This window comes from Collinsella sp. AF25-2LB (genome assembly GCF_003458415.1).
Classification (GTDB): Bacteria; Actinomycetota; Coriobacteriia; order Coriobacteriales; family Coriobacteriaceae; genus Collinsella.
This window is the reverse complement of the sequence record NZ_QRUF01000008.1, coordinates 1-57,671: the sequence shown is the minus strand read 5'-3', so window position 1 is coordinate 57,671 and position 57,671 is coordinate 1. Positions and strand designations below refer to the sequence as shown.

The following is a 57,671-nucleotide window of genomic DNA, read 5'->3' as shown; positions in this document are numbered from 1 at the left end:
CGGCTAGCGCCGAAACAGCTCGCGGGCGCGGTCGCGGAGATTAGTTGCTCGAATGACACCTTCGTAGCGATTGATGCGCAGACGCGGGAAGGCATTGAAAAAGCGCAGGTCGCGGCGGCTGAGCGACACGCTCGGCACCGGACGGCTCATGCGCTTGCCGGCAAGGCGACGACTGAACGACGGACGCGGCATGCTCGGCGCGGCATCGGCCACGCGGCGGGCAGCGAGCGCCAGGCCGCGAGCACCATCCGCGATAAACGTCGGCATCGAAGCCTTCTCGCGCAGGGCATCGAGCGTCGCATCGCCCAGCTCCGCCAGCCACGCGTTAACGGCACGGCTGCGGATGTGCGTCTGTGCCACCGAGTCAATCGTCGAATCGGGAATGCGCTCAAGCATTGAGTCCGAGGCATCGGCAAGCGACTCATTAATGCGGTCGGCAAGGTCGGCCCGGACGCGCTCCAGCTGATCAGACAGACGCCGCCAGCTCGCCAACGAGCACACCGCGTCGACCATCATCGCGACCGCGACGATAAACGCGGACAGCCGCACAATCAGCACCGGCAGATGGGCAAGCAGGCCCAACACCGCCGGCTCCACCACGCGGCAAATACACAACGCACCCAGGCCAAACGCGCATGCCCAGTACAGGCAGATGCGTCCGTGCAGGTTAAACGGCAGGTGCGAATAGTCCCAAAAGCGAGCGCCCGTTGTTTTTTCCAATAGAAGGCCCACACTGTACTCAATCACGCTGCATACGAGCGCTGCAGCGACAAACTGGCTCGAGGCATCCGGAATCCCACGCAACAGCAGCCAGCAGGCAATGCCGCCCGCGCCATAGATGGGGCAGCACGGCCCAAGCAAAAAGCCACTGTTGGCAAATCGTCCGTGATTGAGCATGGCGCATACTGTCGACTCCCATGCCCAACCGCAAAACCCGTAAAAGGCAAACGAGAGCACCAGTGCCGAGAGTGGGCAGGTGGCAAGCGTCGCGCCGTCAAATGCCATGTCGATCGCGGTCCCCACCGTCTACCCTCTCCTCTTTTCGCTCGATTCGCCACTCACGTCATCGTCCGCCTCGTCCTTGCGCCGCAGACGACCGGCGACCGTCTCGCGCAGAGCGCACCATTTATCTGCCAGGCATACAATCCAAGCCTCACGACACGTCGGCGGCACTGGCACCAGCGGAAACATATGCCGCACGATAATATTCCGTTCGCGCGGCGTCAGCTCAAAATCTTCCTCCGCACGTGCCAGGGCAAAAAACGGGTGACGAAAGCCATGCAGCCGATGGCTTGGGTCGGGATCGTGCCAGTCATAGAGAAAGTAATCGTGCAGCAGGGCCCCGCGCAGCAATGAAGCACGGTCGACCGAAATGCCAGCACGGCCCAAGCGCTCGGCAAAGGACAGGCTCGCCCGCGCTACTGAAGTCACATGTGCATAGACCGTCACGTCGCCATGCTGGATAAACTCGTGTGTCAGGTCCAAGCGGCCCGCCTGGGCCAGCTGGCGGGCGGCATAGTCGACCTCGTGCGCGATTTCTTCGGCACGAACGGCATCGGACATGCTGCCTCCTTCCAGCGACTCACGGCGACAAGCCACGGCCTGTGCACAATCGATAAAACATCATGGAACATATCAGTATGGCATCGGACAAAACGTTTTGCCCCACCAGTTGGCGAATTACCGCGCCGCCGTCACATATCAAACGCCAAAATGTGCGAGACTGTTTTGTGCAATTGTGCCGGCCGAGGGAGTGCCGGCGCACGATTCGCATGGAGTAACCCACAACGATGCTGCTTACGCAAACGACAACGCCCGAGGACGTCAAGGCTCTTAATCGCGCCGAGCTCCCGCAGCTCTGCGGCGAGATCCGCCAGGCAATCCTCGAAAGCTCCGCCGCCGTCGGCGGGCACGTTGCCCCCAACTTGGGCGTCGTTGAGCTTACGGTTGCGCTTCATCGCGTATTTGACTCCCCCATCGACAAGATTGTCTTTGACGTTTCGCACCAGACCTACGCCCACAAGGCGCTGACCGGGCGCGCGTACACTTATATCGATCCGGAGCGTTATGGTGAGGCTTCTGGCTTTGCCAATCCCGACGAGTCCGAGCACGACCTGTTCGCCATGGGTCACACCTCGACCTCGGTGAGCTTGGGCTGCGGCCTGGCGCACGCTCGTGACCTGGCGGGCGATGCATACAACGTCATTACCGTTATTGGCGACGGCTCGCTTTCGGGCGGCCTGGCGTTTGAGGGCTTTAACAATGCCGCCGAACTCGATAGCAACCTAATCATCATCGTCAATGACAACGACCAGTCCATCGCCGAGAACCACGGTGGCCTCTATCGCAATCTGGCCGAGCTGCGCGCCAGCAACGGCACCTGTGAGCGCAACGTTTTCCGCGCGATGGGGCTCGACTACCGCTACCTGGACGCCGGTAACGACGTGTTGGCCCTCGTCGACGCGTTGCAGGAACTGCGCAATATCAATCATCCCATCGTGCTGCACGTTTCCACCGCCAAGGGCAAGGGCTTTGAGCCAGCCCAGAGCGATCCCGAGCGCTGGCATCATGTGGGGCCCTTCGATATGGCAACCGGCCGCAAACTTTGCCCGGGCCATCCGAGCGAGCCTGCGCCGCGCACCTATGCCGACATTACGGGCGAGGCGCTCAGCGCCGCCATCGAGCGCGATCCGCAGGTCGTTGGCATCACGGCCGCCACGCCCTACATCATGGGCTTTACACCCGAGCTTCGCGCTGCCGCTGGCAAACAGTTCGTCGATGTGGGCATTGCCGAAGAGCATGCCGTAACCTTTGCCACCGCGCTTGCGCGCTCGGGCGCTAAGCCGGTCTTTGGCGTGTACGGTACGTTCCTGCAGCGCGCCTACGACGAACTGTGGCACGACCTGTGCCTCAACGACGCCCCCGCAACCATCCTAGTGTTTGGCGCGTCGATCTTTGGCACCACGTCCGAGACGCACCTTTCGTTCTTTGATATTTCCATGCTGGGCGGTCTTCCCAACATGCACTACTTGGCGCCGGCCTGCATGGAGGAATATCTGTCCATGCTGAACTGGTCGCTCGATCACCGCGAGCATCCCGTGGCGATCCGCGTACCGGGCATCGGCCTGGTAAGCCGTCCCGACCTTGCGCCCGCCGAAGACACCGACTACAGCGCCGTTCGCTACAACGTGGTGCGCCGGGGTCGCGACGTTGCCGTGCTCGCACTTGGCGATTTCTTTGAGCTGGGCGAGCGCGTGACAAACCGCTTGGCTGCCGAGTACGGTATCGAGGCCACGCTCGTCAACCCGCGCTATGCAACCGAGCTTGACCGCGAGTTCCTCGACAGTCTCGCCGCCGAGCATCGCGTTGTCGTCACCCTCGAGGACGGCATCTTGGACGGCGGCTGGGGCGAGCGCGTCGCGTGCTATCTGGCCTGCACGCCTGTGCGCACGCGCACCTTCGGCATCGCCAAAGGCTTCCCCGACCGCTACGACCCCAACGAGCTGCTCGCTCAGAACGGCATGACGGTCGAGAACATGGCCGCCGAAGCCGTAAGGCTACTCAACGAGTAAAAAACCTCCGCAAGGGAAGCACCCCTGCGGAGGTTTTTGTTTTCACAGCTCAATTATCTCAATCTGTAACATCTAGGGCCCGAATTCCCGTCTAACTGTTACAGATCTAGATAAGACGTCTTAGTCCCAGACCTTTGTCTCAATCTGTAACAGATAGAGACCTTTTGGCCCTCCAGATGTTACAGATTGAGACAAAACAGCGAGGCGGGCCGCCACATCTGCAAGAACCACCACAAAGGTGCCTGTCCCCTTTGTAGTGGTTTTAAGTCATGGTCGGTGCGAAAAACGAATAACCGTTCATACGCGATCTCCTTACTTATATATGCGTCGCGTTGCCGCCATTATAGCGACCGCTGTGATCGATCATGCCGTCTGCAAAACGCTATTTCAGCTGCAATATTCGACGTTTGCCCAGATAAAACCTGCCAAAATAAACCTGTCCCTTTTTAGTAGGTACAATAACCCATAAGGTAAGTATGTTTCTGAGTTATTTCGTGTTGACCCATTTGAGCGCGATAGGGTATAACTCTACTCAACCGCTAGGGATTTTATTGAGAAAGGTGTTCTACCATGAGCAAGAACCTCTCCCAGCAGGTCGTTCTCGACCGCCGCGGCTTCGTTGCCGCCACCTTCGCAACCGTCGCCGGCCTTGGTCTTGCCGGCTGCTCCGACACCAGCGCCGAGGCCGACAAGGGTTCCGCCGCCGGTTCCTCCAAGAGCTCCGAGGATACCGAGGCTTCCACCACGCTCGACGCCAAGGCATTCGACAAGCTCGTCGGCAACGGCCCCAAGGCCGATGACGATGCCGTCGCCGCCAGCACCTGGGCCACGGCCGTCAAGGACGCCGGCGTCTTTAAGATCGGTGGCGTTCAGACTTCCACGCTCTTCTCCCTCCTCAACGAGAAAGACGGTCAGACCCGTGGCTTCGATGCCGGTATCGCGCAGCTCCTGTCCAACTACATCCTGGGCGAGAACAAGGTCGAGATCACCCAGGTGACCTCGGACACGCGCGAGTCCGTCCTGCAGAACGGCCAGGTCGACGCTGTCTTCGCCACCTACACCATCACTGACGAGCGCAAGAAGCTCGTCTCCTTTGCCGGTCCCTACTACTACACCCAGCAGGCTATCCTAGTGCTCGCCGACAACGACGACATCAAGAGCGTCGACGACCTGGCCGATAAGAACGTCGCCGTCCAGTCCGGCTCCAACGGCCCCGCCATTCTGGAGGAGTTCGCCCCCAAGGCCAGCCAGCAGGAGTTCAAGACCGACGAGGAGGCCCGTCAGGCACTCCAGCAGGGTCGCGTTGACGCCTACGTCATCGATAACAACATGCAGCAAAGCGCCCTGGTCCGCGAGCCCGGTAAGTACAAGATCGCCGGCAAGCCCTTCGGCAGCAAGGAGCCCTATGGTATCGGCCTGCCGCTCGATTCCGACGGCGTCGCCTTTGTCAACGACTTCCTTAAGAGGATTGAGGACGATGGCACTTGGACCGAGCTGTGGCAGATCTGCATCGGCGACCGTACGGGCGACACCAATGTTCCCGAGCTGCCCGAGATCGGCGCCTAGGCAGCGAGCCTGGTAACGGCCGCAACGAAACCATATGGAAACGCATGATGCGCTTTATTGCGGTAAACTGTTTCCTCACTGAGTTGTCGGGGCTTCCGTACACACGGGAGCCCCTTTCCTTATCGGCAGGAGGTCCGCATGAGTCTCTCCGAGCTCTGGTCGCTCTATGGCCAGAACTATATCGACGCGCTGCTAGCAACCTGGGTCATGACGCTTGAGTCGTTTGCCATCGCCATGGTGCTGGCCGTCGCCGTCACCGTGATGCGTGTGTCGCCGCTCAAGCCGCTGCGCGTCTTTGGCGACCTGTATGTCCAGGTCTTCCGCAACATCCCCGGCATCGCGCTGCTCATCATCATCGTCTACGCGCTGCCGCCGCTCAAGGTCGTCCTGCCCTACCGCACCTGCGTTATCGTCGCCACGGTCCTTTTGGGCTCGGCCTTTGGTTCCGAAAACTTTATGAGCGGCATCAACACCGTCGGCGTCGGCCAGGTGGAAGCCGCCCGCTCGCTCGGCATGAGCTTCAGCCGTATCCTCGCTAAGATCGTGATTCCGCAGGCGCTGCGTTCGAGCGTGCTGCCCATGACCAACCTCTTTATCGCCGTCATGCTCACCACCGCGCTCGGCAGCCAGGTGCCGCTTAAGCCGCAGGAACTCACCGGCGTGGTGAGCTACATCAATACCCGCTCGCTCGGCGGCGTCGCCGCGTTCTTTATCTCGGCGCTCGGCTACCTGGGCACGGCCTTTGTGGTGAGCCACATTGGCAACTACATCGATAAGAAGGTGAGGATCCTCCGATGAGCAAGCATTCCACCTCCGCGCTCACCATGCGCGATGCGCTCTACGAGGCTCCCGGCCCCAAGATGCGCGCCAAGATTCGCATCGGCACCGCCATCTCGCTTGTTGCTGTCGCCGCGCTCGCCATCCTGGTACTGCAGCGCTTTTATGTGACCGGTCAGCTTTCGGTCCACTATTGGTATTTCTTTACGCACCTCACTACCTGGAAGTTCTTGCTTGCCGGCTTTGAGGGCACCGTTAAAGTCGCACTCACCGCTGGCGCCATCGCGCTGGTGCTGGGCTTAGCCCTTATGCTCGGCCGCACCAGCGGCATCAAGCCGCTACAGCTGGTCTGCCGCGTGCTCACCGATTTCTTCCGCGGTGTGCCGAGTCTGCTGTTCATCTACTTCTTCTTTTTGGTGCTGCCCCAGTACAAGATCGCGCTACCGTCGTTTTGGATGCTCACGCTTCCCGTCGCGCTCGCCGCAGCTGGCGTACTTGCCGAGATCTTCCGCGCCGGCGTCAATGCCGTGCCGCGCGGTCAGGTCGAGGCAGCCCAGGCGCTCGGTCTCTCCAAGGCCAAAATCACCTTTAAAATCGTGTTGCCGCAGGCTATTCGGTTTATCATTCCGTCCTTGATTTCACAGCTCGTGGTCGTAGTCAAAGACACCACCGTCGCCTATGTGGTGAGCTACCCCGACCTCATGCAAAATGCCCGCGTGCTCATTACCAACTACGATGCCCTCGTGTCGGTCTACCTGGTGATCGCAGTCATCTACATCCTCATCAACGTCGCGATCAACAAGGCCGCTGTCTATGTTTCGCACAAGACCGGCGCGACCATCATCCGCTAACGCTTTACCATTTCTAGTCATAAGGAGCCGAGCACCATGGCACAGAGCACCTCTTCCACCGGCAATCAGCCGCTGATCGAGCTCAGGCACGTCGATAAGCACTATGGCGATCTACACGTCCTCAACGACATCAATCTCTCGGTTGACCGCGGCGAGGTCGTCGTTGTGATCGGACCCTCGGGCTCAGGCAAATCGACCATGTGCCGCACCATCAACCGCTTGGAGACCATCGACTCGGGCGAGATCCTCATCGAGGGCGAGCCCCTGCCGCAGGAGGGCAAGGATCTTGCCCGCATGCGTGCCGAGCTGGGCATGGTGTTTCAGCAGTTCAACCTGTTTGCGCATATGACCGTACTGCAGAACGTCATGCTGGGGCCGGTCGATGTACTGGGCGTGTCCAAGGAGGAGGCTCGTGGGCGCGCCATGGACCTGCTGAGCCGCGTGGGCGTTGCCGAGCAGGCCGATAAGGTGCCCGCACAGCTCTCGGGCGGCCAGCAGCAGCGCGTGGCCATCGCCCGTTCACTCGCCATGCAGCCCAAGGCCATGCTCTTTGACGAGCCCACAAGCGCCCTTGATCCCGAGATGATCAACGAGGTACTCGAGGTCATGGTCCGTCTGGCCCAGCAGGGCATGACGATGATCGTCATCACGCACGAGATGAACTTTGCCCGCCGCGTGGCCGACCGCGTCGTGTTTATGGCCGACGGCCAGATTGTGGAAACCGGCACGCCCGACGAGTTCTTCGACCACCCCCAGACCAAGCGCGCCCAGGACTTCCTCAACTCCATCAAGGGTCACTAACCCAATTGCCACGCGGGCAAATTCATCAGTAACGTTTGCTCCGCGCCACCCCTGTGCCATGTCCACCCGGATTCGAAAGCTACGCCCATGATCGGAACCCGCACCTCATCGTCCTACACTCCGCACGTCGACGTCGATCCCGCCGACCGTCCGCTCATCCTGGTCGCACCACGCTGGGAAGAAGCGAAACCCTATTTGAGCGAGACGCTCTCCCCCAACGAGGAGATTGCGAGCGTCTTTGTCGATGCCATCCTTGCCGCCGGCGGCCTGCCGCTGCAGATGTCCATCACCGAGGACATTGAGGTCATCCGTCATTACGTCGATATCGCCGACGGCATCGCCATTCCCGGCGGCCCCGATGTCAATCCCAAACGTTGGGGCGATGATCGACCCTACGACCCCACCCTCTGCTGCGAGATCCGCGATAGCTTTGAGTTTAAGCTGGTCGGCGAGGTGCTCCGCGCCAAAAAGCCGCTCTTTACCACCTGCCGCGGCACGCAGTTGCTCAATGTCGCCACCGGCGGCACCCTGTGCATGGACGTGCCAAGCCTGGGCGCGCGCGAGGGCCGCACGCAGTGGCGCCATACCCACGTGCTCAACGACCCCGTGCATCCCGTCGAGGTCGTGCCGGGCTCGTTGCTGGAGCGCGCGCTTGGCGGGCACAGGCTTATCCAGACCAACTCCGCACACCACTGCTGCATCGATCGTCTGGGTAAAAGCACGCGCTTGGTCGCCAAGGCAACCGATGGCGTGCCCGAGTGCATCGAAGTCGAAGGCCAACCCTTCTGCCTGGGCGTGCAATGGCATCCCGAGTACACCTGGCAGACGCTCGAAACCGACTTTAACCTCTGGAAGTCGTTTGTCGAGGCGGCAGCCAAGGTCAAGCAGGCCCGCTAGCACGCGAACCACTCAGGTTAAAGCCTCCTAAGCCGGGGGGGCGGACACCAGCTACGGTGCCCGCCCCCCTGTATTTGATATGCTCGGTATGATTATCCCTCACAAACAATCAGAGAAATCTCGACCGCAATCGGTCGACAGTAAAGCAAATGATAAAAACGCTTGCTACGTTTATGAGGCAGTCAATTAAAATCGAGATGCATTGACCATTCCCCAACGGGGTCACGCCGCAAATCCACATGAGCATCGAGGCTGGAAGCGGAAGCATGGAATTGGCCCCGATCTGTATGTAGATCGCTACGACGTTGACAAGCAACAGCATGCCAATCGGACCGAAGCCGGACCCAAAATAGGAAACAACGATTACGCAAGAAACCACGTATGCAAGGCAGGCAGCGGCAGCAAGAACAAGTCGATAGCAAAATACATGCAGGTTGAAATACTGCTGAGCATCCGAAACGATTGCGCAGTTAAGACAGTACAAAACGACACTCGACAGGACAAACGCGCCCAAAAGGGCAAAAGAAGATAGCACCACTCGCGCAACGATAGCGCACACACGCTTCCCTCCCCGAGCCTCCGACAACCCCCACGGTTCCTCGACAAAGCCCGAACTGACAAAGCGCGGCACAATGCAAGCCGCGATGAACGGAAAGAACAATGCATGGGCCAACGGGGCTACGTTGAACAGCAGACCGCGAAAAACCTCTGCATTGCCAAATAGAAGGACATCCTCCGCCGATAGCCGAAGCGTCGGGTCTGGGAAAAAACCCAAGAAACTGTTCTCACGGAGGCTACAGAACCACATCGGGAAAGAATTAAGCTGCAATATCACCATGTACGCATAAATTACCAGGATTAAGGCGTACGCCCATTTGCTCACATGCTTCAATTCTGACTGGAGAAGTCTTTTAATCTGACGAGCCATTGAGCACACCCCCAGCGCGAAAGCTCAAGAGAGCGTAAATCAATACCGATAGACAGCTGGCTGCCACGCCATATCCCAGAAGCGTCAGCTGCCCCATATCGCTATACCCAAGGGCACATCCGACTCCAAGGTACGGCCCCGGAAGGAAGAAGATCCATCGCAAGGATGGTATAGGTGCCTGAAGGAAGGCTCCGTAGAGCGTCAAGCTCATGACAAATCCAACTATCACCACGGCCCCGCTCAATACAGCGCTGCCCGTTATCCGATAGATGGTCACCGTCTCCAGCGCAACCGATATCACCAATACGGCGTTGACTATCATTGCAGGCAAAAATACAGTTAGTATGTTGTGCGAGTAGTTATGCCCTCCACGTATTATGGCTATTGCAAAAAGAAGGAGGCAAAGCGCGCTATACGCTGCGCCAATTATTAAAGCAGACGAAAATGCATGGGCTAGAGCCCCATAAAAGCGGTTGAGACCTCTTGCCGAAGAAATTCGGTGCCCCTCTTTATAGCCATGCTCCTGTAAAAGCACCAAACAAACGATGAGTGGAACGAACAGGGATGTACCGGCAAAAGCGCTGCGCGCAAGGGACTCATCAGGCGCAGAAGGATCGATTGCATTCCAGAGGAAACCAATATCCTCCCCACAAACGCCATAGCCAAAGACGAGCAACGTTGTTCCGTTTTTTAGAAAGATGCCGAAGAGAAGGCCGAACGCCAACATAAGCGCAAGACCAAACTTCGCCGGAAATATCCTGTGCCAACGCATCATATCTGCCTTTATGGGATGGATCGCCCGCTTCATAGCGAGACCGCCTTCATCAAGCGCCTGTAATACTCTTTTAGGGATGGCGCCTCATCCCTTATGACGTCCATCGATTCCTTTTTTAGCAGTTCACCGTCATGAAGAAACAGGCAGCTTGTTGCAACCGATGCCAGCTCATCCAAGTCGTGGCTAGAGATAAGCATGGTTTTGCCCTGCTCCCGATTCAATCGACCGATAAGGGCCCATATACTCTCGATGCCCAACGGATCCAATCCATTTGCCGGCTCATCGAAAATTAGTACGTCGGTGTCGCCCAATAAAGCCGTAGCTATATCCAGTCGCCGTTTCATTCCCAGAGAAAAACTGCTCACGCTCTTTTTCTCATCGACGTCCAGCCCGACCAGGCCCAAGACGCGAGGAATCTCACGTTTCTCATCGAGCCCCCATTCCGCACATCGGATCCGAAGATTCTCAGCCGCACTGAGAGATTGGTATGCTCCGCAAGAATCTGGCACATAGCCGACACGCGTCCGCATCAGGCTCAGCTCTTTTTTCGACTTGCCTCCAAAGAGCTCCACGCTCCCCGACGATGGCTCACAGAGGCCCAGCACTATTTTAATAAGCGTGCTTTTGCCCGCCCCGTTTGCACCAACAAGGGCGCAAAGCTCAGACTGATCCACCTCGAAGGAAACGTCATGCAAAACGCGCCGTTTCCCGTAGCGCTTTGACACCCTTGATAGCCTTATCGTTGATGCGTTCATTGGCCTCCCGTTCCGCTTGATAGCAAAACCGCTCATATCGTTCCTTCTTTACTTTATCGTTTTCCATAGTTGTTATTGTTTTTCGATAACTCATATTTGTCAAGATAATCTAAAAGAAAGAACCCGTGTTAGACACGGGTCCCTTCACGCTGATATTTCGTTTTAGTTGTTCGCCTTAAGCTACTCGTCGCTCAAATCGACAGCAAAGACTGATGTCGGAAGCGACGCCTCGTTGCCTCCGCCGTCCCGCATCTGCCTCACAACGTTTTTTGCACGCTCGACAATAAGCTCCTCAAGCTCTTTCTCGCTCACGCGCTGAATAATATCTCCCGGTTGACAATCAAGCTCATCACAGATATCGAGGAGCGTCTTTAGGCGAATAGCTTTTATCTTTCCGTTTCTAAGCTTTGAAATATTAGCCGGAGTATGCCCCGTCGCTCGAATCAGATCAGCACTGGTCTTTCCGGTCTTAAGCAGCTGCGTCTCAAGCTCGATGATGAGATAGCTCATGTTTCCTCCTACACAAGCTCGTCAGACTGCTCTTGGAGCAGCGAGGCATAACTCCAGATCGCCGAGATAAACAAACAGACAACTGCGCCGATAAACGACCCCGCATCAAAGGTAGCGCCTTGGCAAATCTCAATAACGAAGGAATGAGGCACAATGTAAAGCTCCAGTCCGCCAATGGTGAGATTGACCGATCCATAGGCACCAACAAGCGAAACCGCGGCGTTAACAGCAAAGGCAAGCGCGAGAACACGGATAAGCCGCACATGCGCCTTGGTAAAGGGCGAGACGCCCCGAGAGATGTTATGGCTGATTCCGCACAAAACGACAAGCGAAACACCCACGACGAGTGCCAGGCACAGCCCGCTTGGGATAACGATGCTCCCGCCATCGAAAAGCGTCACGACACCGAAAGAATCGACAGAAACAACGTTTGCAACCGCATACCAGATCACGTAAACAACCAACGCGGCAAAAGCGACGAGCATCCCTGCAAAAACGGCTGCCATGCAAAAACCAAGCTTCCTGATATTTTCGCCCGCCTTGGCCATACGCTGAACGCTGTTGGACATACACTCACCCTCATCGACTCTATCGTTATTCGAACAGTTTATCGAACAACGATATGGATTGCATGCGGAAAGCCCCGCCAGTGCGCATGGGCCATTCACTAATCAGAAGGGGTGAGCGTGGATTTTTGGACATGTATCGAACGAGAGTGGACAATCTCCCACTTTGAGGCCGCCACCGGGCCTAAAACGGGAGATTATCAACTCTCATAGTCATCAAAGCTCGCGAGCTCTTACTCGGCCGCCTCGCGCAAGGCCGACATCGTTGCCGCATATTGCTGCTGCAGCGCATGCATTCCCTCGCGAGCGCCGTCAACGGCATCGGCGCCGCGCAGCGCTTCGGTCACCACAACCGCCGGCTCGTACAGATTATCGAATCCCAGGTTCTGGCTCACGCCCTTGAGCGTGTGCGCTGCCATAAACGCACCTTCGGCGTCTCCTGCCGCCATGGCGGCCTCCAGCTTGCCCATGCTCTCGTCATCCAAAAACTTGAGGGCAAAGCGGGCAAGCATCTCATCGCCCATCAGCCGAGCGCAAGCGTCATCATAATTGGCACCGATCTTCTCATACGCCTCACGCATGGAAATCATGGATTAAAACTCCTTTGGTCAAACTAAATCGTGGGAAACGCAACGACGTCGGCGGGGCGTGCCAACGTCTCGGCAATTTGGTCTTGCACCTCGAGCAGGCAATCGAGCAGCAGCGGGTTAAAGGTGCCGCACTTACCGTCCAGGATCATCTGGATCGCCTCCTTGTGCGGGATAGCGTCCTTGTACACACGCACACTCGTCAGAGCATCGTACACGTCAGCCACCGAAACCACCTGCGCGGCGATGGGGATATCGTCGCCCTTGAGGCCATCGGGATAACCCTTGCCGTCCCAGCGCTCGTGATGCCAACGCGCAATCTGGTACGCATATTCCATAAGCGCATTGCCGGCGTGATGGCTACCCAGCTTAAGCAGCATATCGGCGCCGATCGTGGTATGCGTCTTCATGATCTCGAACTCCTCGGGCGTAAGGCGCCCGGGCTTGTTGAGGATCGCATCGTCAATCGACATCTTGCCGATATCGTGCAGCGCCGAAGCCAGGGCGATCGTAGAGCGTTCCTCATTGTCGAGGGAGACCGTGCCGCTACGCTGGACCAGACAGCCAAGCAGCAGCTCGGTCAGCTTCTCGATGTTCGTAACGTGTCTGCCGCTCTCGCCGTTGCGAAGCTCCATGACGCCGGCCATGATGTCGATGAGCATGCGACTGTTCTTGACGCGCTCGTTGTACTGCTGGGACAGCAGGTTCGTCAGGCGGCGCTGTTTGGCGTATAGGCGGATGGTGTTGCTTACACGGCGGCGCACGACACGGGAGTCAAACGGGCGGTTGATATAGTCCGAGGCGCCCAGCTCGTACGCGCGCAGAACCATATCATCGGAATCTTCGCTCGAGATCATGATGACAGGCAGATTGTCGATACCCGATCGGCGCGACAGATCGGCCAGTACCTCAAAGCCACTTATGCCCGGCATGATAATGTCCAGCAGCACGAGCGACAACTCATCGCCATAGCGGTCGACCATGTCGAGCGCCGCACGACCGTTATCGGCCTCGAGGATACAATACTCGTCCTTGAGCATCTCGTTGAGAATGACTCGGTTCATCTCGGAGTCATCGACAATAAGCACCAAAGGCTTTTCGCTTTGGAAGGCCTCGATGGAATCGGCATCGGTCACGACCGTACCGGCTTTTGCCTTAGCGCGGCTCAGTAACTGGGCAGCGCGGCCAACGCCCTCATCGACCGTCTCGCCATGAATGCGAACGCCACCAACACATGCCGTCAAGCTCACGTACTCATGGCCCGGAATAATCGTGGAACGAACGGCATCGGACACCTGATGCAGGCGACGGGTGAAGTCGTCGGAGGGAATATTGGGCATGACAACCACAAACTTGTCGCAGCCATAGCGCACAAGCTCGTCAGTCGAACGGATTCCGCTGCGCATGGCTGTCGCCACAGCACCGAGCGCAAGGTCGCCGGCATGACGGCCACACGTATCGTTGAAGACCCTAAAATCATCAAGGTCGATCACCGCAACGCCGGCATTCACGCGGGTGCTACGGAGCTTTTCCTCGTAATATCGGCGATTGCGCACATTCGTCAGCACGTCGGTGTAGACAAGGTCCTCTTCTGCGGCCTCTTGCTCATCGATCGGACGCACCATCAGCAAGACGTGAGGCTCGCCCTCGACCTTCAAAGGGCGTAGACGGGCGCGGTACTCAGTGCCATCATTGAGCAGTTGCTCCGACACCTCATCGGAGTCTGCCAAAGCCTCAAGACTTGACTGACGCAGACAAGGACACCGATCACCGGCGAGCAGGCAGTTAGGCTCACTCTTAATCTGATCGGCCGACAGCAAACGCACCACGGGGTAGGTCTTCGCGACACGGGCGACCTCGGCGGCAGCCTCCTCGTCGGTTAGATTGACCTCGTGATTATTGAGCATATGGGGCCCTTTCGATAGTTTCGCATGGTAGCGGTGGGTTCCAAATGTTACAAGGGTAACACCTTGCCGATGCAGGTAAGCACGTGAATGCTGTTACATTTTTATGAGTTGGCAGGCGGCGCGATTGAAGCCGCAGACGTGAGGTTTTGAGCACATTTGTTAACACGGCCGAAACGTTTGCGAGTGAAGACTGTTTTGATTTTTACGGCTGCTAGAGCTCCAGGATGCTACGGACAGTCTGGGCAGCCGCTGCCGGGCGATCGCGCAGGCCGTTGTGCGCGCCCGGGATTGTCACGAGGGGGCAATCGAGATATTCGGCAGCCGCTCGCGTACCAGCCTCGCGGGATGTGCCAATCGAGAGCTCGCCCAGGAGCACGGCGGCCACCGTTTTTGACGCGCGAACGCTATCCCAATCGGGAACGCAGGTCATAGCAATCCCGTATTCGTTTGCCATGAAACTGCGGCCGTTGCGCAGGGCATGTTTGGCTTCCGCTTCGGTCGTTCCAGGAGCCTCGGGGTCCAAGTCGCCGAGGGCTCCCAAGAAAAGCCGGAGCGCCCTTGAAACCTTTCCCGCCGCAATCATATCGAGCAAAACCGGAGCTGCGCCCATACCGACGCCTTTGTCCGACACAGCCGGCTCATGCAGAATCGCACGGGCAACGAGATGGGGTTCGGTGCGAAGAAGCTCCAGCGCCACCAACGTACCGGCGCTATGCGCAAGCACATTTGCCGGAGCGCCAACGTGTTCGATCACGGCTTGCAGGTCGGCGGCCTGAGCGGCAAGATCATAGCTGCCGTCTGCCGCATCGCTGCTGCCACCGCAGCCGCGGCGGTCGTAGGCAATTACGCGGTAGTTGCGGCTGAGCTCACAAGCGATACCGTCAAAAAATGTGCCGTCGACACAAGCGCCGTGCACGCACACCAAGGCAGGAGCATCAGGCGACACATCCGGGCCGACATATTCGCGACAGGCGATCGTGGTGCCCGCATTCTCGACCGTAAAATCCATGTTGTGCCCCCGTCATCAATGCTCATCCAGTTGCACGTCAGTGCGGTTGGATAGACCCGCATTGCCTTACACCTTGTTAACAGATTAACTTTACCCGACCCGAGGCTTTTCATGGCACGGCATCATGAGCGACGTGAAAAAACGAAACTTGTAAAGCAAGAGCCCACACCTTGCTTTGGAGCCGATGCTATGCTTAGGCACAATTGTCTTGAGGAGCATATGCCTATGTCTACGTTTTTGAATGCCAGCCCCATCTTTGGGCCCGTTCGCAGCCGTCGCCTTGGTCTCTCGCTCGGCGTCAACATGATGCCGGCCAGCGGCAAAATCTGCACGTTCGACTGCATCTACTGCGAGAACGGCCTCAACGCCGAGCGCCCCTGCCATGAGCCGTATAACACGGCTGCCGTGGTACTCGAAGCGCTCGAGGCAAAGCTGCGCGAGATGGCAGCCGAGGGCGAGCTCCCCGATGTAATCACCTTCGCAGGCAACGGCGAGCCCACCGCCGCACCGGAGTTTCCACGGGCCATCGCCGGCGCCGTCGCACTGCGCGACGAGCTTGCCCCAAACTCCAAGATCGCCGTGCTCTCCAACGGCACACGCGCCGACCGCCCCGAGGTGCACGACGCGCTCATGATGGTCGACGACAACATTCTTAAGCTCGATACCGTCGACCCGGCGTTTATCCAGCTGCTCGACCAGCCTGTTGGCCCCTACAACGTCGAACACCAGATCGAGACGTTCGCAAGCTTTGACGGTCACGTTATTATCCAGACGATCTTTTTGACCGGCGAGTATCAGGGCAAGCTCATCGACAATACCGGCGAGGAGTATGTTGCCCCCTGGCTCGCGGCGCTTGAGCGCATTCGTCCGCAGGAGGCGACCATCTACACGGTCGCGCGCGAGACACCAGTCGCCGGCCTTGCCAAAGCAGCGCCCGAGGTGCTCGACGCCATTGCCGCGCGCGTGCGCGCCCTCGGTATTCCCTGCCAGGTGAGCTACTAGCAAAACCACGCAGCAGCTAGTGCCCGCCATCCCGCCCCATCAGTTGCGGTGATATAGTTCCTATTTGTGCTGTTAAACCGCTTAAATCGGAACTATATCACCGCAACTTTTATGGCCGCGTGGGTGGGCTATACTAGCTGCGAATGAAAGGAAGTTAGCCATGTATGACAAAGGACCCGTGCCCGGCCGCAACGACGCTTGCTGGTGCGGCAGCGGCAAGAAATACAAGAAATGCCATAGCGCCTTTGATGAGCGCCTCGAGCGCTTGTGGGAAGAAGGCTGGGAGGTTCTGCCTCGCACGCTCTACAAGACTCCCGCCGATATCGAGGGCATCAAGCGCTCGGCAGCCATCAACGTGGGCGTGCTCGATTATGTGGGCGAGCATATCGCCGCAGGCATGACCACCAACCAGATCGACCAGATGATCTACGACTACACCGTCGAGCACGGTGGCACGCCGGCCGACCTCAACTACGAGGGCTACCCCAAGAGCGTGTGCACCTCGATCAATGATGTGGTCTGCCACGGCATTCCCTGCGATACGGACGTGCTGCACGAGGGCGACATCATCAACGTAGACTGCTCCACGATCTTGGACGGTTACTTTAGTGATTCGAGCCGCATGTTCTGCATCGGCGAGGTCTCGGCCGAGCGCCAGCGCCTGGTCGACGTCACCCGTGCCAGCGTGGAGGCGGGTCTGGCAGCCGTCAAGCCATGGCTACCGCTCTCCGTTATGGCCGAGGCAGTACAAAAGACCGTCGAGGACGCCGGCTTTAGCGTGGTGCGCGAGTACGGCGGACACGGCATCGGTAAGGAGTTCCACGAGGACCCGTTTGTGGGCTTTACCACCGAGGCGCCCGATGTGGACACCATCATGGTGCCGGGCATGGTCTTTACCATCGAGCCCATGGTCAACGCCGGAGCGCCCGACATCAAGATCAGCAAGGGCGACGGCTGGTGCGTGCGCACCAAGGACGGCAGCGATTCGGCCCAGTGCGAGGTACAGCTCGTGGTGACCGAGGACGGCTACGAGCTGCTGAGCTGGTAGCCGTGGATGCGCCGGGCTTCACGATGGATATGTTAACCATCGCGAAGCCCGGCGTTTTTATAGCGTTTTGCCTGATAAAACCCGCCAAAATAAACCTGTCCCTTTTTGGCGGGTCAAGCGGAAAGGACTACTTGTGAACATCTTGGTTTTGCTGCCCGTCAACGACCACCATCGCGCAATTCTTGAGTCGAGCGCTCCGGGCGAGGACTTTATCTACACGAGCGCCGACGCTATCACGCGCGAACAAGTCGCCAACGCCGACGTGATCTTGGGCAACATCGACTCTGACATGCTCACGGCATGCGAGCATCTCCAGCTGCTGCAATTGCAGACCGCCGGCTATGACGACTACCTTGCCGCCGGCACCGTGCCAGCCGACGCCAAACTGTCTTGCTCGGTGGGCGCCTACGGCCAGGCCGTGAGCGAGCACATGTTTGCCATGGTCCTTTCCATGATGAAGCGCCTGCCCGGCTATCACGACTTGCAGCGCGAACATCGCTGGGAGGATTTGGGGCCAGTTACCTCGCTCAAAAACGCCAACGTGCTGGTGCTGGGCGCGGGCGATATCGGCGGTCACTTTGCCACGCTCTGCCGCGGCATGGGCGCGCACGTCCGCGGCATCAAGCGCCATCCACTCGTCTACCCCATTGTGTTTGAGGACATGGACGGCATGGACGCCCTACCTGAGCGCCTGGCAGAGGCCGACATCGTCGCATCCTTTATGCCGAGCACGCCCGAGACCCGCGGTCTGGCGAACGCCGAGTTCTTTGCCGCGATGAAACCAGGTGCCTTCTTTGCCAACGGCGGCCGCGGCGACCTTGTGGTCACCGATGACTTGGTTGCCGTTCTGGAGTCGGGACATCTCGCCGGCGCCGCGGTCGACGTCACCGACCCCGAACCGCTGCCCGCGACAAGCCCCCTGTGGGATGCGCCCAACATGCTCATCACGCCGCACGTCTCCGGCTGGTTCCACCTGGCAGCCACGCTCAACAACGTCGTCGACATCGCCGCGGAGAATCTGCGTCACCTGCAGGCCGGCGAGACCCTGCGCTGCTGGATCGAACACTAATTGTTCCGGCGTTTTGCCAAACGCCGGAACCCCTCGACGCTGCGAGCCCGCCAGAGCGGCAATCTGACGTTCAATCGTCGGGCATGGCCAAAAGGCCTATGCCCTCCTCTTTCACGTCACCTTGCTCACTCTGGCGGGCTCTCGCTGACGTTTGCTCAACCTGCAGGGTCTTCAAATTGCTAGAGCGTTGCTAAGTAATTCTTTGCGTCTTCTACGCTCATTGCTGCAACGGGTGCGTGTGAACAGAGTTTGACATCGTTGGTGACCAGTAGATCTGCTTGAGCGCGTATCGCTGCCGCAATGATTAAATCGTCTTCGTAATCGCTATGGAGCTCACGCTGTCTGCTCGCCATCCAGATGTCGCTCAGGTCACAGGGCACTGGCGTGGCAAGCTGCGACAGCACGCTAAGACAATCCCATGCAAGCGAAGTCGCTACCGTAGCGGCATACTGGGAAAGCGAACCGTGCTCTCGCCGATACCATGCCTTATGTTCGCTTGAAATCAAATAAAACAGGTCTTTGGACGATGTCGCCGCATACAGCAAATCAACCTGCGCCGTGCATGCATCGCGTAAAAACTCAATCGCCACCGAACGACCACGTCGTGAGGGAATGAAGTAATCGAGCCACACGTTGGTGTCAACCAAGATGCGCTTTGGAGTCTCACTCATAGAGCCAGCTCATCTCCTCGCCATAGCGATCCGCATAGGCATTCCGTTTGAGCTCTTCGTCGTCCGATGGCTGAGCCTTGACCATATCGATTCCCGACTCACAGCAAGCGGCAGCGAACAGCTTCGACCCCTGATCCATAAGCTCGAGCTTACGTTTGGCGGCTTTTTCGCGCTCGCGCTGTTCCGCCCGGGCACGACTGGGCAGCAGGATATCCTCGAGCGCACCGGGGCGATCGGCCAGCGATGCTGCAAGCTGCCAGAGCGCTCGCACCGCTTGGCTCGGCGTCATACCGGCCTTGGAGAGAGCGGCGTCCCCACTCCTTTTAAGATCGGCATCGAGACGTACGTTGATCTGAGCGGCTGTTGTGGTCATGACCCCTCCTTAATACTTCAAAATATCATAAAGCTCTATGGTAGATACGTAAAGCATGTATAGCATTTATAAGCATTAGCCGTACTCTGTACACAAAAAGCCGCCGAGGCGCACTGCACCTCGGCGGCCACGTATCGCAGATCTAGTTCGGTTTCACCCTTTGCATTCGCCCAGATAAAACCTGCCAAAATAAACCTGTCCCTTTTTGGCAGGTTTTAGAGCTCCACTCTTTCGGCGCCGTTGATGGTCAGGTCACGCTCGTAGAAGGCGGTGAGGGCGCGGATGGCGTACATTACGTCGCGCACGCCGCCGGTCTCGTAGCTCGAGTGCATGGCAAGCTGCGGCAGGCCCACGTCCACGGCATGCATGCTCGCCTGCATATTGGACAGATTGCCCAGGGTAGAACCGCCGGCCATATCGCTCTTGTTGGCAAAGGCCTGCGTGGGCACGTCGGCGTCATCGCAAATGGCCTGGAACACCGCGCGGCTAAAGGCGTCGGTGCAGTAGTGCTGGTTGGCGGCCTCCTTGATGACGATGCCGCCGTTAAGCACAACCTGGTTGCGGGCGTCGCACTTCTCGGCGTGGTTGGGGTGCACGGCATGCGCGTTGTCGCAGCTCACGAGCATCGAAGCGGCAAGTGCGCGGTGGTACGACTCGTCATCGAAGCCCAGCGACCCGTTGATGCGGCGCAGCGCGTCGGCCAAGAACGTCGACATGGCGCCCTGCTTGGTCTCGGAGCCAACCTCCTCGTTATCAAAGCAGCAAAAGACCGAAACGTCGTGCGCATTCTCGGCACCCAAAAATGCCTGCAGCGAGGTGTAGGCGCAGGCCAGGTCGTCGAGCTTGGGCGTCGAGATAAACTCGTCGGCCCAGCCCCAAATGCGTGCATCCTGACGATTGACCAGGAACAGGTCGCGACCCAAAATTTGCTCGGGCTCAACGTCCAGTTCGTCGGCGATCAGGGCGTCAAAATCTCCCTGCTTAAGGTCGCCGGCGCTGATGAGCGGGCACAGGTCGACAGCTCGGTTGGGCGCAAAGCCCTCGTTAACGCCACGATTCATATGGATGGCAAGGCTCGGGATAATGGCAACTTCGCGCTCGGTAGCGAGCAAGCGGCTCTCGATACGGTCGCCCTCGCGCACCAGCACGCGGCCCGCAAGTGCCAGCGGGCGATCGAACCAGGTGTAGTCGATCATGCCGCCGTAGGCCTCGGTGTTCAGGCGCAGCGTCTCGCCCGCGCCGTCGAGCTCGGGCACGGCCTTAACCTTAAACGTCGGCGAATCGCTGTGTGACGCCGTGAGTTGAAAATGATAGTCGCCGGCAACGCCGTCCTCGCCCCACGTAGCGGCCAGGTCTTCGCCCACCTTAAAGGCAACGACGCTCGAGGTGTTGCGCTGCGTGTAATAACGCCCGCCCGGCTCGATGTCCCACGCTGCGTTCTCGGGCAGGTAGGTAAAGCCCGCCTCGTCGAGTTCGGCCATAATGGTCGCTGCCGTATGGAACATGCTGGGGCATGCCTCGATAAAGTCGATAAGGTCGTTGGAGGCCTCGATATCGTCGGCCGTCACGTGCACGCGCTCGATCGTTTCCTGATCCGTCATGCTCTCCCCTTTCGCTGGGTTGATGGTCCCCTCCAGCATACCCCGCCACGCCAGCGCCGCACTCTTCATTCCGTGCTTAATTCCGCGCCGCTCACCAAGTTGAGCCATCATGTCCGCGCTCCTTTTGCGACAATTGCGCTAACAGGACGAGAGGAGCCGTCATGAAGCCACGTAACATTGCCATCGCCTGCGGTGTCGCGGGTGTCGCCGTCGGCCTTGCCGCTGCCACCGGTATCGTTTATCACAAGCAAATCAAGTCCGCCGCGTCGCTCAAACGCTTGACCGGCTACGCGGATGGCTATGACCTGTACGCAATCGACATCGCCTACGACTACGATCTTGATCGCATCATCGCCGCCGGCGTACGCGACGACCAGGCCTACATCGATGCCGTGGTGGCGCAGGTGCTGCCCGGTGTGCCGGCACATGTCCAGGCGCCCCAGTTTGCCTGCAGCGCTTTTGTCGCCGTAGATGCCGAAGGCCGCGTGCGTACCGGTCGCAATTACGACTTTAAGGACGACACCTCGGCGCTGCTGGTGCGCAATCACCCACGCGGCGGCTATGCCTCCATCGGGTTTGCCGCCCTTAACAACCTGGGCGATAACACTCCGCTTGACTCCGTCGCCGGACGCGCCGCCGCACTCATGGGCCCGTTTGCCCAGCTCGACGGCGTCAACGAATGTGGCGTGTCCATTGCCGTGCTCACCCTGGATTCCAAACCCTGTGACCAGGACACGCAGCGCCCCGTCATCAATACCTCGCTCGCCATCCGTCTGGTGCTCGACCGTGCCGCCACCACGCAAGAAGCTGTCGACCTGCTTTCCGCCTACGACATGCACGCCATGGCAGGACGCGATTACCACTTCTTTATAAACGACGCCGCCGGTGACGCGCGCGTAGTAGAGTGGGATCCGCGCGATCCGGACCGCGCTTTCAAAGCGACTCCTGTAACCCAGGTTACGAACTTCTACGCCTGCTATGGCGACGAAGTGCTGCCTAACCAAAAGAATGGCGAGCTAGGCCATGGTAAAGAGCGCGCCGCCGCAATCGCCGATGTCCTCGACGCCCATACCGGCGCCCAAGACGAGGCAGTCGCTTGGAAGGCCCTACGCGCTGCAGCGCAAGAGCCCAATCCGGAAGACATCACCAGCAACACGCAGTGGTCGGTCGTCTTTGACAACACCGAGCCTGCTGCCGCCATCACGCTGCGCCGCCACTGGGGCGACATCGACGCATTCGCACTGTAAGGAGCCAGGCCCGTCGACTTTACGCTCGCCTGGCGTTGTTTACATTTCTATACGCTTGAGCTAACACGTTTTACCCCCGTATCAACAGTGTGCGGGGGTAAACTTATGCGCATGTTATAACTTGCCCGGAAGGATTCATCATGCTTAGGATCGGTCTTCTTACCAGTGGCGGCGACTGTCAAGCGCTCAACGCCACCATGCGCGGCATTGTCAAAACGCTTATGACCAATAGCGAAGAGCCTATTGAGATCTATGGTTTTGAGGACGGCTACCAGGGCCTTATCTACAGCAGGTTCCGCGTCATGACGCCCGCCGATTTTAGCGGCATCCTCACCCGCGGCGGCACCATCCTGGGCACGAGCCGCACGCCGTTCAAGCGCCTGGACATTCCCGAGGCCGACGGCGTCGAGAAGGTGCCCGCAATGGTCCACACCTATCATAAGCTGCAGCTCGACTGCCTGTTTATGCTGGGCGGTAACGGCTCCACCAAGACCGCCAACCGCCTGCGCGAAGAGGGCCTCAACGTTATCGCCCTGCCCAAGACCATCGATAACGACACCTGGGGCACCGAGCTGACGTTTGGCTTTACGAGCGCCATCGACGTCGCCACCAAGTGCATCGACGACATCCACACCACTGCCTCGAGTCACGGCCGCGTGTTTGTCATCGAGATCATGGGCCACAAGGTCGGTTGGATTCCGCTGTATGCCGGCGTCGCGGGCGGCGCGGACGTCATCCTGATTCCCGAGATCCCCTACGACATGGATAACGTCATCAAGACCATCGAGCATCGCATGGAGACCGGCAGCCGCTTTACCATCGTAGCCGTCGCCGAGGGCGCCATCTCCAAGGAGGACGCGGCACTGTCCAAGAAGGAGTACAAGAAGAAGCTCGCCGAGCGCACGAGCCCGTCAATCGTGTACGACATCGCCAAGGAGATCGAGGCCAAGACCGGTCGCGAGACCCGCGTCGCCATCCCCGGTCACACGCAGCGCGGCGGCCAGCCCGACGCCCAGGACCGCATCTTTGCGACCCAGTGCGGCGTCGAGGCAGCGCTTGGCTGCCTACGCGGCGAGTTTGGCTACATGATTGCCCTGCGTGACGGCAAGATGTGCCACATGCCGCTCGAGGAGGTCGCCGGCAAGCTCAAGTTTGTCGACCCCCAGAGCGATCTGGTACGCGAGGCCAAGGCGTTGGGCATCAGCTTCGGCGACGAATAGCCTCGGCTGGAATCCACCCCATCGGGCCCTCCGACCCCGCCCGACGTATTTCGATTTGGCTCCTCCCTTGACTCCGTCAAAGGTCGCCAATCGAAATCGTCGGGCGGGGTCGGAGGGTCCTGCGTTTACATACTCGCCGGGGCTATTCGTCTTCTTGCTGCGGGTGCCTGGGCTGGAATTGAGTTGCGGTGAAATAGTTCCTGCTTAGTCCACAAATGGCTGAATCCAAAAACTATTCCACCGCAACTTACTGAGTGGGGGCTCTTGGCTGCTACTTGCACTGACATTTGTCCTGAAATGGCTGGTCGTTAGGGATTGCTACCGGTAGTTGCGGTAGGGTTGGGGCAGATTCTAACTAGAAATGGTGGTCGCTACCGGTTGTTCTCGGCATACTCGGCTCATTCGATTCGACCATCAAACGAAAGGAACCACCATGGATCTTGCGATGGCGCAGCGGCTCGTTGATCGCCGCAAGGCTGCCGGGCTTTCTCAGGAGGCGCTTGCCGCCCAGCTGGGTGTGAGTCGTCAGGCTGTCAGTAAATGGGAGCGCAGCGAATCCTCGCCCGATACCGATAACCTTATTGCGCTCGCCGCGCTGTATGGCGTGTCGCTGGATGAGCTGCTGTATGGGGAGGCGGTGGCTAGCGCTGATGACTCACAGGCTGATGATGAGGCGCAGAACAGCAACGCCGGCACCAAAGCTTCAGATAAGGCTGAAGAGGCTGAGGCTTCTACTGAGCACGCTGATTGCAGCGATAAGCCACTTGTCGATATTTCCCTCGCGCGCGGTATCCACGTCATTGATCCCAATAAAGGCGAGGAAGTCCATGTTGGTTGGAGCGGCATCCATGTGACCAACGAGCGCAAGGGCGAAGAGGTGCATGTGGGGCCGGACGGCGTGCATATCGATACGCTTGAGGACGATGGACATAGCGTACGCACCAATGACGACGGCACCGTCACCATCGACGGCGAGACGTTTTCCAGCTGGAAGGAAGCACACGACAAGCTCGACCATCATGGCAAGCATTTCCACACCAAGGTCGGACGTGCATGGAACAAATTCCCCTTCCCCGCACTTGTCACTCTCGCCTATCTGGTGCTCGGCATTGTCTACGGCACATGGGGCATGGGGCTTTTCCTCGTCTTTCTGGTTCCCGTCTACTACGCGATTGGTGACTTCATCGATCGGCGCCACCTGTCTAAGCTGATCGAGGCCATCTACCCGGCAGCCGCCATCGCTTGGTTCCTCTACATGTGGCTCTGTTTGGGACAGCCCCATCCTGCATGGATCATCCTCATCACGATTCCCGTCATAAAGGCGCTCATGCGCTGGTGCCGCAAACAATGGAAGCACCGCAAACAGGCCTAACACGCTCCGACCCACCAGCACCCAACCGCCCCCGCCCTTCTCCTAAGTTGCGGTGAGATAGGGACTGTTTTGAAGCTCCAAAGCGCCAAACAGTCCGTATATCACCGCAACTTACAAACAACTGGGTCAGTTCCGGCACGGAGATTAGCATTGAGCTGACCGCGCGCCAAGAAAAGGGCCTATTTACTACGTTTAACTCGAGAGGGCCGACCATACCCGCCTTTTCCGAAAACTGGCAAGCCATCTACCTGCGGTTTTAATTTCATAATCTTTGTCACGGTCGAGGGTGTGGTAGCAAACGTAGTAGATAGGCCCATTTTGTGGCATACGACCCATACAAGCCCAATCTCGAAGGCCAAAGAGAGTCTCTCATCCACGCCTGCGAGCGAAAACCAAATAGAATGAAAGGCAAATGGAAAGCCCGTTTGACGGGGCAAACGCCGGGCCACCTAATGGTTGTCCGGCGTTTGCCCCGATAAAACCTGCCAAAATAAACCTGTCCCTTTTTGGCAGGCTACTCGGCGCTCTTGAGGGCGCCGACCATGTCGATCTTATTGAGGGTGCGATTGGTAGCGAGGTTGACGATGATCGTAAAGCCGAAGGAAAGCACCACGGCAAGCACGTAGCTCAGCGGCTCGACTTCGACGTCAAAGTACAATGACGGCATCTGCAAGATGTACGTAAAGCTCTCGGCCAGCGCACCACCCAGCGGTACGCCCAGCGCGGCGCCAATCGCCGTGAGGATCAGCGTCTCCTTGTTAACGTAGTGGTGTACCTCACCACGACGGAAGCCCAGCACCTTGATAGTCGCCAGCTCGCGTTCGCGCTCCGAGATGTTGGTGTTAGACAACGTGAATACCACCACAAACGACAGGCACGCCGCCATAAAGGTCACAAGCACCACGACCGAATTGATAATCGTAAAGTTTGCCTCATAGTTTTCCCAATGCTCGGCGGTACTCGACAGCGTAATCCAACCATCGCTCTTAAGACGGTTGGTAAACGCAATCTGATCGGCCGACGAACCCTTAAGCAGCGCAAGGATGCCGTTGAGGCGCGCGCTTCGACCGAATGCGCGCTCATAGGTGCTCTGCGTCATGTAAAGCGTGTTGCCCAGATAGTTGAGCGAAATGTCGCTGACCTTGACCTTGGCAACATTGAGCGACGAATCCTGGACGTGTGCCGTATCGCCCGGCTTGATCCCCAGCACCAGCTGAGAGCTCTTGCTCAAATACACATCTCCGCCACGCAGGGCGAGCAGTTCTTTGGACTCGTCCTCGAGACACACGTAGTCGTCCAGGTCGTTCGCGCGGTCATCGGGCACCACGATCAGTTGCACGGTCTCGCTCTTGCCGCCAAATGTAAAGGTGACGTTGTCGGTCATAATCGGCAGCGTCGAAGTCACGGTCACGTCGGAATCCTTGGCTGCGCTTCGCTCGTCGAGCGCCGCGCACGTCTGCGAAAAATCGTCGGGATTGGCGACCGCCAGCAGGTCGTAGCGCGTGATATGCCCGTACTGCTTGGGCGAAAGCGCCACCGACGTATCGCGGATGCCCATACCGCAGATCACGAGCGCCGTGCAGCCAGCGATACCGAAGATGGTCATAAAGGCGCGCTTTTTGTAGCGGAACAGGTTGCGTGCAGCGACCTTGTTCAAAAAGCCCATGCGGTGCCAGATAAAGCCAATGCGCTCGAGCAGAATGCGCGAGCCGGCGCGCGGAGCCTTGGGGCGCATGAGCGAGGCAGGGGTCTCGGCCATCTCGTGGCGGCAGGCGATAATCGTGGCTCCCACCACGCCCACGGCAAACAGCGCCACCGAAACGATCGAGGACACGATGTCGTACGAAAGCAGCATCTGGGGCAGCGAGTACATGTCGTCGAACACCGTAAACAGGAACAGCGGCAGGCCCACAAATCCGATGATGTTGCCAAGCACGCCGCCGATCAGACACGCCCACAGCGAGTAGTCCACGTATTTGGACAGGATACGCCCACGTGAATAGCCGAGCGCCTTGTACAGGCCAATAAGTGTACGCTCCTCCTCAACCATGCGCGTGGCGGTGGTGAGGCTGATGAGCACAGCGACGACAAAGAAGATAAATGGGAACACCGTGGCGATGGCCTCGATCGAAGAACTGTCGCTCTCGACGCTCGAGTAGCTTGCGATGTTACCGCGGTCCTGGATGTACCAGGAGCATTCGCCCAGATCGGAAAGCTCGGCGCGGGCATCGGCAAAATGCTGGTCAGCGGCGGCGCGGCGCTGGTCCAACTCGGCCTGAGCCTGGACGCGCTCCTCGCTGCCCTCGGCCATGCGATTGATGTTGCCCTGTTCAATCCCAAAGAGCATATTCGCCTCGCGCTCGGCCGTATCCAAGCTTGCCGGCGTGTCGACCATCAGCTCCTGAGCACGCGCCTTCTCACGCTCCTCACGGATTTTCTCGATATTGCCCTTGACCTCATTGATCTTTGCCGCGTAGGCATCCGAATAGGAGTTGAGACTCTTGGCTCCCTCGACGATCACGTGGACCGCGGAGTAGGAAGAAGATGTCGCGGCGTCCTCGCTCACATAGAACTTATAGTCCGCCGCCGAAGCAGCGCGAAAGGCGTTGACTGTCGAGTCGGAGCTCACATCAGTGGGATCGAGGACCTCGGCCGTAATGGTGTAATCGCCCGCGGCAAACTGATCCTTGGCGCTTTGGTTCGATGAACTTGCGTCATTGGCGGCAAAACTCACCGTATCGCCGAGCTTTTTGCCCGAAGCCTTCAGGAACTTCGAAGTCACCGCAACCTCATCGGCGCTCTCGGGCAAATCGCCGCTCACCAGCACCGGCTGATCGATGTTCTCCTTGGAGAGACTCTGCACGACCACGCGCTCGCGCGTTGTGCCCACGGCGGTGTAGGCGGTCTCGGTGTAGATACCCTCGGCCGTCTCGACGCCGTCGACCTCTTGGATGGCCGCGAGATCGTCGCGCGTAAGGCCATAGGTCGACTGCACGTTAATGTCATAGACATTCTGCTGGTCAAAATAGGCGTCGACCGAATCGCGCAGGTCCTCGCAGCCCGCCTTAAGGCCGCACATCACGCTCACGCCGAGCGCGGTGATGACCACGATGGACAAAAAGCGCTTAAGACTGCCTCGGATTGTGCGGTAGATGCCGCGGCGAAAAACCGTCGGCACCATATCGTTTGAGCTTTGAGCGGTACGGTAGGTCGTAAAATCCTGCTCGCGCTCCGTATTCTGCGCGTCGTGGCGTAGGCTGTTTTGGCGATCTTGGTCCATGGGCGCTACCACTCGATCGTCTCGATAGGCACGGGATTTTGCTGGACCGTCTCGCTCTCCACGCGGCCGCTCCTAAAGCGGATCAGACGATCGGCCATGGGCGCCAGCGCGGAGTTGTGGGTGATGATGATGACCGTAATGCCCTGCTTGCGGCAAGTGTCCTGCAGCAGCTGCAAGATCTGCTTGCCGGTTTTATAGTCAAGTGCGCCCGTGGGCTCGTCGCACAAAAGCAGCTTGGGGTTCTTTGCCAGCGCGCGGGCAATGGACACGCGCTGCTGCTCGCCGCCCGAAAGCTGCGCGGGGAAGTTGGCGAGGCGCTCACCCAAGCCAACCTGGCAAAGCGTTTGCTCGGCATCGAGCGAATCGGGGCAGATTTGCGCCGCAAGCTCAACATTTTCGAGCGCCGTCAGGTTGGGGACCAGATTGTAGAACTGGAAGACAAAGCCGACATCGGCGCGGCGGTATTCCACGAGCTGAGCCTCGTTGGCGGAGCTCACGTCGCGCCCGTCCACCGTCACGGTGCCGGAGGTCGCCGTATCCATGCCGCCCAGAATGTTGAGCGCCGTGGTCTTGCCGGCACCCGAAGCACCCAGAATGATGGCGAGCTCGCCGCGCTCGACCGTAAAGCTCGCGCCGTCGAGTGCGTGAATGCGGGCGTCGCCCTCGCCGTATGCCTTGATGACGTCTTTGAATTCGATATAAGCCATCGATCGGTTCCCATCTGGTCGGATAACTCTTTAGTATTACCCATTTCGCACCGACTAAAAAGGGACGGGTTTATTTTGGCAGGTTCTATATGGGGAAACGGCAGCTATAGATGAGGCGCCGGGGAGGCAGAGAAATCATCGATGGGGTCAGGCCGACCGCCAAACACAACGCACGCATCTCAATCTGTCAGCCAAATCATTCGAACAACTGTTCGTTTCTATGATATGATTCCGCTATCTAAGCAGGCCAATACGCAGAAAGGCGGCCAACATGGCGTTCGACTTTAAGAAGGAATGCAAGGAGCTCTACAGACCTGCAAGCAAGCCGAGTATCATAACTGTCCCGCCTATGAGCTACGTTGCCGTTCGCGGAAAGGGCGACCCAAATACCGAAGGTGGCGAGTATCAAAATGCCCTGCCGCTGCTTTACGGCATCGCCTATACCGTCAAGATGTCAAAGAAAGGCTCAAGGAGTATCGAGGGCTATTTCGACTTTGTGGTACCGCCGCTCGAGGGCTTCTGGTGGCAAGACTCCCCGAGCGGCGACATCGATTATGTACGCAAGGACGATTTCAACTTTATCTCGTGCATCCGCCTGCCCGATTTCGTCACTCAGGATGACTTTGACTGGGCGGTCGCGGAAGCCACGGCCAAAAAGAAACTGGACTTTTCTGCCGTCGAGCTGCTTAAAGTTGACGAGGGTCTCTGCGTTCAATGCATGCATACCGGACCCTACGACAGCGAGCCGGCAACCGTAGACGCCATGCATGAATATGCGACCGAGCAGGGCTATGTCCCCGACTTCTCAGATACCCGTTTACATCACGAAATCTATCTCTCCGATCCACGCAAGTGTGCGCCGGAGAAACTTAAGACCGTGGTTCGTCATCCTATCAAGCGCGCTGAATAGCGTGGAGCGTCATTTCACGCGCTAGGTTTTAAGCCAGCCAACCAGCCGCCTCCTAGGCTGTCAAGCAATTATCTTGACGCGGCCCGTCGCATCTTATAAGTTTGTTTTGCTAAAGCTGGAAAGCCTCTCAACGATGCGCAACTCCAGCTCTTTTTCTATCAAGAGAGCAAGTGTCGGAAAGCAAAATGTCGGAAAGCAACGCATCGAGCAGAATCAAACGCTTGCTCAACACCTATAGCGGCCTCGTGCTTATGGGTGCCGTCGGAATCCCTATCGGCATCATCGTTGGCGCCATCTGCGCACTCTTTGGACGCGTGCTTCTGGCAATCGGCGCCTTCCGCGACGAACACATCGCACTGCTCCTTCCCTTCCTCGCCCTCATGGGCTTGGCCATCGTATTTGCCTACCGCACCTGGGGTAAAGGCACCGATCGGGGCATGAGCCTGGTATTTGACGTAGGTCACGGACGCGAGGATGCCATCTCCCCGCGTTTGGTGCCGCTCATTATGTTGAGCACGTGGGGGACGCACCTCTTTGGCGGCAGTGCGGGGCGCGAGGGCGTGGCCGTGCAGATTGGTGCAACCGTCTCGCACTGGATCGGCAGGCGTCTACCTTTCCGAAACCCCGGCAACACGTTTTTGCTCATTGGTATGGCCGCTGGCTTTGCCGGACTCTTTCGAACGCCGCTCGCTGCTACGGTCTTTGCTATCGAAGTGCTGGTCGCCGGACGCATGGAATACCGCGCGTTGCTCCCCGCGCTTACGGCTTCACTTGCCGCAAGCATGACCTCCGGCGCCCTGGGGCTCGAGAAGTTCGAGGTCGCCGTTACCGCCTCGTATGCGCTCGACCTCCCCGGTCTTGGACGGCTGGCACTGTTGGGCATCGCGTTTGGTATGGTGGGCGGCGCCTTTGCCTGGTGCCTTGCACATGCCAAAACACTTGCGGCGCGGCTGTTCCCCAACCCCTATGCACGCATCGCCGTTATGGGCATCGCGTTATCGGCGATTCTGTTCGCACTATGGCAGGGTCGATACTGCGGGCTTGGCACCAATCTGATATCCGCGGCGCTCGACGGTGACGGCAAGGTCGCCATCATACCTTGGGACTGGGCACTCAAATTCGCACTCACCATTACCACGCTTGCCGCAGGATATCAGGGTGGCGAGGTGACGCCGTTGTTCTCCATCGGAGCCAGCCTGGGTGTCGTACTCGCCGGGATTCTCGGCATGCCCGTCGAGCTCTGCGCCTCACTGGGCTACGCAGCCGTCTTTGGCAGCGCCACCAATACGCTGCTCGCACCCATCCTTATTGGCTGCGAAGTCTTCGGCTTTGGTAACTTGCCGATGTTCATTATTGTCTGCGTTGTGGCTTACCTGTTCAACATGGATAAGTCCATCTACGCCCTGCAGGAGCGGGCGTAGATCGATGTCCAGGCAGGTGGTCTCAGCCGGAAACGGCGTCCCACTCTGAGGCTGTATTCCGGGACACGGTTTCCGCTTGGAACGCCATTCGGAAAGCGCATCCCGCTTTAAAACGGAATTCCGGGACGTAGTTTCCGTCTGAGCCTCCATTCGGAAAGCATGTCCCGTTCTTTCACGGCATCTTGGCTATGCAAAGTGCTCGAACGTTAGTCCTCGTACGCGCCCTCAAGCCGAAGCAGCCACTCCTTGCGGTCAAGCCCGCCGGCATACCCGTTAAGCGAACCATCGGCGGCAACCACGCGATGGCACGGCACAATAATCGAAATGGGATTGCGCGCGACCGCGGCCCCCACGGCACGGGGAGACGCAACGGGTGCTTCGTTTCCCGGTACACGATGTCGAGCCGTAACACGCTGGGCGATCTCACCATACGTAGCGACCTCGCCACGCGGGATAGAAAGCAGCTCAAACCAAACCTCGCGCTGAAACGCCGTACCAATCATATGCAACGGCGGCGTAAACCGAGGCTCCTGCCCCGCAAAATAAGCATTCAGCCAAGCCCAAGAACGCTCAAGTACCGACGAGGCAGCACCGTTTGTCGGATTCACCGAAGACATGCCGCCAGCACCAGAAACCGCATCGGCGCCTTCAACATGTTCGGGATCTTCTTTGAGAAGCGTGGAGCCAAAGTGCTCCTGCCCCTCAAACCAAAGCCCCGTCAAACCGCGGCCATCAGCGGCAAGCAGGATTTCGCCCAAAGGCGAAGCAAACGTCGTCGTGACCACCAGCGGCTCCTTTCAAAACTCCGCAACATAATACCGCGAATTGTGCAGACAACCCCAATCGACCCCACAGTCCCCAAAGGCGGCAGGCGCAAAGCGCCGAGGCCGCCGCCGGGACCAGGGCTCGCAACAGCCACGCGCCCCCACATCAGCCCAGCGGCCTCAACCAACAACAGCCCCATCGCAGGCCGCTCGCAGCAGCGTCACCGCAGGCGGGGGCCGGGCTTAGTTTTCAGAACACTCCGCAGACCAGTGTGGCGCCTTGTCCGCGGCTCCGAAGGAGCAGGACAAGGCGCCACACATGGTCGAGGACGTTCTGAAAACCAAGCCCGGCCACCGCCGGACAGGTCACACTACTCGCAGAGCAGCTTAGCGATCTGGACGGCGTTGGTTGCCGCGCCCTTACGGATTTGGTCGCCGCAGCACCAGAAGGTGATACCGCGCGCGGCCTCGGGGTTCGAGATGTCGCGACGCACGCGGCCGACCCAAATCAGATCCTGGTCGGACGTATCCATCGGCATGGGGAAGCGGTCGTGTGCATCCTCGGCAGCCATATCGTCAACCAGCTTGACGCCGGGAGCAGCAGCCAGCGCAGCACGGGCCTCGTCAACCGTAATGTCGCGCTCAAACTCGAGCGTAATGCTCTCGGAGTGCGAACGCAGCACGGGCACGCGCACGCAGGTGCAGTTCACGCGCAGCTCGGGCAGGTGCATGATCTTGCGGCCCTCGTTTTGCAGCTTCATCTCCTCGGAGGTAAAGCCTTCCTCCTTGACACCGCCGATCTGCGGAATCAGGTTACTCGCCAGCTGGGCGGCAAACGCGCGCGGCTCGGGAATCTCCTCGCCACGGCCCAGGGCGGCCAGCTGAGCCTCGAGCTCGGCCATGCCGGGAGCGCCGGCACCCGAAGCCGCCTGATACGTCGAAACGATCATACGCTTCACGCCGGCGAGCTGATGCAGCGGCCACGTGGGAACCAGGCCAATGATGGTCGCGCAGTTGGGGTTGGCGATTAGGCCGCGATGCCACTTGATATCGTCGGCATTGATCTCGGGCACGACCAGCGGCACCTCGGGATCCATGCGGAAGGCATGGCTGTTGTCGACCACGACGGCGCCGCGCTTGACGGCCTCGGGCAGCAGCTCCTTCGCGATGTCGTCACCGGCGGCGCCAAGCACAATGTCGCAGCCCTCAAAGGCCTCGGGGCAAGCCTCTTCGATCACAATCTGCTCGCCGCGGAACTCAACGGTCTTGCCCGCGGAGCGTGCACTTGCCAACAGCTTGAGCTTGCCGACCGGAAACTCCTGCTCGTTGAGGCATTCGAGCATCTGGGTGCCCACGGCTCCCGTCGCGCCCAAAATAGCAACCGTGTACTGTTTCATGCTTCCCCCTTTAAAGGTTGTGGCTTTTGCCCGCACGCCGAGCAGGCCGATTATTGTTGCCAGTGTATACAAGAACGGGGCGGATATAAAACCCGCCCCGTCGAAACGAAACCGAAACGAAACGCCCCGCCGAAGATTTATGAGACATGACCCAAAAATCTACCGAGCAGTCGCTACTTTTTGAGCGCAGCCAGAGCGGGATCGACCGGCGCGGAAGCCTCCAGGTCGGAGACCTTCACAATGCCGTTCTCATCGGAGAAGGCACGGTAAATGGTCCGAATCGCCAGGTCGAAGTCCTTCTCCTCGACACCGATAATGATGTTGATCTCGTCGCAGCTCTGCGAAATCATGCGCACGCTCACGCCGGCCTGGCCAAGCATGCCAAACAGGTGGCCAGAGATGCCGGCACGACCGCGCAGGTTGCGGCCAACGGTCGCGATAAGCGCCAGGCCCTCGACAACCTCGATCTCGAGCGGCTCGACCTCCTGCTGGATGTCGCCCACGAGCGAGTACAGCGAGTCGTGCACATCCCGCTCCTGCACCACGGCGCCAAAGCGGTCGACGCCGGTGGGCATATGCTCGACGGAAACGTCATAGCGCTCGAAGACCGAAAGCGCACGGCGCATAAAGCCAACACGGGGCTTGGTGCGGTCGCGGGCGACGTTGATGGCAACAAAACCGCGCTTGCCGGTCACGCCGGTAATGATGGGCTCCGCCTCGCCCTCGTCAGCCGTCTCGCTAATGATGGTGCCGGGGTCCTGCGGCGCATTGGTGTTCTTGATGACCAGCGGAATGCCGGCCTCGCGCACGGGGAACACGGCCTCCTCGTGCAGGACGCTCGCACCCATGTACGAAAGCTCGCGCAGCTCCTCGTAGGTAACGCGCGCAATGGGCTGAGCCTCGGGAACAATACGCGGATCGGCAGAATAGAAGCCCGAGACGTCGGTCCAGTTCTCGTACAGGTCGGCGCCCAGGCACTTGGCCAGAATCGAGCCGGAAATATCGCCGCCGCCACGGTCGAGCAGCTTGATCTGGCCCTCACGCGTCGCGCCGTAGAAACCGGGCATAACAAAGCCGCCCTGCTGACCGTACTCCTGCACCAGCTCGGAGGTGCGATTCATGCTGAGCGTACCGTCGTGATGGAACGCCACAACCGTCGCGGCGTCCAGGAACGGCAGGCCCAGGTACTCCGCCATCAGGCGAGCGGTGAAGTACTCGCCGCGGCTCACGAGCTCCTCGGTGGAGTAACCGCCCGAGCGGGCGCGCTCGGCAAAAGCCGCGAACTCCTCACGGATGGGATAGGTGAGCTCCAGCTCGTCAGCGATATCAAAATAGCGCTGGCCGATGTCCTCGAGCAGCTCCTCGCACGACACGTGGTACTTAACGTGCGCGTTAACCAGGTAGAGCAGGTCGGTCACCTTGGTGTCGCCCTTAAAGCGGCGACCACAGGCGGAAACCACCACAAAACGGCGAGCCGGGTCGGCATCGACGATGGCCTTGATCTTCTTAAAGTGTTCGGCGTCGGCGACCGACGAGCCGCCAAACTTGGCAATCTTAATCATGGGCTGGAGGTTACCTTTCTAAAAAGCCTCTGCGAACCTATTTTGCGCGCTCTGATACCATGGTTTCACCGATTGGGACCAAGGCATCCGAGGAGCAGTGTTATATGGGAACTTATCATAGTACACGAGGACGCACTTTATCGTGCTCAAGTAAGGTGGCAATCCGCACCGGCATCGCTCCCGACGGGGGTTTGTTTGTCTCGGACGAGCTTGGCACCCAGCAGGTCGATATCAGCTCGCTTGCAGATAAATCGTACTTTGAAATCGCTCAAGATGTGTTGGGAATGTTACTGAATGATTACACGGCCGAAGAAATTTCGGCGTGTGTCGACGAGGCATACCGCGGCACGTTCGCGAGTGAAGAGGTTACGCCGCTCGTCAAACTCGACGCAGCGCCGGGTGCTGACGCCCCTCAGACCTATGTGATGGAGCTCTTTGGCGGCCCCACAAGCGCCTTCAAGGACGTCGCCCTACAGATGCTCCCCCGCCTCATGGCCCGCACTTCCGCCAAGGACGGCGGCGCTGAGCGCATCATGATCGTCACCGCCACGTCGGGCGACACGGGCAAGGCCGCACTCGCCGGTTTTGCCGACGCTCCGGGCACGGGCATCACCGTCTTTTATCCCGAGGGCAAGGTCAGCCACGTCCAGAACCTGCAGATGTCCACGCAGGAGGGCGACAACGTCGCCGTCTGCGGCATCCGCGGCAACTTTGACGACGCCCAGAGCGCCGTCAAGCGCATCTTTGCCGATAAGGAGCTTGCCGAGCGTCTGGAAGCCGCCGGCACGGTGCTTTCGAGCGCCAACTCTATCAATGTCGGCCGTCTGGTACCGCAGGTTGTCTACTACTTTGCCGCCTATGCGCAGCTGCTGCGCGCCGGCGCTATCGAGGCTGGCGACGCCGTAGAGTTCTGTGTGCCCACCGGCAACTTTGGCGATATCTTGGCCGGCTACTACGCCAAGCGCATGGGCCTGCCCGTCGCCAAGCTCATCGTCGCGAGCGACAAGAACAACGTGCTTGCCGACTTCCTGACCACCGGCGTCTACGACCGCAACCGCCCGTTCTTCACGACCATTTCGCCGTCGATGGACATCCTCATCAGCTCCAACCTCGAGCGCATGCTCTACTTCCTGTCCGACGGCGACTGCGAGCTCGTTGCCGGCCTTATGGAGCAGCTGGCACAGACTGGTCGCTACGAGGTGCCCGCCGAGCTGCTGGCCAAGATTCAGAGCGTCTTTGGCTGCGGCTGGGCCAGCGAGGACGAGGTCCGCGCTGCCATCAAGAGTTGCTGGGACGCCAACGGCTACGTGATCGACCCGCACACCGCTTGCGGCTATCACGTCTTTGAAAAGGTCGCTCCCGCCGAGGGCGCCAAGGCCCGCGTGCTGCTTTCGACCGCCAGCCCCTACAAGTTCCCGCGCGCCTGCTGCGATGCCCTGGGCCTCAACGTTCCCGAGGACGATTTTGAGGCTATGCGCGTGCTCGAGCAGGCCACCAACACGGTCGCCCCGACCCAGCTCGCCGAGCTCGAGTCCAAACCTGTCCGCTTCGAAGACGTCTGTGACGTCGACGAAATGGCCAGCTACGTCGAGTCCGCAGCAAAACGAATGAGCACCAACTAGATCCCTTATTAAGCGCCGGCGAAAGCCGGCGCACCTTCTTTCATCAGATAACCCTCGGGATGATGACGAACGCGCGCAGCGTGCCTGGCTGTTTAGTTCGTCGTGAGTTCCGCACGCAAAGGAAAGCACTTAATGTGCTTTCCGTCTTGCGCAGGACTGTCCGAGCAGCGAACTAAACAGCCAGGCACGCCAGGAGGACCCACATGATCAAAATCACCGTCCCAGCAACAAGCGCCAACCTAGGCATCGGCTACGACACCCTCGGCATGGCCGTCGGCCTCTACTCGCACTTCACCTTCGAGCGCGCCGACAAGCTCACCATCACGGGCTGCCCCAAGGAGTTCCAAAACGAGAATAACCTGGTCTATGTGAGCTTTGTCGATGCGCTGGCCGCATGGGGCGAGCCGGCCTTCCCCGTCGCTATCGACATTCAGACCGACGTCCCCGTCGCCCGCGGCCTGGGTTCCAGCTCCACCTGCGTCGTCGCCGGCATCATGGCTGCCGCCGCGCTGACAGGCCACACCGTCGACCGCGCCGAACTCGTCCGCATCGCCACCGAGGTCGAGGGCCATCCCGATAACGTCGCCCCCGCCATCCTTGGCGGCGCCGTCTGCTCCTTTACGCCGACCGATTCGCTCCCCCAATGTCTGCGCTACGAGGTGAGCGATCGCTTGCGTTTTATTACCGTGATTCCGCCCTACGAGGTACATACGAGCGAGGCGCGCAAGGTCGTGCCGCAGGAGATTCCACTCTCCACCGCCGTATGGCAAATGGGCCGCATCGCCGGCATGACGCGCGGCCTGGAGACTGGTGACCTGGACCTGATTGCCGCTGCCAATGACGACCGCATTCAGGAGCCTTATCGTCGCCGCCTGATTCCCGACTACAACGCCGTGCGCGACACCTGCCTTAACGGCGGCGCTAAGACCATCTGGATTAGCGGCTCAGGCTCGACCCTCATGGCTGTGACCGACGACACCATCGTGGCAAAGTTTCTGCAGGTCAAGCTGCGTGAGCAGTTCCCCAAGTGTGATACGCATATTCTCACGTGCGACACGGAAGGCGCTCAAATCGAGTACCTGTAGACATCCTCCTCATATACCTGTCCGGGACGGTCGGGATATTCCCTCAAAATCGTCCTCGCGCATGAAGGCCCCTTGTCCTGCTCCTACGGAGCGACGGACAAGGGGCCTTCGCGCTGCGGAATGATTTTGAGGGAATATCCCGACCGTCCCTGCGCCTACCTTGCTGAGGATGTCTACAGGGACCCACGCTTTGAAGGGGCGCCAGGCTGATAGTTGATTTTTATTGGCAGGGGCTCTTGCTGGTAAGGGGCACTCACTAGAGGCAGGCCTCGGCGATGCGGCGCTTGAGTTCGTCGATGCCGGTACCGGTTTGGGAGCTTGTGATGATCACGTTCTCGGCAGGGACGTTGAGCTGCTTTTTGATGGCTGCTGCTTGGCGGGCCTGCTGGGTACGGCTGAGTTTGTCGGCCTTGGTGAGGCAGACGATAAAGTTGAACTCGTTGCCCTGCAGGTAATCGATCATGTCATGGTCGAGCTTACTGGGGTCGTGACGAATATCCACCAGCGATACGACCAGGTTAAAGCTGCGCTCGGAGTCGAAGAAGTCACCGATAAGCTCAGCCCAGCGGTCGCGCTCGGCCTTGGAACGACGGGCGAAACCGTAGCCCGGCAGGTCCACAAAGTGCACGTCGTCGGCCTCGAAGAAATTGATGTTGCTCGTCTTGCCCGGCGTACTCGAAACCTTGACCAGGTTCTTGCGGCCAAAGAGTTTGTTCATGATAGACGACTTGCCCACATTGGAGCGGCCCACAAAGCTCACCTCGGGACAGGTGGACTCGGGGATCTGCGAAACCTTGCCGTAGCTGGCAACAAACTTGGCAAGCTGATAGTTAATGGAATCGGCCATGGACACTCCTTGGTCGTAGGTTCTTACAAAACGGGCGTGCTATTGCGCGGCGGCGATACGACGAACGATGTCAAGCGTGATGCCGCTCGCGGTGCGAGCGTACTCGTCCAGATCGAACTCGCGCTCGCAAAACGCGTCATATGCCTCGTCACAATTATCGCTGATAGCGCGCAGTACCAGGCAATCGACACCATTCTTGGCCGCGATGTGCGCAATTGCCGCGCCCTCCATCTCGACGCAATCGGCATGCGTGGCCTCAATCGCAGCGTTACGCATGGCGTCACCCGTAACAAAGCGATCACCCGTGGCGATAGTGCCACACAGGAACTGCTTGGGGTCCTTCTCCGCAGAAGTCTCATCCGCCGAGGCATCCACAAATCCATGCTCGGCAAGCACGGCGGCGGCAACATCAGCCAACGCCGGTGTCGAGACAAACTCCTCGAGCCCCGGCGCCGACTCGGCGATGAGTGCCGTATCGGTATCCAGATAGCGCAGGCACTTGCCTATAACCACGTCGTTAATATGGAGTTTAGGGTTTAGGCCGCCCGCAATGCCCGAAAACACAACGGCCTGCGGGGCGTATTTGCTGATGAGATGCTGCGTTGCGGCAGCGGCGTTCACGGTCCCCATGCCTGCCGTCGTGGCGACTACTGTCAGACCCGAAAGCCCACCGTTCACAACGGTCAAGCCCGCCTCCTGCGACTCATGCGTGCCACTCAGCTCTTCCTTAATCTGCGCAACCTCTTTTTCGAGTGCGCCTATGATCGCGATGGTTGCCATGCCATCCCCCAAATCCGTGCAAATTGCTTATCCACGGTATGGTACCAGCATTTTGGCTCAACCGTGTCAGCACCAAGCCGTTAGGCCAGTACAGCTCGGGTATCATAAAGGGGCAAAAATGGCTTGTTAGCCGATGGCCGACCTGAGCTCCGCACGGCGCTTTTTCATACCGGCCATAACGGCATTGCGCAGCTCGGGCATGCGCGCGGTATCCATCTGAGGTACGCCCTCAAGCTTATAGGGAATGCCCAGTTGCTCGTACTTGACGACACCCATCGTGTGATACGGCAGCATTTCCAGGCCCACCACGTTGTGCCATGGAGCGATGAGGCGACCGAGCTTCTCGCACTCCTCCACCGTGTCGGTAATGCCCGGCACCACCACGTGGCGGATAACGACCTTGATCTTGCGACGTGCAAGTTCATCGCCGAACGCCAAGATGCGTGCGGGATCGCAACCGGTCAGCTTTTTATGCTCGACCGGGTCGGCATGCTTAATATCGAGCAGTACCATGTCGGTCTCGTTGAGCACGGCATCGAACTTCTCGGGGTGGTTGGGGTCAAATGCATAGCCACAGCTATCTAGGCAGGTATGTACACGGCCATCGGGGTTGTTATGCATAGCACGAAACAGATCGGCCAAAAACTCGGGCTGCAGGAGCGGCTCGCCGCCGGACACCGTAATGCCACCGCTGCGATAGAACTCGTGGTTACTCTGGAACTCATCCATCAGGTGTTCGACGGTCACCATGGTGCCGCCGTTGACCGACCAGGTATCGGGATTGTGGCAATACGCGCAGCGCATGGGACAGCCCTGAACAAACACCACAAAGCGGATGCCGGGTCCGTCGACCGTTCCCATCGTCTCGATCGAATGCACGCGGCCAAGGGCAAACGCAGAGTCCTCGGGACGAGCGTCCACACCCTCAAGCGTCATTTCTGCCATTCGCGCTACCTTGCCTCTCCTTGGATGCAACCAATTAAAATGCCAGAGTCATTCTAGCCCATGCGTTTGCGTTTAAACGTCTCGGACTAGAACGGCACGTTTTAATCTATCCCCCATCACCATGGCTGGGGGCTACGTCGAGATGTCAGGCTGAAGAACGCTCGCCTGCGGCCTTTACGCCTTAAGCGTGAGCACCGCACCGAAGGCGGTCGGGCCGCAATGGCTCGAGATGACGCCGCCGACCTGAGTCCAGGTAACGTCCTTAAAGCCCAGATCATGCGCATAGACCTCCATGTCATCGCGCAGCTCCTGGGAAAGGCCCACCGAATACGCCAGGCCAATGTGCGAGTAGTCAATCTCGCCCTTCGCAACCATGTGGTCAATAAAGGCGCGGGCGCACTTGAGCATAGAGCCGCGGAACTTCTTGGTCGCCACGAACTTGCCGCCCGTCACCTCAATGCAGGGCTTAATCTTGAGCAGATGGGCGCCAAGGAATGCGACGTTGGACAAGCGACCGCCCGCCTTAAGAAAGGCAAGATCGGTAGGAACAAAGCCCAGCAGCACGCGGTCCATGACGGAATTCGTAAATGCAAAGATCTCGTCGACGGTGGCATCGGGGTGAGCCTCGATGTATTTGGCGGTCTCGACGACAACGAGCGACTGGCCTACCGAGACAAAGCGCGTGTCCATAGAGAACACGTAGTCGCGACCCTTGGCGGCGATCTTCGATGATTGATGCGAGCAGGTCGTGGCCTCGGAATACGCGAGATGCAGAATAGTCGCATCGGGCTGCTCAGCGTGAATGCGGTCGTACACGTGAGCAAAATCCGCAGGCGCGCAGCCGCTGGTCTTGGGCATCACGCCAAACTCGTTGCAGCGCGAATAAATCTCGAGCGGATCGATCGAGCCGTCCTCGACGGTCTCGTCACCAATCGTGACATGCATGGGCACGCGCACGATGCCGTAGCGCTCGCAGAGCTCCGGCGTCACATCCGACCCAGACTCAACCACGATTACGTACTTGCCCATTATTATCACGACCCATCTCGACATTGGCTTTTCAATACATGGCACGCGCCGCCGCACTGTTGCACAACGGCGTCCAAGCGCCAAAGAGACGCCGCCCCTTGCACACAACAAAGGACAGCGTCTCCCTGGAAAACTCCGTGCTTATCTAGGATTCCACACGGTTTATTAAGGAGGGTTACTTATTCCACAAACGGTCGCTATATGCGGTAAGCGGTAGTTGGCCGCGACAACTGCGACACATTCCGTCCAGCAAATCCAATCGTGCTCCACGCACGGTTAATGCACGAGGCGGTAGAAATTCATCGATGCCGCACCCTCGGCGTGCAGCTCCATCGCCGGAACCGCCGGCGAATAGGTACGGCTCGTAAGTGCCGCCTCGCCGCCATTTGCAAAAATCTCGACCATCGTAGTGTCCGAAAGCACGCGCAGGTCGCGAAGCTCGCTGAGCTCGATCAACCTCTGGTCGCGCCCATAGCCTTCGTCACCCATGTCGAGGGTAAGCATCCCGTCTGCATAGCGCACAAAGACACCCTTGCGGATTTCGAGCTCGATCACCTGGGCGCCCTCACAGGAAACCACAAGATCAAACAGGCGGCCCGGCTCCTCAACGGTTTCACCGCCTGTCGCGCAAACGCAGTCGCCGCGCATCCTCTCAATCTCGTGCACCGGCTGCTGACAGAGCTTACCATCGCGCATGCTCAGTTTTCTCGGCACCGTCAACGCGCACTGCCACCCGCGTGCCACCGTCGGGCTTTTTGCCGTCGCATCGGGGCAACCCGACCACCCGATCATCAAACGCCGACCCGCAGCATCCTCAAAAGACTGCGGTGCGTAGAAATCAAAGCCGGCATCGACCATCGGGGGCATGCCCTGCCCGGCGATCTTAAAACTCGGCGCCTCCCAATCGGCCTCGATGGGAAACCACACGCACTGGTGCGGATTGCGGTAACGCCATCCATCGGCGGACACACCCTGCGGACAGCAAACGAGAATAAGCTCACCATCGAGCTCAAACAGATCGGGGCACTCCCACATAAAGCCAAACTTCTCGCCCAACTCAATGCGCGTCGCATAGCTCCAGTCCTCTAGATTGCTCGAGGTATAGACAAGCACGCAGCCGCGGTCGTCTTTCGTACGAGCGCCCAGAACCATGTAGTAGATACCATCGTGTTCAAGGATTTTGGGATCACGCACGTGCGTACCGATATCGTCGGGGTAATCGACCGGCCCAACAGCTATGCGCTTCTCGCCCAATTCGTCGGGGTTCTCGGCAACCACATGAATCTGGTTTTGCTCACGGCCCGTCAACACGTAGTCGTAATCATCGCGGTCAAAATGCTTGACGTTGCCGGTATAGAAGTAGTGAATCTTGCCGTCGTGTACAAAGGCAGAACCAGAATACGCTCCGCTCGAATCCAAATCGGAATCGGGGAACAGCACAGGGCCGCGATTCTCGTACGTCACAAAATCCTTTGTTGTCAGATGATTCCAAAGCACTGGACCGCCATGCGCAGCATCGAATGGATCGTATTGGTGATAGATGTGATACGTATCACCGATCTGCACCAAACCGTTGGGGTCGTTGAGCCAGCCAAGCTCAGGCTCCACATGGAACAGGAGCCTATCGGGGTCGGACGCGATGCGACCCGCCGTCTCATCCTGTCCGGCACGCCACTGCTCATAGTCCGCGCGTGTCACCTTATTTTTTTGATTAAACATCGCCGTTGACTTTCTCGTCTATGGGGAAGGACGCTCGACTCACACGAGTCGAACGCCCTTCCCCAAATGGACTTATCCTCAGATTACGCTGAACGGCTCAACTAGAAGCTGACATCAAAGCCAGCACCAGCGCCCTCTTCATCAGTGGTCGGCACGCCCTTTGCCTTGTTGTAGGCAAAGATCAAGACGATCGGCACGATAAAGGCGATGAGATTGCCAGCCACATACCACACGAGCGTCTCGGGCGTGACGATGAGCAGGCCAAGCACGCCGGTCAGACCCTGACCGATGGCGCGCACCTCAAAGAGCTTCACGAAGGCACCGCCGCAGCCTGCACCGATGCAAGCGCAGATGAACGGGATGATCGAGTAGCGCATGTTTGCAGCAAAGATTGCGGGCTCGGAGATACCGACCAGCGTCGGGATAAAGGACGACATGCAGATGTTGCGCTCTTTGGAATGCTTCTTGTGAATGAGGTACATGCCGATGGCGCCGCCGCCCTGGGCGATGATGGAAACCGACCAGATGGCCTGGATGTAGTTGAAGCCAGTCGTGGCAACGAGGTTTGCCTCGATACCCTGGATGAACTGATGCGTACCGGTAACGACGAGCGGCTGCAGGAATGCGGCAAAGACAAAGGCACCGAAGACGCCCATCCTGTTGTACAGGATATCGATTACGCCGGCGAGGACGTCGCCGATCAGGTTGCCGAGCGGGCCGAACACGGTGAACAGGGCGACGTTAGCAAGAATCAGGGTAACGGTCGGGACAAAGACGAACGAAACGACCTCGGGGATGTACTTCTGGGCAATCTTCTCGACCTTGGCCATAAACCAGGCAGTCAGGATTGCAGGGAACACGCCGCCCTGGAAAGCAACCATGGGAATGGAGAGCGGACCGAAGTTCCAGTACTCAGCACCCGTCGGGTCCATAACGAACGTGTTACGGTTCATAAGGCTCGGGTGAACCATGACGATACCGACGAGGATGCCCAGGATCGGGTTACCGCCAAAACGCTTGACCGCGCTGTACATAACCAGGACAGGTAGGTAGTCGAAGGTGGTGGCGATAATGGCAAAGAAGCTTGCGAGGTTCTTGAGGAACTCGCTGTGATCGGCGAGGCTGCCCTCCATGCCAAAGAGGCCGTTGGCAACGATCAGCGACTTAAGGCCGATGATGATAGCAGCGCCGACGAAAGCGGGAATGATGGGGATAAAGATGTCCGAGAATACCTTGAGGACCGAGAAGAACTTGCCCTTCTTGTCCGCCTCGGCGCCCTTGACCTCGGAAGCGCTGATCTCCTTAACGCCCGTCAGAGCCATAAACTCATCGTAAACCTTGTTGACGGTACCGGTACCGAAGATGATCATGAGCTGGCCGCTGTTGTACAGCACGCCCTTGACGCCATCGATGTTCTCGAGCTCGGCCTTGTTGTACTTGCTCGTATCCTTGAGCACCAGACGCAGACGCGTAACGCAATGCGTGGCGCCCTCGATGTTCTCCAGACCGCCGACGTTATCGACGACTTGCTGAGACACTACTTTGTAGTCCATGTTCCTCTCCATTCCTTTACGAAAGCATAAGACGTTTTGATGCCATTACAGAGACGCGATCGTTGCATTTGCGCACTTAAGCGTACCGTCGGTGACCGTCAGCGCCACACCCTGGCCCTGCTTATTGCAGAATCGAGCGTTAAGCGCAACATCATCGACAAAGATGGTCGCGATGTCGTCGTCGACGACCAGGCGCACATGATGAGTGCCCTCGCCCTTAAAGAACAACGGACGCTCGAGGCCCATGTTGTTGACCTGGAACCACGGATACTGGGGGGCCGCCGTAAACTCGAGCTTGCCCTCACGCAGGTTGGCGCGGAACTCATAGGCAAGACCGGACTCGGCGTCCTCGGCAAGCTTCACCGAGAAGCCGGCAGCGTCACCGGCGAGCTCGATGTCGGCATCGAGCATATAGGTGGAACCGGCATCCGCGGCGAGCACCTGCTCGACCTTGCCCGACTCGCAGGAGAGCTCAAAGGCCTCGACTGCCTTAGCCTCGCCAAAGGCGCCAAGCATGCTATCAGGAAGCTTGGTGCCGAGCGTTCCGTCGGCACGCTGAACGATCTCGAGGGGCATAAAGGTGCCACCCCACAGGTAAGAGCTGGGGTCGCCGCCCTCGTCACGCGTAGGAACCCAACCAAAGAGAACGCGGCGCTCGCCGTCAAATGCGGTACGCGCGGCATAGTACGCGCGGCCATCGAAGGAATCGTCCGCAGGAGTGATCCAAGGACCGTTGATAGAGCGAGACATGCGGTAACGGGTCTTGTTGCCATCACTGTACTCGGAGAACACCAGATACCACCAGTCGCCCATCTTAAAGAGATCAGGCATCTCGAACATGGTGTACAGGCCCGGATTCCACCAGTCGCCCTGGAACTCCCAGGTATCCAGGTCCTTGGAGGTGAACTTGACCAGACGACCGGTCATCAGACGCTTGTCCTCGCCCACACGCGTGCCGAGGATGAGCATGTACTCTTCGTTCTCCTCATCCCAAAGCACAAAGGGATCGCGCCAGTTGCGGTCATCGTAACCCTCCTGGGGCGGAAGCAGCGTCTCGGCGATGTTCTTCTCCCACTTGACGGCGTCGTCACTCGTTGCGTGAAGAAGAACCTGCTTCATCAAGCGTGCCTTGACCTTATCGCGATTGCAACCAGTGTAGAGCGCATGGTACTTGTCGCCCACCTTAAACACCGTGCCGGCATAAACATACTGGTCGACTTCCTCGTCGCCGCCACGCTCAAGGCTCTCGCCAAAGTCTTTGTAATTGACGAAGTCCTTGGTTGTCGCGAGTGCCCAGCCAAACGGCTCTCCGAAAGGTCCGGGGTTTCGCGTGTCACGCTGATGATAGAGATAGAACGTGCCGTCCTCGCCGTACGGCATGATGTCGCCTACCCAAATTCCCTCAGGCTGGTAATACACCTTGTGCATCCGAGACTTCCTTTCTCACGAGATACTAACTCGGTACAACTGCAAGATATGTCAATCGTTTTCATATGTCAAACGTTTTCACACCAATACGTCTTTTCGCAGTTCCAGTCGTCGGCAAACGGTTGACATATGCCGGCGAACGGTCATCAGAGGTGTTTGAGGAATTCTTTTGGCACGGGATGAACTACGCGGTTTTACCCTCAATGAGTTCAACGGGGAGCTTGATATTCGATTCGGGCTTTTCGCCGTTAATAAGAGCAATGATGGATTGCGCCGCGAGCTCTCCGATGCGATCGATATCTTGGCGTACGGTTGTTAAGTCAGGCATAAACGTCATAGTGCGGCGGGCACCATCCGCGCCCACGACCTTAATATCGCCCGGAGCGCTCAAGCCGCGCTGCTTCATCACGTTAAGACAGATAGCCGCCATCGTGTCGTCTCCCGCAAAGATGCCGTCAATATCGGGGTTCTCATCGAGGATCTTCGCAACGACCGCGCTCTTTTCGTCGTCGGGCTTAACGAACTCGACCTCACGGACAAGCGCGGGCAAACCGGCCTGCTCAACAACATCGAGGTAGGCATCGGTACGCTTATTGGCAGGCATGCGCATGCGGCTATTGCTGCGCAGGCACAGGATGCGCGAACACCCGTCATCGATCAGGCGACGCGTGGCAAGTTCGCCGATACTATAGCTGTCGCTCGCAATCTGAACAGAGGCCTCGCCAAGGTCGCAGTCGATACCAACCAGACTCAAACCCATCTCGGCATACGCCTCGGCACCGATATTAAGCGAGTTGACAATGACGCCATCAACCATATTGCGCCGAAGCATATCGATATAAGAACGCTCAAGATCAGGTCGATTGGCACTATTGCACAGCAGCATCTTAAAACCGTTTTCGGCCAGGGTACGCTCAACGGCTTGAACCGCTTGTGCATGAAACGGGCTGCTGACATAGGGGACGATCATACCTATTAGATTCAGGCGACCGTTGAGCATGGCACGGGCGATATCGTTGGGCGTATAGTTGATGCGCTTCATCGCGGCATGGACCTTATCGCGGGTCTCTTGGCTAATATAGCCGCGATTATTAAGCACGCGAGATACCGTAGTAGGCGAAACCCCCGCCACCGCTGCAACTTCCTTGATGCCAGGCTTAGCTGAATCCTTAGAACGAGCGCCCTCGCGAGCCATAGCAACCTCCCCCATCAACATGTCATACGTTTACATACGAACAAAGCATACCCCAACAACAGCGGGAAGACGGTAACAGCACAAGTAAGTAAACGACTCATCCAAATAATTAGGAGAGTTCCGCCTAAAGGGTGACTCCAAAGGACCCCACATGGCCGGTTTTGGGTTATTTTCCAAAACATCCCGCAGGACGCAAAGAGGCTCCGCCGCGCAACGCGCGCAGCGGAGCCTCTTTGCATGTCCGAGGACGTTTTGGGAAATAACCCAAAACCGGCCCCAGTAATCCTACAGGAGTTGAACCCTTTAGAACTTGTCGTGGAAGGTACGCGCAATGACCTCGTCCTGCTGCTCCTTGGTGAGCGTGTGGAAGTTCACGGCATAGCCGGAAACGCGGATGGTCAGCTGCGGGTACTTCTCGGGGTGAGCCTGAGCGTCGAGCAGCGTCTCACGGTTGAAGACGTTGATGTTCAGGTGGTGGCCACCCTTCTCAGCGTAAGCGTCGAGCATGTGGACCAGGTTATCGGCCTGAGTCTCGGAAACTTCAGAAACCTTCATAATGTGTCTCCTTCGATTAATAGGCGCCGGCCGAAACCGGCGCGCTAATCAGTAATCGTTATTGTTAGTATAGCACTAACAATAGTTACTCGCCCAGCTGATCAAGGTCGATATCGCCAAAGAACACCTGGTCCTCCTTGCCGAGCGCACTCGGGATGATGGAGAAGGTGTTGGAGATGCCGTCCTGAGCATCGCGGAACGGGAGCTTGGAAACCGAAGACAGCGAAGCGATGGCGCCGTGGCTATCGCGCTTGTGCATGGGGTTAGCACCCGGGGCGAACGGCTGGCCAGCCTTGCGGCCGTCGGGCGTGGAGCCGGTCTTCTTACCGTACACGACGTTGGAGGTAATGGTCAGAACCGAGGTCGTGGGCACGGAGTTGCGATAGGTGTCGTTCATGCGGATGTACTCCATGAACTGGTGCACAACGTCGTGAGCGATCTGGTCGACGCGGTCGTCGTCGTTACCGTACTTGGGGAAATCGCCCTCGGTCTCGAAGTCGACGATGATGCCGTTCTCGTCACGGACGGGGTGGACCTTGGCGTACTTGATGGCGGACAGGGAGTCAGCCACGACGGAAAGGCCAGCGATGCCCGTAGCGAACCAGCGGTGCACGTGCTTGTCGTGCAGAGCCATCTGGATGCGCTCGTAGCAATACTTGTCGTGCATGTAGTGAATGATGTTCAGCGAGTTGACGTACACGCCAGCGAGCCACTTCATCATGTCGTTGTACTTGGCCACAACGTCGTCGTAATCGAGCGTATCGCCCTCGACGGCGCGGTACTTGGGGCCGACCTGCTTCTTGGAGACCTCGTCAACACCGCCGTTGAGTGCATACAGCAGGCACTTAGCCAGGTTGGCGCGAGCGCCGAAGAACTGCATCTCCTTGCCAATGCGCATGGAGGACACGCAGCAGGCGATACCGTAGTCGTCGCCGTGATAGACGCGCATGAGGTCGTCGTTCTCGTACTGGATCGAGGAGCTGGCGACAGAAGTCTTGGCGCAGAACTTCTTGAAGTTCTCGGGCAGACGGGTCGACCACAGAACGGTCATGTTGGGCTCGGGGCTGGTGCCCATGTTCTCGAGCGTGTGCAGGTAGCGGTAGCTCATCTTGGTAACGAGCGTACGGCCGTCAACACCCATGCCGCCGATGGACTCGGTGACCCACTGCGGATCGCCGGTAAACAGGGCCTGGTACTCGGGGGTACGGGCAAACTTGACCATGCGGAGCTTCATGATGAAGTGATCCACGAACTCCTGGATCTGCTCCTCGGTGAAGGTACCGTTGGCAAGGTCGCGCTCAGCGTAGATGTCGATGAACGTAGAGGTACGGCCGATGGACATAGCGGCGCCGTTCTGCTCCTTGACGGCAGCGAGGTAGGCGAAGTACATCCACTGGATGGCCTCCTGCGTGTTGGTAGCAGGGTTGGAAATGTCGAAACCATAGGTCTCGGCCATCATCTTGAGCTCGCCGAGGGCGCGGATCTGCTCCTGCAGCTCCTCGCGATCGCGGATGTTGTCGGCGGTCATGACCGTCGGGGTGGAAGCCTTCTGGGCCTCCTTGTCCTTAATCAGGTAGTCGACGCCGTACAGGGCAACACGACGGTAGTCGCCGATGATGCGGCCGCGGCCATAGCCATCGGGCAGACCGGTGATGATGTGAGCCGAGCGGCAAGCACGCATCTCGGGGGTGTAGACATCGAAGACGCCGGCGTTGTGGGTCTTGCGCTCGAAGGTGTAGCGCTCGACAACGTTCTCGTCGACCTTATAGCCGTGCTGGCTGGCAGCCTGGCAAGCGATGCGGATACCGCCGTTGACGTGCAGCGCGCGCTTGAGCGGCTTGTCGGTCTGGAGGCCGACGATGGTCTCCTTCTCGCGGTGGGCGTTATCGATGTAGCCAGCGGGGTGGCTCACGATACCCGTGACGGTCTTGGTGTCCATATCGAGGACACCGCCCTGCTCGCGCTCCTTAAGCAGCAGGTCGAGAACCTCGCCCCACAGCTCCTTGGTACGCTCGGTCGGGCCGGCGAGGAACGACTCGTCGCCCTCGTAGGGGGTGTAGTTCTTCTGGATGAAGTCTCGGACGTCAACCTCTCCCGTCCAGATGCCTTCCTTGAAGCCTTCCCATGCCTCCTGCATTGTGTAACCACGCTCCTAGTTACGTGTAATGCGGCGCTCTCTCACACCGCTGCTTATTGAATTCTTGAATGTTCGGCTTGCACTACCGGCTTCTTCCGTTCTTCACCACACGTTGGTGTAGGGAAAACGTTTATCCACCTTGGAACTACAACCCAAAACCCAAGATTTCACCCGTTTGAGAAGGATAACATAGCGACCCTCTCCATCTGGGCTGTTATATGTTTCTTTTTTTATATCATAATGGCGTTTTTTACAAACCCGCAGGAAATGCGAGCGCGAACAACTACCGTTCACCGATTTCTTTGGTATTTTTCCTTGCCTTTGTACGACGTTCACTCTAGCTGTTATGTCAGCTTTATCAGGGTAAAGTACCCCAGAGACCCTTCAGAAACTGAAGGGCGGCCACGGGATTTCCCCCAGGGCCGCCCTATGGCGTGGCTAGTTATTTAGCTTTGATTGCCGTTTGGCATTAGGCGGCTGCGGAAGCCTTGTCGGTCGTTGCCTTGCTGTTGCTCTGCTGGCCCTCAAAATGCTTGTAGCACCAGCTGGTGACCAGCGGGGTCAATATAGCCGTCACGATTGCGCAGGCAGCAACCTGTGCCGTAGCCGTCGCGAGCACGGCGCCACCGTACGTGGCCCCGTTGACGCTTGCCATGGCAGCAGGCGTAGCCACATTGGCTCCGGCGCAGCTCGAAATGGCCGCACCTGCGACACCCGTGCCGCCCGTGAGCTTGTCGACCGCGATGACGGGAATTGCAAAGATCACCGAGCAGATCACGCCGAGCAGAATACCGGGAAGACCGCCATTAATGAGCTGGCCAAAGGTCATGGTCGAGCCCATGGCAAAGAAGACGAGCACGATGACGGCGGAAAGTGCCGGTGCCATCATCTTCTTAAAGCTGGGGAAGACGTTGCCCAGAATAATGCCGACGACGATCGGCAGGATGGCACCCACGAGCGACCAGCCGATCGGAGCCTGGCCGGCAGCGCCGAGCACGATCATCGTGACCGGAGGGCCGACAACGAGCGTGGTGATTGCGACAGCGCCACGCTCGGCCTCATTGCCCATGGTGCCCATCAGACCAGCGTACATAGCGTTGTTGGCGCCGGTGCAAGCCGCCAGCATCACCATGGCAGAGATGCCAAACAGGTTGTCGTTGAACACATAAAGGATGAGCAGCGACACGGCAACGACCACGATTTGCTTGACGGCGATGATGATGGCACCGCGGGCAGCGGCGGCAGGAGCACTCTTAAACGAAATCGTCGTACCGACGATAAGCAAAAAAGCGCCCACGAGCGGGCCTGCACCCTGCTGGGTCATGCCAAGCGTAAAGCTGCCGAGCGTTTTGAACAGATCGGGGAATAGCGTGTTGAGCAGGCAGCCCAGCAGAAGCGGCACCAAAATATTGGCACCCGGGATGGAGGACATCTTAAAGAACGGCTCCTTTGCCGCCGGCGCCTCCACCACAGTCGATTCACTCATTTATATCTCCTTTTGATGCGTGTGGCACGCGGTCGCACGCTCCTGTGCCAGAAAGAAGGCGACGGTCCCGAGTCGCAGGAGCCGTCGCCGAATTAACGTCGCGGGGTATTACCCGTCCAGAACGATGCCACCGTCGCAGTCACCGATCTCGCCGTTCACGAAGCTGGCGAGGTCGGAGGCAAAGAAGAGCACCATCTGCGCAGGCTCGCTGGCCTGGGCGGCACGGCCCAGAGGAATACCGTTGATGATGCGCTGAGAGTTCTCGTCAGAGAGAATCGAGGTCATATCGGTCAACGTGAGCGACGGGCACACAGCGTTGCAGCGAACGCCGAACCTACCGCCCTCCTTGGCGACTGCCTTGGTTAGACCGTTAACACCGGCCTTGGAGCTCGCGTAAGCCGCGGTGCCGAGCAGGCCGCCGCCGATCTTGCCAGCAACAGAGCTCACGTTGACGATAGTGCCGGCATGGGCAGCCTTAAAGTGCGGGTACACGGCGTTCATCATGGTAAAGGTGCCGTTGAGGTTGATGTCGATGGTACGGCGCCACTCGGTGTCGTCGATCTCGTCGAACTTCTTGGTGCTGATGACGCCAGCGCAGTTGATCAGGATATTGGTTTGCGGCAGGTCTGCGAAAATCTGTTCGACGGTCTCGCGCGCCTTGGGCGCATCAGCGACATCGAGCTGATAAAACTTGTTGCCCTCGCCAAGCTCGGCCACAGCGGCCTCGCCCTTAGCAGCGTTCCTTGCGATGAGCGCGACATGTCCGCCGCCCGCGACGATGCCCTTGGCGATCTCGAGGCCAATGCCCTGAGTGCCGCCCGTGACAATCGCGGTCTTGCCCGTGAAGTCAAATGCCATGACTCCATCCCCCTTTATATAAGGTGTCTCCTCGCGGGAAGTTGGAGCATCGCACGTGGCGATTATATGAGTCCCAGTCGTCATGGTGGTGACAACCCCTCGCCTAACCGCGTGCATGATAGTTCTTTGAAACGCTGCAATTCTTGAATGATTTTAATTCTTTATGCGTTCTTTATATTGCCTAGCAACCAGGTAGTTTTTGGGACATGCCTAGAGATCTGCCCTTAACTTTGCTGGCACCGACGGTGTACGGAGATCGCCTAAAGGCAGTTTTCTAGGCATGTCCCAAAAATCTTCCGTATAGGGCGCGCGTGCAGGGGTATCATCTTTCACCGAAAATAGTTTCTAGTGTTAGGGGTTTTCGGTGGAAGATACCGATTTCCATGAGCTTGGGCGTCAGCTCTTAACTGAGTTTGGCAGCATGCATCAGCGCATTTCGCGCTTTGCGGACAAAGCTCTCGGCGGCGAGATGGCTGTCATGCGCGCTCTCATGCTCGCTGGCGGTTCGCTCACGCCGAGCGAACTCGCTGATCGCGCCTGGGTCTCGAGCGCCCGCATCGCCAACATCCTGCGCGCCCTCGAAACCAAGGGCTGGGTCGAGCGCGAGCACTCAAAGACCGACCGTCGTCGCGTACACGTCACGGTGACCGACAAAGGCCGACAAGATCTCGAAATCAAACGTCGGGAATTCGAGAAACGCACCGCGGCCTTCCTCGAGCAGCTCGGCGAAACAGATACCCAAGAGATGGTGCGCCTCCTAAGGCGTGCCAACGAAATTATCGATCGCAATCAAGAAAGGAGAGATGCCGAATGAGGATTCTCAAGCTCTTTAAAAAGCATATCCTGGCGCTACTCACGGCTATCGTACTTATCGTAATCAGCTGCAATGCCGACCTAGCGCTACCTACGTATATGAGTGACATCGTCGATGTGGGCGTGCAGCAAGGCGGCATCGCCTCGCCCGTACCCGACACCATTCGCGCCGAATCGCTCGATGACCTCAAGCTCTTTATGAGCGCCAAGGATGCCAAAGCGGTAGAGGCCGTGTTTAGCAAGGCAGACAACAACGGCATTCGGACGTACAAGGGCACCGAGGAAGAGCGCACCGATGGCGGCAAGATTGCTGACATTATGAGCCTGCCCGAGACCGTCGTCCTTTCGCTCAACCAGGGCATCGACGCTGGCTCCATAGGCGACATGATGGGCACGTCCAACGAACAAGACAACAGCACAGCCCAGGCCATGCCCTCCCCCGAGCAGATGGCGGCGATGACGCCCGAGCAGCTCGCCGAGATGCAGCAGAAGGCCGCAGCGGCGCAGAACATGCAAAAGCAGATCGACGCCGACGGCGGCAAGATCACCATGAAGAGCCTGCGCCTGGGCGTTGAAGGTGGCTTGATCGATCAGGGCAAGCTCGTCGAAGGTGCCAACGATATGGCGGACAAAATGGGCTCCATGTCGGGTTCCATCGTGACCCAACGCGCCGTGAGCTATGTGCAAGACGAGTACAAGGCGCAGGGCATCGACCCCGCCGACGTGCAGAACGCCTACCTGGGCCGCATGGCGACCACGATGTTTGGTCTGTGCCTGATCTCGCTCGTCGCCACCATCCTGACCGGTGCCGTGGCTTCGCGCACCGCCTGCTCCATCGCCCGCGACCTGCGCCGCGAGACCTTCAACAAGGTTATGCACTTCTCGCCGGCCGAGGTGGGCAAGTTTAGCCAGGCCTCGCTCATCACCCGCTGCACCAACGACATTCAGCAGATCCAGATGGCCGCAACCCTGTTTATCCGCATGTGTCTGATGGCCCCCGTCATGGGCATCGTCGCCGTCATGCGCGTCCTGGCCAACCATACCGGCCTAGAGTGGACCATCGCCGTGGCCATCATCGCGGTCTCGGCCGTCGTCGGCGTGCTTATGGGCCTCACCATGCCCAAGTTCAAAAAGATGCAGAGCTTTGTGGACCGCGTGAACCTTACCGCCCGCGAGCTGCTCGATGGCCTTATGCCCATCCGCTCGTTCAACCGCGAGGAGCATGAGCTCGAGCGTTTTGACAAGGCTTCGCTCGACCTGATGACCACGCAGCTCTACACCAACCGCGCCATGAGCTTTATGATGCCGCTCATGATGCTCGTCATGAACTGCATCACCGTGCTTATCGTCTGGTTTGGCGCGCAGGGCGTGTCCGACGGCGTGATGCAGGTCGGCAACATGATGGCGTTTATCTCCTACACCATGCAGATCGTCATGGCGTTTATGATCCTCACCATGGTTTCGGTCATCCTGCCCCGCGCCGAGGTCGCAGCCGAGCGCGTGGAAGAGGTCATCACCTGCCCCACGAGCATCAACGACCCCGCCTCGCCCAAACTGCCCGCGGTCAGCGCGCCGCGCGGTGAGCTCACCTTCCGCGACGTGAGCTTCCAGTATCCCGATGCCCGCGCCGACGTCATCAGCGGCGTGAACTTCACCACGCATGCCGGTCAGATGCTCGGCATCATTGGCTCCACGGGCTCGGGCAAGTCCACGCTCGTACAGCTGATTCCGCGCTTATACGACGTCACGGGCGGCAGCATTTCGCTCGACGGCATCGACGTGCGCGACATGACCCTTTCCGAGCTTCGCCGCCGCATTGGTTACATCCCGCAGCAGGGTCGCCTGTTCTCGGGCACCGTCGAGAGCAACCTCAAGTTTGCCGGCGACATGGTGAGCGATGATGACATGCACCGGGCGGCACGCATCGCCCAAGCCGAGGACTTTATCGCCGAGCGCGAGGGCGGCTACGACTCCCCCATCAGCCAGGGAGGCTCCAATGTCTCGGGTGGTCAGCGCCAGCGCTTGGCCATCGCCCGCGCATTGGCCAAAAAGCCCGAGGTTGTGGTGTTCGATGACTCGTTTAGTGCCCTCGACTACAAGACCGACGCGCGCCTGCGCGAGGAGCTGGCCAAAAACGTTACCGACGCCGCGCTCGTGGTCGTGGCCCAGCGCATCGCGACTATCATGCACGCCGACCAGATTATCGTGCTCGACGACGGTCACGTGGTGGGCACCGGTACGCACGAGGAGCTGCTGCACAGCTGCCCGGCGTACCTGGAGATCGCACAGTCACAGCTTTCCGCCGAAGAGCTGGGGCTTACCCAAGAAGAAATTGCAGCCGTCACGGAAGGAGGCGAGCGCTAATGGCAGACGAGACCAAGACTCAGATTCCCAAGCCCACCCGCCAGCGTGGTCCCATGGGCCGCATGGGCGGCATGCGTCGCGGCGAAAAGGCCAAGGACTTTAAGGGCACCATGAGGCAGCTGCTCGGCTATATCGGCCAGCACAAGATTGCCGTGCTTGCCGCCGTCGCCTTTGCCGTGTGCTCGGTCATCTTTAACATTGTGGGACCCAAGGTGCTCGGCCAGGTTACCACCAAACTGTTCGAAGGCCTGGTTGCCAAGGTCAACGGCACCGGCGACGTCGACTTTGCCTGGATCGCCAAGACGCTCGGCTTTTTGCTCTGCCTGTATCTGGCAAGCTCTGTTTGCAGCCTCATCCAGGGCTGGCTCATGACCGGCGTCACGCAAAAGATCTGCTATCGCATGCGCAAGGAGATTGCCGCCAAAATCGCCGTCGTGCCGATGAGTTACTTTAACGGCCACAGCAAGGGCGACGTACTCAGCCGCATCACCAACGACGTCGACACGCTGGGTCAGTCGCTCAACCAGAGCGTGACGCAGCTCATCACGTCGATAACGCAGATTATCGGCGTGCTCGTCATGATGCTGTCGATCAGCCTGCCGCTCACCGGCGTCACCGTGCTCACGCTGCCGGCAGCCGCGATTATCCTGGCCGTGATGATTCACTTCTCGCAGCCGTACTTCCGCGAGCAACAGCAGGTTCTGGGCGCGGTCAACGGCATTATCGAGGAGGACTTTGCCGGCCAGAACGTCATTCAGGTGTTCGACCGCGCCGAGGCCTCGATCGAGGAGTTCGACCGTCAAAACGACCGGCTCTTTATTAGTGGCTGGCGCTCGCAGTTCCTATCGGGCCTGATGATGCCGCTTATGAGCCTGGTGGGTAACATGGGCTACGTGGGCGTCGTCGTGGTGGGCGCGCAACTTGCGCTGACCGGCAATGCCACGCCCGGCGACATCCAGAGCTTTATCCAGTACGTGCGCAACTTTACGCAGCCGGTGCAGCAGCTGGGCAACGTGAGCAACACGATGCAGTCGATGGCCGCTGCCACCGAGCGCGTCTTTGAGTTCCTAGCCGCGCCCGAGGAGGAGCAGAAAGCCGACGCGCAGATTCCCGAGAAGCGCCCCGGCCACGTGGAGTTTGACCATGTCAAGTTTGGCTACACGCCCGACAAGACCATCATCCACGACTTTAGCTGCGAGGCGCAGCCCGGCCAGACCATCGCCATCGTCGGCCCCACCGGCGCCGGCAAGACCACGCTCATCAAGCTGCTGCAGCGCTTCTACGATGTGGACGGCGGTTCGCTGCGCGTCGAGGGCATCGACGTGCGCGATTGGGATCGCGCGGCGCTGCGCGGCGAGTTTGCTATGGTACTGCAGGATACCTGGCTGTTTAACGGCACGATCCGCGAGAACATCCGCTACGGACGCCCCGACGCGAGCGATGCCGAGGTCGAAGCCGCTGCACGCGCCGCACGCTGCGACCACTTTATCCATACGCTCGCCGGCGGTTACGACTTTATGATCAACGAAGAGGGCACCAACCTCTCGCAGGGTCAGCGCCAGCTCGTGACCATCGCCCGCGCCATTCTGGCCGACCGTCCGGCGCTGATTTTGGACGAGGCGACCTCCAACGTTGACACTCGCACCGAGGAGCTTATTCAGCGTGCCATGGATGCGCTGATGCAGGGCCGTACCAGCTTTGTCATCGCGCACCGCCTGTCCACGATCCGCAACGCCGACGTGATCTTGGTAATTCGTGACGGCGACATCGTCGAGAAGGGCACGCACGACGAGCTGCTCGCCCAGGGCGGCTTCTACGCCGACCTGTACAACTCGCAGTTCGACGAGGCGGCGTAGATACGGCCGCAGAGAAATGATGACGCCCGAGAACGGGGGCGCAGGACAACCTGCGCCCCCGTTTTGTGTCCTTCGAGCCTCGAAACGCCTTCCCCGAGACCTCATTGACGGCGCTTTCCAGACCCCGTGGGCAAAAAAGGGCAAATATGAGTACTGTCACCTTTTTAGTAACAGCCAAAACCACCTCAAACGACCTCTTTGCGGCCCCTATACGGGTGGCGCGCGCAGACGTGGTGTAAGAGCGTCCCGAGGTC

49 protein-coding genes are annotated in these 57,671 nt (G+C 58.8%); 19 read left to right on the top strand and 30 right to left on the bottom strand.

The window, feature by feature from the left end:
• Nucleotides 1–3: 3 nt before the first annotated feature.
• On the bottom strand, nucleotides 4–1,023 hold the full coding sequence (locus DWY51_RS05190; RefSeq protein ID WP_233504629.1) for a putative ABC transporter permease: 1,020 nt from the start codon (nucleotides 1,021–1,023) through the stop codon (nucleotides 4–6).
• Nucleotides 1,024–1,026: 3 nt separating this feature from the next.
• Nucleotides 1,027–1,563: an HD domain-containing protein gene (locus DWY51_RS05185; protein WP_117770086.1), complete on the bottom strand. Its 537-nt coding sequence runs from the start codon at nucleotides 1,561–1,563 to the stop codon at nucleotides 1,027–1,029.
• A 227-nt stretch (nucleotides 1,564–1,790) separates the two neighbouring features.
• On the opposite strand from DWY51_RS05185, the gene DWY51_RS05180 reads away from it, so the two are divergent.
• From DWY51_RS05180 to DWY51_RS05155, 6 genes are all read left to right on the top strand, one after another.
• Nucleotides 1,791–3,572, top strand: a complete 1,782-nt coding sequence (locus DWY51_RS05180) for a 1-deoxy-D-xylulose-5-phosphate synthase (RefSeq protein WP_117770085.1) — start codon at nucleotides 1,791–1,793, stop codon at nucleotides 3,570–3,572.
• A gap of 570 nt (nucleotides 3,573–4,142) precedes the next feature.
• The gene (locus tag DWY51_RS05175) at nucleotides 4,143–5,138 is read left to right on the top strand and encodes a glutamate ABC transporter substrate-binding protein (protein ID WP_117770084.1); all 996 of its coding nucleotides are present in this window, start codon (nucleotides 4,143–4,145) and stop codon (nucleotides 5,136–5,138) included.
• Between the two features lie 138 nt (nucleotides 5,139–5,276).
• The gene (locus tag DWY51_RS05170; RefSeq protein WP_117770083.1) at nucleotides 5,277–5,936 is read left to right on the top strand and encodes an amino acid ABC transporter permease; all 660 of its coding nucleotides are present in this window, start codon (nucleotides 5,277–5,279) and stop codon (nucleotides 5,934–5,936) included.
• Complete coding sequence (locus DWY51_RS05165) at nucleotides 5,933–6,766, top strand: amino acid ABC transporter permease (RefSeq protein WP_117770082.1); 834 nt, start codon at nucleotides 5,933–5,935, stop codon at nucleotides 6,764–6,766. The genes DWY51_RS05170 and DWY51_RS05165 overlap by 4 nt, the downstream gene beginning before the upstream one ends.
• 36 nt (nucleotides 6,767–6,802) lie before the next feature.
• Complete coding sequence (locus DWY51_RS05160) at nucleotides 6,803–7,567, top strand: amino acid ABC transporter ATP-binding protein (RefSeq protein ID WP_117770081.1); 765 nt, start codon at nucleotides 6,803–6,805, stop codon at nucleotides 7,565–7,567.
• 87 nt (nucleotides 7,568–7,654) lie between these two features.
• Nucleotides 7,655–8,464: a gamma-glutamyl-gamma-aminobutyrate hydrolase family protein gene (locus tag DWY51_RS05155; RefSeq protein WP_055286831.1), complete on the top strand. Its 810-nt coding sequence runs from the start codon at nucleotides 7,655–7,657 to the stop codon at nucleotides 8,462–8,464.
• A 109-nt stretch (nucleotides 8,465–8,573) separates the two neighbouring features.
• Here the strand turns inward: DWY51_RS05155 and DWY51_RS05150 are convergent, their stop codons facing one another.
• The 8 genes from DWY51_RS05150 to DWY51_RS05115 all read right to left on the bottom strand — a co-directional run bounded on the left by DWY51_RS05150 (nucleotide 8,574) and on the right by DWY51_RS05115 (nucleotide 15,501).
• Nucleotides 8,574–9,392 (bottom strand): hypothetical protein, encoded by an 819-nt coding sequence (locus DWY51_RS05150; protein WP_117629930.1) that lies wholly within the window; start codon nucleotides 9,390–9,392, stop codon nucleotides 8,574–8,576.
• Nucleotides 9,376–10,200 carry a hypothetical protein gene (locus DWY51_RS05145; protein ID WP_117629929.1) on the bottom strand — a complete coding sequence of 275 codons (825 nt, stop codon included), beginning with the start codon at nucleotides 10,198–10,200 and terminating at the stop codon, nucleotides 9,376–9,378. Before DWY51_RS05145 ends, DWY51_RS05150 begins: the two co-directional genes overlap by 17 nt.
• Nucleotides 10,197–10,958 carry an ABC transporter ATP-binding protein gene (locus tag DWY51_RS05140; protein ID WP_117629928.1) on the bottom strand — a complete coding sequence of 254 codons (762 nt, stop codon included), beginning with the start codon at nucleotides 10,956–10,958 and terminating at the stop codon, nucleotides 10,197–10,199. The genes DWY51_RS05145 and DWY51_RS05140 overlap by 4 nt, the downstream gene beginning before the upstream one ends.
• 144 nt (nucleotides 10,959–11,102) lie before the next feature.
• A complete protein-coding gene (locus DWY51_RS05135) occupies nucleotides 11,103–11,432 on the bottom strand; it encodes a helix-turn-helix transcriptional regulator (RefSeq protein ID WP_089572320.1) in 330 nt (109 codons plus the stop codon).
• An 8-nt stretch (nucleotides 11,433–11,440) separates the two neighbouring features.
• Entirely contained in the window at nucleotides 11,441–11,980 is a 540-nt protein-coding gene (locus DWY51_RS05130; RefSeq protein ID WP_147333357.1) for a hypothetical protein, read from the bottom strand.
• A 251-nt stretch (nucleotides 11,981–12,231) separates the two neighbouring features.
• Nucleotides 12,232–12,588, bottom strand: coding sequence for an Hpt domain-containing protein (locus DWY51_RS05125; protein WP_199408904.1), 357 nt, complete (start codon nucleotides 12,586–12,588; stop codon nucleotides 12,232–12,234).
• Nucleotides 12,589–12,611: 23 nt separating this feature from the next.
• Nucleotides 12,612–14,492: a diguanylate cyclase gene (locus DWY51_RS05120; protein WP_117629926.1), complete on the bottom strand. Its 1,881-nt coding sequence runs from the start codon at nucleotides 14,490–14,492 to the stop codon at nucleotides 12,612–12,614.
• A gap of 211 nt (nucleotides 14,493–14,703) precedes the next feature.
• The gene (locus tag DWY51_RS05115; RefSeq protein WP_117584147.1) at nucleotides 14,704–15,501 is read right to left on the bottom strand and encodes an alpha/beta fold hydrolase; all 798 of its coding nucleotides are present in this window, start codon (nucleotides 15,499–15,501) and stop codon (nucleotides 14,704–14,706) included.
• Nucleotides 15,502–15,726: 225 nt separating this feature from the next.
• On the opposite strand from DWY51_RS05115, the gene DWY51_RS05110 reads away from it, so the two are divergent.
• From DWY51_RS05110 to DWY51_RS05100, 3 genes are all read left to right on the top strand, one after another.
• Nucleotides 15,727–16,503, top strand: coding sequence for a radical SAM protein (locus DWY51_RS05110; protein ID WP_117584148.1), 777 nt, complete (start codon nucleotides 15,727–15,729; stop codon nucleotides 16,501–16,503).
• Between the two features lie 160 nt (nucleotides 16,504–16,663).
• Nucleotides 16,664–17,551 (top strand): type I methionyl aminopeptidase, encoded by an 888-nt coding sequence (map, locus tag DWY51_RS05105; protein WP_117584149.1) that lies wholly within the window; start codon nucleotides 16,664–16,666, stop codon nucleotides 17,549–17,551.
• A gap of 133 nt (nucleotides 17,552–17,684) precedes the next feature.
• Nucleotides 17,685–18,620 (top strand): D-2-hydroxyacid dehydrogenase, encoded by a 936-nt coding sequence (locus DWY51_RS05100; RefSeq protein WP_117584150.1) that lies wholly within the window; start codon nucleotides 17,685–17,687, stop codon nucleotides 18,618–18,620.
• Between the two features lie 179 nt (nucleotides 18,621–18,799).
• On the opposite strand, the gene DWY51_RS05095 is transcribed toward DWY51_RS05100, so the two are convergent.
• The 3 genes from DWY51_RS05095 to DWY51_RS05085 form a co-directional block, all read right to left on the bottom strand.
• The gene (locus tag DWY51_RS05095; RefSeq protein WP_117629925.1) at nucleotides 18,800–19,291 is read right to left on the bottom strand and encodes a PIN domain-containing protein; all 492 of its coding nucleotides are present in this window, start codon (nucleotides 19,289–19,291) and stop codon (nucleotides 18,800–18,802) included.
• Complete coding sequence (locus DWY51_RS05090) at nucleotides 19,284–19,664, bottom strand: translation repressor RelB (protein WP_117584152.1); 381 nt, start codon at nucleotides 19,662–19,664, stop codon at nucleotides 19,284–19,286. The genes DWY51_RS05095 and DWY51_RS05090 overlap by 8 nt, the downstream gene beginning before the upstream one ends.
• A 215-nt stretch (nucleotides 19,665–19,879) precedes the next feature.
• Nucleotides 19,880–21,265: a M18 family aminopeptidase gene (locus DWY51_RS05085; protein WP_233503855.1), complete on the bottom strand. Its 1,386-nt coding sequence runs from the start codon at nucleotides 21,263–21,265 to the stop codon at nucleotides 19,880–19,882.
• A 161-nt stretch (nucleotides 21,266–21,426) separates the two neighbouring features.
• On the opposite strand from DWY51_RS05085, the gene DWY51_RS05080 reads away from it, so the two are divergent.
• The 3 genes from DWY51_RS05080 to DWY51_RS05070 all read left to right on the top strand — a co-directional run bounded on the left by DWY51_RS05080 (nucleotide 21,427) and on the right by DWY51_RS05070 (nucleotide 25,104).
• On the top strand, nucleotides 21,427–22,512 hold the full coding sequence (locus DWY51_RS05080) for a carcinine hydrolase/isopenicillin-N N-acyltransferase family protein (protein WP_117584153.1): 1,086 nt from the start codon (nucleotides 21,427–21,429) through the stop codon (nucleotides 22,510–22,512).
• Nucleotides 22,513–22,652: 140 nt separating this feature from the next.
• Nucleotides 22,653–23,732, top strand: coding sequence for a 6-phosphofructokinase (locus DWY51_RS05075; RefSeq protein WP_117584154.1), 1,080 nt, complete (start codon nucleotides 22,653–22,655; stop codon nucleotides 23,730–23,732).
• Between the two features lie 433 nt (nucleotides 23,733–24,165).
• Nucleotides 24,166–25,104 (top strand): helix-turn-helix domain-containing protein, encoded by a 939-nt coding sequence (locus DWY51_RS05070; RefSeq protein WP_117563855.1) that lies wholly within the window; start codon nucleotides 24,166–24,168, stop codon nucleotides 25,102–25,104.
• Nucleotides 25,105–25,618: 514 nt separating this feature from the next.
• Here the strand turns inward: DWY51_RS05070 and DWY51_RS05065 are convergent.
• Both DWY51_RS05065 and DWY51_RS05060 read right to left on the bottom strand, forming a co-directional pair.
• Nucleotides 25,619–28,384 (bottom strand): FtsX-like permease family protein, encoded by a 2,766-nt coding sequence (locus DWY51_RS05065; protein ID WP_233504628.1) that lies wholly within the window; start codon nucleotides 28,382–28,384, stop codon nucleotides 25,619–25,621.
• A gap of 5 nt (nucleotides 28,385–28,389) precedes the next feature.
• The gene (locus tag DWY51_RS05060) at nucleotides 28,390–29,091 is read right to left on the bottom strand and encodes an ABC transporter ATP-binding protein (RefSeq protein ID WP_117766550.1); all 702 of its coding nucleotides are present in this window, start codon (nucleotides 29,089–29,091) and stop codon (nucleotides 28,390–28,392) included.
• A 271-nt stretch (nucleotides 29,092–29,362) separates the two neighbouring features.
• Between DWY51_RS05060 and DWY51_RS05055 the strand changes: the two genes are divergently transcribed.
• Both DWY51_RS05055 and DWY51_RS05050 read left to right on the top strand, forming a co-directional pair.
• On the top strand, nucleotides 29,363–30,001 hold the full coding sequence (locus DWY51_RS05055; RefSeq protein WP_117766548.1) for a GyrI-like domain-containing protein: 639 nt from the start codon (nucleotides 29,363–29,365) through the stop codon (nucleotides 29,999–30,001).
• 185 nt (nucleotides 30,002–30,186) lie between these two features.
• On the top strand, nucleotides 30,187–31,422 hold the full coding sequence (locus DWY51_RS05050) for a chloride channel protein (protein ID WP_117766583.1): 1,236 nt from the start codon (nucleotides 30,187–30,189) through the stop codon (nucleotides 31,420–31,422).
• 206 nt (nucleotides 31,423–31,628) lie between these two features.
• Here DWY51_RS05050 and DWY51_RS05045 read toward each other — a convergent pair whose 3' ends face one another.
• The 3 genes from DWY51_RS05045 to DWY51_RS05035 form a co-directional block, all read right to left on the bottom strand.
• Nucleotides 31,629–32,207, bottom strand: a complete 579-nt coding sequence (locus tag DWY51_RS05045; RefSeq protein ID WP_226790740.1) for a methylated-DNA--[protein]-cysteine S-methyltransferase — start codon at nucleotides 32,205–32,207, stop codon at nucleotides 31,629–31,631.
• Between the two features lie 350 nt (nucleotides 32,208–32,557).
• Nucleotides 32,558–33,583, bottom strand: a complete 1,026-nt coding sequence (locus DWY51_RS05040) for an aspartate-semialdehyde dehydrogenase (protein WP_117770079.1) — start codon at nucleotides 33,581–33,583, stop codon at nucleotides 32,558–32,560.
• 173 nt (nucleotides 33,584–33,756) lie between these two features.
• Complete coding sequence (locus tag DWY51_RS05035) at nucleotides 33,757–35,145, bottom strand: aspartate kinase (RefSeq protein ID WP_117770078.1); 1,389 nt, start codon at nucleotides 35,143–35,145, stop codon at nucleotides 33,757–33,759.
• 104 nt (nucleotides 35,146–35,249) lie between these two features.
• On the opposite strand from DWY51_RS05035, the gene thrC reads away from it, so the two are divergent.
• The gene (thrC, locus tag DWY51_RS05030) at nucleotides 35,250–36,767 is read left to right on the top strand and encodes a threonine synthase (RefSeq protein ID WP_117766540.1); all 1,518 of its coding nucleotides are present in this window, start codon (nucleotides 35,250–35,252) and stop codon (nucleotides 36,765–36,767) included.
• 203 nt (nucleotides 36,768–36,970) lie between these two features.
• Nucleotides 36,971–37,852: a homoserine kinase gene (gene thrB, locus DWY51_RS05025; protein ID WP_055285404.1), complete on the top strand. Its 882-nt coding sequence runs from the start codon at nucleotides 36,971–36,973 to the stop codon at nucleotides 37,850–37,852.
• 256 nt (nucleotides 37,853–38,108) lie between these two features.
• Here thrB and yihA read toward each other — a convergent pair whose 3' ends face one another.
• The 12 genes from yihA to DWY51_RS04965 form a co-directional block, all read right to left on the bottom strand.
• A complete protein-coding gene (yihA, locus tag DWY51_RS05020) occupies nucleotides 38,109–38,699 on the bottom strand; it encodes a ribosome biogenesis GTP-binding protein YihA/YsxC (RefSeq protein WP_055252447.1) in 591 nt (196 codons plus the stop codon).
• A 39-nt stretch (nucleotides 38,700–38,738) separates the two neighbouring features.
• Nucleotides 38,739–39,479, bottom strand: a complete 741-nt coding sequence (gene mtnN, locus DWY51_RS05015; protein ID WP_117766538.1) for a 5'-methylthioadenosine/S-adenosylhomocysteine nucleosidase — start codon at nucleotides 39,477–39,479, stop codon at nucleotides 38,739–38,741.
• Nucleotides 39,480–39,605: 126 nt separating this feature from the next.
• The gene (gene pflA, locus DWY51_RS05010; protein WP_117766536.1) at nucleotides 39,606–40,424 is read right to left on the bottom strand and encodes a pyruvate formate-lyase-activating protein; all 819 of its coding nucleotides are present in this window, start codon (nucleotides 40,422–40,424) and stop codon (nucleotides 39,606–39,608) included.
• Between the two features lie 174 nt (nucleotides 40,425–40,598).
• Nucleotides 40,599–41,453, bottom strand: a complete 855-nt coding sequence (locus DWY51_RS05005; RefSeq protein ID WP_233504627.1) for a DegV family protein — start codon at nucleotides 41,451–41,453, stop codon at nucleotides 40,599–40,601.
• 276 nt (nucleotides 41,454–41,729) lie between these two features.
• Nucleotides 41,730–43,172: a glycoside hydrolase family 32 protein gene (locus DWY51_RS05000; protein ID WP_117766532.1), complete on the bottom strand. Its 1,443-nt coding sequence runs from the start codon at nucleotides 43,170–43,172 to the stop codon at nucleotides 41,730–41,732.
• A gap of 101 nt (nucleotides 43,173–43,273) precedes the next feature.
• On the bottom strand, nucleotides 43,274–44,725 hold the full coding sequence (locus tag DWY51_RS04995) for a PTS transporter subunit EIIC (RefSeq protein WP_040358954.1): 1,452 nt from the start codon (nucleotides 44,723–44,725) through the stop codon (nucleotides 43,274–43,276).
• A 45-nt stretch (nucleotides 44,726–44,770) separates the two neighbouring features.
• Complete coding sequence (locus DWY51_RS04990) at nucleotides 44,771–46,153, bottom strand: family 43 glycosylhydrolase (protein ID WP_117743236.1); 1,383 nt, start codon at nucleotides 46,151–46,153, stop codon at nucleotides 44,771–44,773.
• 184 nt (nucleotides 46,154–46,337) lie between these two features.
• Nucleotides 46,338–47,348 carry a LacI family DNA-binding transcriptional regulator gene (locus tag DWY51_RS04985; RefSeq protein WP_233504626.1) on the bottom strand — a complete coding sequence of 337 codons (1,011 nt, stop codon included), beginning with the start codon at nucleotides 47,346–47,348 and terminating at the stop codon, nucleotides 46,338–46,340.
• 303 nt (nucleotides 47,349–47,651) lie between these two features.
• Entirely contained in the window at nucleotides 47,652–47,903 is a 252-nt protein-coding gene (gene grcA3 / locus DWY51_RS04980) for an autonomous glycyl radical cofactor GrcA3 (RefSeq protein WP_006234861.1), read from the bottom strand.
• Between the two features lie 85 nt (nucleotides 47,904–47,988).
• Nucleotides 47,989–50,040, bottom strand: a complete 2,052-nt coding sequence (pflB, locus tag DWY51_RS04975) for a formate C-acetyltransferase (RefSeq protein ID WP_022093918.1) — start codon at nucleotides 50,038–50,040, stop codon at nucleotides 47,989–47,991.
• Nucleotides 50,041–50,509: 469 nt separating this feature from the next.
• On the bottom strand, nucleotides 50,510–51,526 hold the full coding sequence (locus tag DWY51_RS04970; RefSeq protein WP_117770077.1) for a 2-keto-3-deoxygluconate permease: 1,017 nt from the start codon (nucleotides 51,524–51,526) through the stop codon (nucleotides 50,510–50,512).
• A gap of 108 nt (nucleotides 51,527–51,634) precedes the next feature.
• Nucleotides 51,635–52,384: an SDR family NAD(P)-dependent oxidoreductase gene (locus tag DWY51_RS04965; RefSeq protein ID WP_117770076.1), complete on the bottom strand. Its 750-nt coding sequence runs from the start codon at nucleotides 52,382–52,384 to the stop codon at nucleotides 51,635–51,637.
• Nucleotides 52,385–52,748: 364 nt separating this feature from the next.
• Between DWY51_RS04965 and DWY51_RS04960 the strand changes: the two genes are divergently transcribed.
• From DWY51_RS04960 to DWY51_RS04950, 3 genes are read left to right on the top strand one after another with little or no spacing between them, the layout of a single operon-like run.
• Entirely contained in the window at nucleotides 52,749–53,198 is a 450-nt protein-coding gene (locus tag DWY51_RS04960; RefSeq protein WP_117736111.1) for a MarR family winged helix-turn-helix transcriptional regulator, read from the top strand.
• Nucleotides 53,195–55,561 carry an ABC transporter ATP-binding protein gene (locus DWY51_RS04955; RefSeq protein ID WP_117770075.1) on the top strand — a complete coding sequence of 789 codons (2,367 nt, stop codon included), beginning with the start codon at nucleotides 53,195–53,197 and terminating at the stop codon, nucleotides 55,559–55,561. The genes DWY51_RS04960 and DWY51_RS04955 overlap by 4 nt, the downstream gene beginning before the upstream one ends.
• Nucleotides 55,561–57,417, top strand: coding sequence for an ABC transporter ATP-binding protein (locus DWY51_RS04950; RefSeq protein ID WP_117770074.1), 1,857 nt, complete (start codon nucleotides 55,561–55,563; stop codon nucleotides 57,415–57,417). Before DWY51_RS04955 ends, DWY51_RS04950 begins: the two co-directional genes overlap by 1 nt.
• Nucleotides 57,418–57,671 lie beyond the last annotated feature (254 nt).

Excerpts from the sequence above, each read along its gene's own strand:
- pflA (WP_117766536.1), bottom strand. The coding sequence starts at position 40,424 with ATGGCAGAAATGACGCTTGAGGGTGTGGACGCTCGTCCCGAGGACTCT.
- DWY51_RS05120 (WP_117629926.1), bottom strand. The coding sequence starts at position 14,492 with ATGCTCAATAATCACGAGGTCAATCTAACCGACGAGGAGGCTGCCGCC.
- DWY51_RS05150 (WP_117629930.1), bottom strand. The coding sequence starts at position 9,392 with ATGGCTCGTCAGATTAAAAGACTTCTCCAGTCAGAATTGAAGCATGTG.
- DWY51_RS05170 (WP_117770083.1), top strand. The coding sequence starts at position 5,277 with ATGAGTCTCTCCGAGCTCTGGTCGCTCTATGGCCAGAACTATATCGAC.
- map (WP_117584149.1), top strand. The coding sequence starts at position 16,664 with ATGTATGACAAAGGACCCGTGCCCGGCCGCAACGACGCTTGCTGGTGC.
- DWY51_RS05075 (WP_117584154.1), top strand. The coding sequence starts at position 22,653 with ATGCTTAGGATCGGTCTTCTTACCAGTGGCGGCGACTGTCAAGCGCTC.
- DWY51_RS05180 (WP_117770085.1), top strand. The coding sequence starts at position 1,791 with ATGCTGCTTACGCAAACGACAACGCCCGAGGACGTCAAGGCTCTTAAT.
- DWY51_RS05175 (WP_117770084.1), top strand. The coding sequence starts at position 4,143 with ATGAGCAAGAACCTCTCCCAGCAGGTCGTTCTCGACCGCCGCGGCTTC.
- DWY51_RS05155 (WP_055286831.1), top strand. The coding sequence starts at position 7,655 with ATGATCGGAACCCGCACCTCATCGTCCTACACTCCGCACGTCGACGTC.
- DWY51_RS05185 (WP_117770086.1), bottom strand. The coding sequence starts at position 1,563 with ATGTCCGATGCCGTTCGTGCCGAAGAAATCGCGCACGAGGTCGACTAT.
- DWY51_RS04950 (WP_117770074.1), top strand. The coding sequence starts at position 55,561 with ATGGCAGACGAGACCAAGACTCAGATTCCCAAGCCCACCCGCCAGCGT.
- DWY51_RS04965 (WP_117770076.1), bottom strand. The coding sequence starts at position 52,384 with ATGGCATTTGACTTCACGGGCAAGACCGCGATTGTCACGGGCGGCACT.
- DWY51_RS05070 (WP_117563855.1), top strand. The coding sequence starts at position 24,166 with ATGGATCTTGCGATGGCGCAGCGGCTCGTTGATCGCCGCAAGGCTGCC.
- DWY51_RS05110 (WP_117584148.1), top strand. The coding sequence starts at position 15,727 with ATGTCTACGTTTTTGAATGCCAGCCCCATCTTTGGGCCCGTTCGCAGC.
- DWY51_RS05130 (WP_147333357.1), bottom strand. The coding sequence starts at position 11,980 with ATGGCCAAGGCGGGCGAAAATATCAGGAAGCTTGGTTTTTGCATGGCA.
- DWY51_RS04990 (WP_117743236.1), bottom strand. The coding sequence starts at position 46,153 with ATGCACAAGGTGTATTACCAGCCTGAGGGAATTTGGGTAGGCGACATC.
- grcA3 (WP_006234861.1), bottom strand. The coding sequence starts at position 47,903 with ATGAAGGTTTCTGAAGTTTCCGAGACTCAGGCCGATAACCTGGTCCAC.
- DWY51_RS05090 (WP_117584152.1), bottom strand. The coding sequence starts at position 19,664 with ATGACCACAACAGCCGCTCAGATCAACGTACGTCTCGATGCCGATCTT.
- DWY51_RS05095 (WP_117629925.1), bottom strand. The coding sequence starts at position 19,291 with ATGAGTGAGACTCCAAAGCGCATCTTGGTTGACACCAACGTGTGGCTC.
- DWY51_RS05065 (WP_233504628.1), bottom strand. The coding sequence starts at position 28,384 with ATGGACCAAGATCGCCAAAACAGCCTACGCCACGACGCGCAGAATACG.
- thrB (WP_055285404.1), top strand. The coding sequence starts at position 36,971 with ATGATCAAAATCACCGTCCCAGCAACAAGCGCCAACCTAGGCATCGGC.
- DWY51_RS05145 (WP_117629929.1), bottom strand. The coding sequence starts at position 10,200 with ATGAAGCGGGCGATCCATCCCATAAAGGCAGATATGATGCGTTGGCAC.
- DWY51_RS05115 (WP_117584147.1), bottom strand. The coding sequence starts at position 15,501 with ATGGATTTTACGGTCGAGAATGCGGGCACCACGATCGCCTGTCGCGAA.
- DWY51_RS05055 (WP_117766548.1), top strand. The coding sequence starts at position 29,363 with ATGGCGTTCGACTTTAAGAAGGAATGCAAGGAGCTCTACAGACCTGCA.
- DWY51_RS05050 (WP_117766583.1), top strand. The coding sequence starts at position 30,187 with ATGTCGGAAAGCAACGCATCGAGCAGAATCAAACGCTTGCTCAACACC.
- DWY51_RS05165 (WP_117770082.1), top strand. The coding sequence starts at position 5,933 with ATGAGCAAGCATTCCACCTCCGCGCTCACCATGCGCGATGCGCTCTAC.
- DWY51_RS04985 (WP_233504626.1), bottom strand. The coding sequence starts at position 47,348 with ATGGCTCGCGAGGGCGCTCGTTCTAAGGATTCAGCTAAGCCTGGCATC.
- DWY51_RS05080 (WP_117584153.1), top strand. The coding sequence starts at position 21,427 with ATGAAGCCACGTAACATTGCCATCGCCTGCGGTGTCGCGGGTGTCGCC.
- DWY51_RS04995 (WP_040358954.1), bottom strand. The coding sequence starts at position 44,725 with ATGGACTACAAAGTAGTGTCTCAGCAAGTCGTCGATAACGTCGGCGGT.
- yihA (WP_055252447.1), bottom strand. The coding sequence starts at position 38,699 with ATGGCCGATTCCATTAACTATCAGCTTGCCAAGTTTGTTGCCAGCTAC.
- DWY51_RS05140 (WP_117629928.1), bottom strand. The coding sequence starts at position 10,958 with ATGAGCGGTTTTGCTATCAAGCGGAACGGGAGGCCAATGAACGCATCA.
- DWY51_RS05160 (WP_117770081.1), top strand. The coding sequence starts at position 6,803 with ATGGCACAGAGCACCTCTTCCACCGGCAATCAGCCGCTGATCGAGCTC.
- DWY51_RS05060 (WP_117766550.1), bottom strand. The coding sequence starts at position 29,091 with ATGGCTTATATCGAATTCAAAGACGTCATCAAGGCATACGGCGAGGGC.
- DWY51_RS05000 (WP_117766532.1), bottom strand. The coding sequence starts at position 43,172 with ATGTTTAATCAAAAAAATAAGGTGACACGCGCGGACTATGAGCAGTGG.
- DWY51_RS04955 (WP_117770075.1), top strand. The coding sequence starts at position 53,195 with ATGAGGATTCTCAAGCTCTTTAAAAAGCATATCCTGGCGCTACTCACG.
- DWY51_RS05125 (WP_199408904.1), bottom strand. The coding sequence starts at position 12,588 with ATGATTTCCATGCGTGAGGCGTATGAGAAGATCGGTGCCAATTATGAT.
- pflB (WP_022093918.1), bottom strand. The coding sequence starts at position 50,040 with ATGCAGGAGGCATGGGAAGGCTTCAAGGAAGGCATCTGGACGGGAGAG.
- DWY51_RS05005 (WP_233504627.1), bottom strand. The coding sequence starts at position 41,453 with ATGGGCAAGTACGTAATCGTGGTTGAGTCTGGGTCGGATGTGACGCCG.
- DWY51_RS04970 (WP_117770077.1), bottom strand. The coding sequence starts at position 51,526 with ATGAGTGAATCGACTGTGGTGGAGGCGCCGGCGGCAAAGGAGCCGTTC.
- mtnN (WP_117766538.1), bottom strand. The coding sequence starts at position 39,479 with ATGGCAACCATCGCGATCATAGGCGCACTCGAAAAAGAGGTTGCGCAG.
- DWY51_RS05035 (WP_117770078.1), bottom strand. The coding sequence starts at position 35,145 with ATGATTAAGATTGCCAAGTTTGGCGGCTCGTCGGTCGCCGACGCCGAA.
- thrC (WP_117766540.1), top strand. The coding sequence starts at position 35,250 with ATGGGAACTTATCATAGTACACGAGGACGCACTTTATCGTGCTCAAGT.
- DWY51_RS05135 (WP_089572320.1), bottom strand. The coding sequence starts at position 11,432 with ATGAGCTATCTCATCATCGAGCTTGAGACGCAGCTGCTTAAGACCGGA.
- DWY51_RS05040 (WP_117770079.1), bottom strand. The coding sequence starts at position 33,583 with ATGAAACAGTACACGGTTGCTATTTTGGGCGCGACGGGAGCCGTGGGC.
- DWY51_RS05085 (WP_233503855.1), bottom strand. The coding sequence starts at position 21,265 with ATGACGGATCAGGAAACGATCGAGCGCGTGCACGTGACGGCCGACGAT.